48 protein-coding genes (2 of these 48 running past the window's edge) are annotated in these 57,671 nt (G+C 51.2%); 26 read left to right on the top strand and 22 right to left on the bottom strand.

Translation table 11 applies throughout. The features are described 5' to 3' along the window. Both DZK30_RS05605 and DZK30_RS05600 read right to left on the bottom strand, forming a co-directional pair. A protein-coding gene (locus tag DZK30_RS05605) for a dienelactone hydrolase family protein (protein ID WP_118973079.1) crosses the window boundary here: on the bottom strand, nt 1-742 show its 5' portion. It extends 23 nt beyond the left edge of the window; only the first 742 of its 765 coding nucleotides appear in the window; its start codon is at nt 740-742; its stop codon lies off the left edge, out of view. Between the two features lie 63 nt (nt 743-805). Then, complete coding sequence (locus tag DZK30_RS05600; RefSeq protein WP_118973078.1) at nt 806-1,078, bottom strand: hypothetical protein; 273 nt, start codon at nt 1,076-1,078, stop codon at nt 806-808. A gap of 168 nt (nt 1,079-1,246) precedes the next feature. On the opposite strand from DZK30_RS05600, the gene DZK30_RS05595 reads away from it, so the two are divergent. Together DZK30_RS05595 and DZK30_RS05590 are read left to right on the top strand one after the other, a co-directional pair. Next, on the top strand, nt 1,247-2,284 hold the full coding sequence (locus DZK30_RS05595; RefSeq protein WP_118973077.1) for an AraC family transcriptional regulator: 1,038 nt from the start codon (nt 1,247-1,249) through the stop codon (nt 2,282-2,284). 86 nt (nt 2,285-2,370) lie between these two features. Beyond that, nucleotides 2,371-3,132 (top strand): G protein-coupled receptor family protein, encoded by a 762-nt coding sequence (locus DZK30_RS05590; RefSeq protein ID WP_118973076.1) that lies wholly within the window; start codon nt 2,371-2,373, stop codon nt 3,130-3,132. Between the two features lie 74 nt (nt 3,133-3,206). Here the strand turns inward: DZK30_RS05590 and DZK30_RS05585 are convergent, their stop codons facing one another. Next, nucleotides 3,207-5,198 carry an SPFH domain-containing protein gene (locus DZK30_RS05585; protein WP_240432861.1) on the bottom strand — a complete coding sequence of 664 codons (1,992 nt, stop codon included), beginning with the start codon at nt 5,196-5,198 and terminating at the stop codon, nt 3,207-3,209. A 427-nt stretch (nt 5,199-5,625) separates the two neighbouring features. Here DZK30_RS05585 and DZK30_RS05580 point away from each other — a divergent pair, with 427 nt between their 5' ends. The 3 genes from DZK30_RS05580 (at nt 5,626) to DZK30_RS05560 (ending at nt 9,950) form a co-directional block, all read left to right on the top strand. Beyond that, nucleotides 5,626-7,389 carry a T9SS type A sorting domain-containing protein gene (locus DZK30_RS05580; protein WP_118973075.1) on the top strand — a complete coding sequence of 588 codons (1,764 nt, stop codon included), beginning with the start codon at nt 5,626-5,628 and terminating at the stop codon, nt 7,387-7,389. 749 nt (nt 7,390-8,138) lie between these two features. Then, nucleotides 8,139-8,498 (top strand): response regulator, encoded by a 360-nt coding sequence (locus DZK30_RS05565; protein ID WP_118973072.1) that lies wholly within the window; start codon nt 8,139-8,141, stop codon nt 8,496-8,498. A gap of 87 nt (nt 8,499-8,585) precedes the next feature. Beyond that, nucleotides 8,586-9,950, top strand: coding sequence for an APC family permease (locus DZK30_RS05560; protein ID WP_118973071.1), 1,365 nt, complete (start codon nt 8,586-8,588; stop codon nt 9,948-9,950). 5 nt (nt 9,951-9,955) lie between these two features. On the opposite strand, the gene DZK30_RS05555 is transcribed toward DZK30_RS05560, so the two are convergent. The 3 genes from DZK30_RS05555 to DZK30_RS25675 form a co-directional block, all read right to left on the bottom strand. Next, nucleotides 9,956-10,651, bottom strand: coding sequence for a LytR/AlgR family response regulator transcription factor (locus DZK30_RS05555; protein WP_118973070.1), 696 nt, complete (start codon nt 10,649-10,651; stop codon nt 9,956-9,958). After that, nucleotides 10,648-11,757, bottom strand: a complete 1,110-nt coding sequence (locus DZK30_RS05550) for a sensor histidine kinase (RefSeq protein WP_118973069.1) — start codon at nt 11,755-11,757, stop codon at nt 10,648-10,650. The genes DZK30_RS05555 and DZK30_RS05550 overlap by 4 nt, the downstream gene beginning before the upstream one ends. A 430-nt stretch (nt 11,758-12,187) precedes the next feature. Beyond that, the gene (locus tag DZK30_RS25675; protein WP_162902867.1) at nt 12,188-12,409 is read right to left on the bottom strand and encodes a class I lanthipeptide; all 222 of its coding nucleotides are present in this window, start codon (nt 12,407-12,409) and stop codon (nt 12,188-12,190) included. A gap of 613 nt (nt 12,410-13,022) precedes the next feature. Between DZK30_RS25675 and DZK30_RS05545 the strand changes: the two genes are divergently transcribed. Together DZK30_RS05545 and DZK30_RS05540 are read left to right on the top strand one after the other, a co-directional pair. After that, nucleotides 13,023-15,290, top strand: a complete 2,268-nt coding sequence (locus DZK30_RS05545; RefSeq protein WP_162902866.1) for a tetratricopeptide repeat-containing sensor histidine kinase — start codon at nt 13,023-13,025, stop codon at nt 15,288-15,290. After that, nucleotides 15,287-16,012, top strand: a complete 726-nt coding sequence (locus DZK30_RS05540; protein ID WP_118973067.1) for a LytR/AlgR family response regulator transcription factor — start codon at nt 15,287-15,289, stop codon at nt 16,010-16,012. The genes DZK30_RS05545 and DZK30_RS05540 overlap by 4 nt, the downstream gene beginning before the upstream one ends. A gap of 3 nt (nt 16,013-16,015) precedes the next feature. On the opposite strand, the gene DZK30_RS05535 is transcribed toward DZK30_RS05540, so the two are convergent. Then, nucleotides 16,016-16,591, bottom strand: a complete 576-nt coding sequence (locus DZK30_RS05535; RefSeq protein WP_118973066.1) for a hypothetical protein — start codon at nt 16,589-16,591, stop codon at nt 16,016-16,018. Nucleotide 16,592: 1 nt separating this feature from the next. Continuing rightward, nucleotides 16,593-17,315: an MBL fold metallo-hydrolase gene (locus DZK30_RS05530; protein ID WP_118973065.1), complete on the bottom strand. Its 723-nt coding sequence runs from the start codon at nt 17,313-17,315 to the stop codon at nt 16,593-16,595. Nucleotides 17,316-17,471: 156 nt separating this feature from the next. On the opposite strand from DZK30_RS05530, the gene DZK30_RS05525 reads away from it, so the two are divergent. The 7 genes from DZK30_RS05525 (at nt 17,472) to DZK30_RS05495 (ending at nt 30,118) form a co-directional block, all read left to right on the top strand. Further along, nucleotides 17,472-18,641 carry an AIR synthase-related protein gene (locus DZK30_RS05525; RefSeq protein ID WP_118973064.1) on the top strand — a complete coding sequence of 390 codons (1,170 nt, stop codon included), beginning with the start codon at nt 17,472-17,474 and terminating at the stop codon, nt 18,639-18,641. 102 nt (nt 18,642-18,743) lie between these two features. Continuing rightward, nucleotides 18,744-21,236: a bifunctional UDP-N-acetylmuramoyl-tripeptide:D-alanyl-D-alanine ligase/alanine racemase gene (locus DZK30_RS05520; RefSeq protein WP_118973406.1), complete on the top strand. Its 2,493-nt coding sequence runs from the start codon at nt 18,744-18,746 to the stop codon at nt 21,234-21,236. Between the two features lie 274 nt (nt 21,237-21,510). Then, the gene (locus DZK30_RS05515; RefSeq protein ID WP_118973063.1) at nt 21,511-24,027 is read left to right on the top strand and encodes a PKD domain-containing protein; all 2,517 of its coding nucleotides are present in this window, start codon (nt 21,511-21,513) and stop codon (nt 24,025-24,027) included. A 260-nt stretch (nt 24,028-24,287) separates the two neighbouring features. After that, nucleotides 24,288-26,384 carry a gliding motility-associated C-terminal domain-containing protein gene (locus tag DZK30_RS05510; protein ID WP_118973062.1) on the top strand — a complete coding sequence of 699 codons (2,097 nt, stop codon included), beginning with the start codon at nt 24,288-24,290 and terminating at the stop codon, nt 26,382-26,384. A 177-nt stretch (nt 26,385-26,561) separates the two neighbouring features. Further along, the gene (locus DZK30_RS05505; protein ID WP_118973061.1) at nt 26,562-28,115 is read left to right on the top strand and encodes a T9SS type A sorting domain-containing protein; all 1,554 of its coding nucleotides are present in this window, start codon (nt 26,562-26,564) and stop codon (nt 28,113-28,115) included. A 153-nt stretch (nt 28,116-28,268) separates the two neighbouring features. Next, nucleotides 28,269-29,426 carry an outer membrane protein assembly factor BamB family protein gene (locus tag DZK30_RS05500; RefSeq protein WP_118973060.1) on the top strand — a complete coding sequence of 386 codons (1,158 nt, stop codon included), beginning with the start codon at nt 28,269-28,271 and terminating at the stop codon, nt 29,424-29,426. Between the two features lie 281 nt (nt 29,427-29,707). Continuing rightward, on the top strand, nt 29,708-30,118 hold the full coding sequence (locus DZK30_RS05495; protein ID WP_118973059.1) for a MaoC family dehydratase: 411 nt from the start codon (nt 29,708-29,710) through the stop codon (nt 30,116-30,118). A 95-nt stretch (nt 30,119-30,213) separates the two neighbouring features. Here the strand turns inward: DZK30_RS05495 and DZK30_RS05490 are convergent, their stop codons facing one another. Beyond that, on the bottom strand, nt 30,214-30,687 hold the full coding sequence (locus DZK30_RS05490; protein WP_118973405.1) for a nucleoside deaminase: 474 nt from the start codon (nt 30,685-30,687) through the stop codon (nt 30,214-30,216). 113 nt (nt 30,688-30,800) lie between these two features. On the opposite strand from DZK30_RS05490, the gene DZK30_RS05485 reads away from it, so the two are divergent. Together DZK30_RS05485 and DZK30_RS05480 are read left to right on the top strand one after the other, a co-directional pair. Further along, nucleotides 30,801-31,805, top strand: coding sequence for a Gfo/Idh/MocA family protein (locus DZK30_RS05485; RefSeq protein WP_118973058.1), 1,005 nt, complete (start codon nt 30,801-30,803; stop codon nt 31,803-31,805). A 107-nt stretch (nt 31,806-31,912) separates the two neighbouring features. Further along, nucleotides 31,913-33,295: a sugar transferase gene (locus tag DZK30_RS05480; RefSeq protein WP_162902865.1), complete on the top strand. Its 1,383-nt coding sequence runs from the start codon at nt 31,913-31,915 to the stop codon at nt 33,293-33,295. Nucleotides 33,296-33,319: 24 nt separating this feature from the next. Here the strand turns inward: DZK30_RS05480 and DZK30_RS05475 are convergent, their stop codons facing one another. The 3 genes from DZK30_RS05475 to DZK30_RS05465 form a co-directional block, all read right to left on the bottom strand. Next, nucleotides 33,320-34,213, bottom strand: coding sequence for a hypothetical protein (locus tag DZK30_RS05475; RefSeq protein WP_118973056.1), 894 nt, complete (start codon nt 34,211-34,213; stop codon nt 33,320-33,322). 35 nt (nt 34,214-34,248) lie between these two features. Beyond that, on the bottom strand, nt 34,249-34,842 hold the full coding sequence (locus DZK30_RS05470; protein ID WP_118973055.1) for a hypothetical protein: 594 nt from the start codon (nt 34,840-34,842) through the stop codon (nt 34,249-34,251). Between the two features lie 325 nt (nt 34,843-35,167). Then, on the bottom strand, nt 35,168-36,346 hold the full coding sequence (locus DZK30_RS05465; protein WP_118973054.1) for an acyl-CoA dehydrogenase family protein: 1,179 nt from the start codon (nt 36,344-36,346) through the stop codon (nt 35,168-35,170). A 467-nt stretch (nt 36,347-36,813) separates the two neighbouring features. Between DZK30_RS05465 and DZK30_RS05460 the strand changes: the two genes are divergently transcribed. Continuing rightward, entirely contained in the window at nt 36,814-37,671 is an 858-nt protein-coding gene (locus DZK30_RS05460; RefSeq protein WP_106522960.1) for a sigma-70 family RNA polymerase sigma factor, read from the top strand. A gap of 106 nt (nt 37,672-37,777) precedes the next feature. On the opposite strand, the gene DZK30_RS05455 is transcribed toward DZK30_RS05460, so the two are convergent. Next, a complete protein-coding gene (locus tag DZK30_RS05455; RefSeq protein WP_118973053.1) occupies nt 37,778-39,466 on the bottom strand; it encodes a hypothetical protein in 1,689 nt (562 codons plus the stop codon). A gap of 243 nt (nt 39,467-39,709) precedes the next feature. Between DZK30_RS05455 and DZK30_RS05450 the strand changes: the two genes are divergently transcribed. Genes DZK30_RS05450 through DZK30_RS05440 form a run of 3 tightly spaced genes read left to right on the top strand, consistent with a single transcriptional unit; the run spans nt 39,710 to nt 42,036 of the window. Continuing rightward, nucleotides 39,710-40,282 (top strand): hypothetical protein, encoded by a 573-nt coding sequence (locus DZK30_RS05450; protein ID WP_162902864.1) that lies wholly within the window; start codon nt 39,710-39,712, stop codon nt 40,280-40,282. Nucleotides 40,283-40,291: 9 nt separating this feature from the next. Continuing rightward, nucleotides 40,292-41,554: a SecDF P1 head subdomain-containing protein gene (locus DZK30_RS05445; RefSeq protein ID WP_162902863.1), complete on the top strand. Its 1,263-nt coding sequence runs from the start codon at nt 40,292-40,294 to the stop codon at nt 41,552-41,554. Then, a complete protein-coding gene (locus tag DZK30_RS05440; RefSeq protein ID WP_118973050.1) occupies nt 41,551-42,036 on the top strand; it encodes a cysteine peptidase family C39 domain-containing protein in 486 nt (161 codons plus the stop codon). Before DZK30_RS05445 ends, DZK30_RS05440 begins: the two co-directional genes overlap by 4 nt. A gap of 1 nt (nt 42,037) precedes the next feature. Here DZK30_RS05440 and DZK30_RS05435 read toward each other — a convergent pair whose 3' ends face one another. Further along, nucleotides 42,038-42,577 (bottom strand): YfiT family bacillithiol transferase, encoded by a 540-nt coding sequence (locus DZK30_RS05435; protein WP_118973049.1) that lies wholly within the window; start codon nt 42,575-42,577, stop codon nt 42,038-42,040. 140 nt (nt 42,578-42,717) lie between these two features. Here DZK30_RS05435 and DZK30_RS05430 point away from each other — a divergent pair, with 140 nt between their 5' ends. Further along, nucleotides 42,718-44,463, top strand: coding sequence for a gliding motility-associated C-terminal domain-containing protein (locus DZK30_RS05430; protein WP_118973048.1), 1,746 nt, complete (start codon nt 42,718-42,720; stop codon nt 44,461-44,463). 149 nt (nt 44,464-44,612) lie between these two features. Here DZK30_RS05430 and DZK30_RS05425 read toward each other — a convergent pair whose 3' ends face one another. The 3 genes from DZK30_RS05425 to ahcY form a co-directional block, all read right to left on the bottom strand. Next, nucleotides 44,613-46,325, bottom strand: coding sequence for a T9SS type A sorting domain-containing protein (locus tag DZK30_RS05425; RefSeq protein ID WP_162902862.1), 1,713 nt, complete (start codon nt 46,323-46,325; stop codon nt 44,613-44,615). Between the two features lie 219 nt (nt 46,326-46,544). Beyond that, entirely contained in the window at nt 46,545-48,230 is a 1,686-nt protein-coding gene (locus DZK30_RS05420) for a T9SS type A sorting domain-containing protein (RefSeq protein ID WP_162902861.1), read from the bottom strand. Nucleotides 48,231-48,530: 300 nt separating this feature from the next. Next, entirely contained in the window at nt 48,531-49,856 is a 1,326-nt protein-coding gene (gene ahcY, locus DZK30_RS05415; protein WP_118973045.1) for an adenosylhomocysteinase, read from the bottom strand. Between the two features lie 124 nt (nt 49,857-49,980). Between ahcY and DZK30_RS05410 the strand changes: the two genes are divergently transcribed. Continuing rightward, the gene (locus tag DZK30_RS05410; RefSeq protein ID WP_118973044.1) at nt 49,981-50,475 is read left to right on the top strand and encodes an Lrp/AsnC family transcriptional regulator; all 495 of its coding nucleotides are present in this window, start codon (nt 49,981-49,983) and stop codon (nt 50,473-50,475) included. Nucleotides 50,476-50,490: 15 nt separating this feature from the next. Here the strand turns inward: DZK30_RS05410 and DZK30_RS05405 are convergent, their stop codons facing one another. Beyond that, on the bottom strand, nt 50,491-53,004 hold the full coding sequence (locus DZK30_RS05405; protein ID WP_118973043.1) for a T9SS type A sorting domain-containing protein: 2,514 nt from the start codon (nt 53,002-53,004) through the stop codon (nt 50,491-50,493). A gap of 161 nt (nt 53,005-53,165) precedes the next feature. On the opposite strand from DZK30_RS05405, the gene DZK30_RS05400 reads away from it, so the two are divergent. From DZK30_RS05400 to DZK30_RS05385, 4 genes are all read left to right on the top strand, one after another. Continuing rightward, on the top strand, nt 53,166-53,450 hold the full coding sequence (locus tag DZK30_RS05400) for an HAD family hydrolase (protein WP_162902860.1): 285 nt from the start codon (nt 53,166-53,168) through the stop codon (nt 53,448-53,450). Beyond that, entirely contained in the window at nt 53,390-53,839 is a 450-nt protein-coding gene (locus tag DZK30_RS05395; RefSeq protein ID WP_394342377.1) for an HAD family hydrolase, read from the top strand. Before DZK30_RS05400 ends, DZK30_RS05395 begins: the two co-directional genes overlap by 61 nt. Before the next feature lie 25 nt (nt 53,840-53,864). Then, a complete protein-coding gene (locus DZK30_RS05390) occupies nt 53,865-54,278 on the top strand; it encodes a hypothetical protein (protein WP_118973040.1) in 414 nt (137 codons plus the stop codon). A 136-nt stretch (nt 54,279-54,414) separates the two neighbouring features. Then, entirely contained in the window at nt 54,415-54,633 is a 219-nt protein-coding gene (locus tag DZK30_RS05385) for a class I lanthipeptide (protein ID WP_118973039.1), read from the top strand. Between the two features lie 208 nt (nt 54,634-54,841). Here DZK30_RS05385 and DZK30_RS05380 read toward each other — a convergent pair whose 3' ends face one another. The 4 genes from DZK30_RS05380 to DZK30_RS05360 all read right to left on the bottom strand — a co-directional run. Further along, a complete protein-coding gene (locus DZK30_RS05380) occupies nt 54,842-55,237 on the bottom strand; it encodes a nuclear transport factor 2 family protein (protein WP_118973038.1) in 396 nt (131 codons plus the stop codon). A gap of 194 nt (nt 55,238-55,431) precedes the next feature. Further along, the gene (locus DZK30_RS05375) at nt 55,432-56,001 is read right to left on the bottom strand and encodes a hypothetical protein (RefSeq protein WP_162902858.1); all 570 of its coding nucleotides are present in this window, start codon (nt 55,999-56,001) and stop codon (nt 55,432-55,434) included. A 169-nt stretch (nt 56,002-56,170) separates the two neighbouring features. Beyond that, a complete protein-coding gene (locus DZK30_RS05370) occupies nt 56,171-56,734 on the bottom strand; it encodes a DinB family protein (RefSeq protein WP_118973036.1) in 564 nt (187 codons plus the stop codon). Nucleotides 56,735-57,284: 550 nt separating this feature from the next. Next, a protein-coding gene (locus DZK30_RS05360; protein ID WP_118973034.1) for a DinB family protein crosses the window boundary here: on the bottom strand, nt 57,285-57,671 show its 3' portion. 120 nt of this gene lie beyond the right edge of the window; only the last 387 of its 507 coding nucleotides appear in the window; its start codon lies beyond the right edge, outside the window — the gene reads right to left on this strand; it ends in the stop codon at nt 57,285-57,287.

Raw genomic sequence — 57,671 nt, 5'->3', positions numbered from 1 at the left:
GCAGCATCGCCTGCCAGGACCGTTGGTCGGCTTGCTTATTGTATGCCGCGCCTTTGCTATTGTCGTTGCCGGCGCCGGGATCGGTAAAGGCATGTACAGCGCCGGAATAATAAACCATTTGCCAATCGGCTTTAGCCTTGCGCAACTCATCCTGTAAATTCCGGATATCCTCTGCCGAGCTGTAGGGATCATCGGCGCCATGTAAGATGAGCACCTTTGCCCGGATAGGTTCTATCTTACGTGCAGGATCCCTGCCGTAAGCACCGTGGAAAGAGACGATGCCTTTTACCGGGAGGTTGACCCTCGCAGCTTCCAGTGCGCCTGCGCCACCAAAGCAGTAGCCGATCACCACCACTTCTGCAGCACCCGCCTGCCGCAGCTGTTCCAGGGCCAACCGGATGCGTTGCTGGTATTCGGCCACATGCTGCTTGTAATAGGCCGATTGCGTCCCCGCCTCTTTGGGGGTCTGGGGGTAATGTCCTTCGCCATAGATGTCGGCTACGAAAGCATAATAGCCCATACCTGCCAGCTGCTCCGCTACTGCCTTACTGTGCTGGTCGATGCCCATCCAGGCCGGCAGGATCAGGATCCCTGCTTTGACGGCTTGCGGCTTACCGGGCCGGGCCAGGAACCCGTTCAGCTGTTGCGTGCCGTCGCGATAGGCGACCGGCTGCAATTGCGCTTGTCCGCATAGAGCCGAAGCCATTAATATTGCCGAGAGCAGTAGTGCTTTAATCTTCATTTTGGTTTGATTTAGATGAAATAACAACACGGCCTGATTTTTGTTTCGGCCATATAATAACGGTTACTTTAAATGCCTGAGGCGGTAGTAATCGATCACTTTATCTTCGAAGGCAAACAGCCGCTTCAGCAAGTCGCCCAGCCCGGCATCTTGTCGCGCCCGTTCCTGTATCATTGCCCGGGCCTTATCGATAGCTTCGTGCGGATCAAAGTACTGAACCTGCGTTTCGTCCACATCACCGGCCTCGCGGTACCGTTCATATTGCGCCTGTGTAAAGGTATAACCCTTATAGCGGACAAAATCGTCGGGTCCCGGTGCTCTTTTTTCCTCCTTCATGTCGCATTGGTTTAGACAACAAAGCTAGTGCAAGACGGCATTTCAAAAAACCCGTATTTATCTGCGATGGCGGTCAAAGCCTTGTCTTTTCGGCCATTTAGTTCCGTTTTAACGGCAAAATGATTGGCGGTTGCCGCTCCTGCGCTATCTTTATGCGACCAATAACCGATGGAAGATTTCCGCAAACAGTTCGCCTTATCGTTACTGGCTTATACAGCCCAACGCGGTTTGTCGCCGCAGGCACTCTGCCAGAGGGCCGGGATAGCCTATCACGTATTGCCATTGCCCGGCACCCCCGCCCCGGACGACCGGCAGATGGAAGCGCTATGGCAGCAGGCCACGCTGGAAACCCACGATCCTTTTTTCGGACTTCATTTCGGAGAATCGATGCAGCTGGCGGCGCTGGGTGTAATGGGACAGATACTGCAAAGCAGCAGTACTGCAGGCGAGGCGCTGGGCCATGCCGGCGCGCTGCTTCACCTTGTTACCGGTATGTTCCAGATGCAGATCAATCATGAGGAGCAACAACTGGACCTGCATTTGCTATACGATCCGGTACAGTCGGCAGCCTATCCCCATACCTTCCGGCAGCTATCGGACTACCTGCTGGCATTTACCCTGCATGAGCTGAACGGGTTGACACTTCATCGCATAACACCTCTGGAAGTAACGCTTCCCTGTGAGACGGCAAGCATGCCCGAATACGTCAGGGCATTCCGCTGCCCGGTCAGGCGCAAAGAGCATATATTCCGTATCAGCCTGCCCGGCAGCGTAGGAGACGAGCCTGTGCTCACTGCCAACCGGGGCTTACAAAGATATCTGCTGCAGCAGGTCCAGCAACTTGCCCGCAACGTTGACGAGCGACCGCTCCTGCATACCCGTATTTACAATTATCTTCTGACCAATTCCTATTGCTATGCCCTCTCGCAGGAAACCGTAGCTGCCAATTTCCATATCAGTCCCCGCAACCTGCAACGTAAGTTGAAGGAAGAGGGCATAACCTATCTGCAGATCGTGGAGTCGGTACGCAAGACGCTTGCCACGCATTACCTGCAGCAAGAAGATTACCAGGTGAAGGATATTGCCAGCATCCTGGGCTATAACGAGCAAAGTGCTTTTGTGAGGGCTTTCCGGCGCTGGACGGGCCATACGCCTACGTCGTACCGCCAACAACTGCCGGCGCCTGCCATTGTAGCCGCCGGCTGATCACCGGAACACCAGCAGCCCTTCAGGCCTTCAACAGATTTCCTGGTTTTTGCTACATTTGGACCGGGTAAATGCCACCATCCCTGATGCCCCCGATCAGTATGCTTTTCGATTTTAAGGAGACTTATAAAAATTACAACAACACCGAGTTGCTGAAGATCCTGCTTCAGCCTGACCGTTATCAACCCGATGCGTTGAACGCCGCACAGGCCATATTGGCGGAGCGTACGGTGACAGAAGAAGAACAGGTTGCGGCCGCTGCCGCGCTGGATGGAACTCCCACCGCGCCATCGCCTTCGTTACCAGACGAACAGGGAGCAGACCTGCTGACGGACATTCTTGCACCTGAAACGCCGGGGCTGCAATTGTCCCGCTGGCAATGGACCCTGCTGCTCTGCATCGCATTACAATATGCCTGGTATCTTTATAATGACTTCTATTCTATTTACAGGCATCTTACGCAGGGCATATGGGTATGGCCTTATTCTTTGTTCGTCTACCTCGATCTGGCCACCAATGTGCTGACCCTGGCGCTATTCTATAGAAGACGGAAATGGGGATGGATCCTGTTGTTTGCTACCAGCCTGTTTGTAGTCGTCTCCGAAGTATTCCGGATATCCGACTTCTTGTCGTCCCTGTCGGCAATAGCCGGCACGACCATACTGGGGTATTTCTGGCGGCTCGCGCTGCACAGCGTGCTTTGCCTTACACTGTGGCGCGATGATGTTGCGATCTTGTTCCGCGTAAGCGACGAGGTCAAAAAAAAGACTGCCCTGCTCATACTCATTGCTACGCTGCTGCTCCTTGTCGCATCGAGCCAGGCCATAAAGAATATTACACCCTGGTAACCGCAAGGGTATGCGCGAAGAGGCCACCGGTACCAAAGCCGGCGGCCTCTTGCTTTATGCTTGCATTAATCGTATTAATTGGCTGCGCCGTTTTCGTCGTTGCCCTTCTGCGCAGGATCGGCGCCCATCATTTTCATCAGCTGCAGACCCAGCAGACCGCTCAGGCTTCCTTCGCCGCCGCTGTTGCCCGTGATCAGCATATCGGGGATCACTTTGATACCGCTTTTACCTATTTCCTCGGTCACTTTATAGCGGGTAAAGTTATCACCGCCCATTGCTTTTACTTGCAGCTCATAAGCCTCTGCGGTGCTTTTACCGATAGCCATGATCTTTTCCGCTTCGGCCAGGCCGGTACGGGATATCCGTTCGGCATCGGAAACGGCATTCAGCTTGGTGGCTTCAGCCTGCGCCCCGGCACGGGCTTTCGTAGCTTCCGCTTCGGCGATAGCGCGCATTTTTGTTGCCTGGGCTTCCGCTTCTACCTGCAGCTTGAGGCTGGTGGCATCACCTTCCGCTTTTTTTACCGTAGCATCTGCTGTGCGCTGGGATATCTCAACGCTTTGCTGCGCTTTTACGATTTCCTTTTGCATATCGGCAATGGCCGTTTCTTTTTCCATACCCTGCCGTTGCTCCTGGGCCATGCGCTGTGTCTGGTAGGTCTTTTGCTCTTCTTCTGCTATCTTACGGTCGGTAAGGGTCTTCATCAGGGCTTCGGGAGGCGTAATATCGCCGATAAGCGTATCTACGGCATTCACATTATACTCTTCCAGCACGGTACGAATATGCTCCCTGGCGCTTTCCTGGCGTTCCTTACGGGTGCTGAGGAAGCTGATCACATCGCTGTCCTGGGCCGAGTTACGAAAGTAGTTGCCTATTGTGGGCTCCAGCACCTGGCTTACCAGGTTGGTCATGCTACCGAAGCGGCCGATCACTTTGGGTGCTTCGTTGGCCGGGATATGGATGATCTGGGATACGTCGAGGTTAAAGGGGAAGCCATCTTTGGAGCGCACGGTAATTGTAGAAAGGTTCTTGTCCAGGGCATGCGCCTCGCTGCGGGCGTTGGCCCAGTTGAGCACCAGATTGGTGGTGGGTACCAGCTCCAGCTTCATGGTATATTTATTGAGTGGGTATTTGCCGGGGCCAAGCGGTTCCAGCCATACACCCCTATAGCCTTTGGCCACGATATTGCCATGCTTGAACGATTCCCCGGTCACATCCTGTCCATCGTCCCCGATATAAGAGATCACGACGCCTACATAGCCAATGGGCACATCTGTCATCAGGCTTTCTTCAATCTGCACCGCCCAGGGATTGATGTTGTAAGACCCCGCCAGAATAATGTGCGGCTGCAAGCCACGGTTACCACCTTGTAGCAGGAAGGCGTCGAAGTCCTGGAAATTATTGTGCCCTTCGATCCGGACACCAGCGATCTGGTCTTTGCTGATGGGGAGCCCATCCAATGTGGTTACCACTCCCACCCTGTTCTCATGGATGATCACCATATCGGCTATGGTCACCGTAAAAGCCATAGTATTGATACGGTAGGTACCGGCGGTAATATAAGCCGTCTGCCGGCCCTTCTGACCGCCATTGTTGAGGAACTTCTCGGCATCCTGGAAGTTGTCGCTATCGACCTTACGGGCCAGTATCGATCCGGTAGGAATTTCCTGCCCGTCGTTAGCCAGCACCAAACCTATCTTTCCTTCAGGTATAATGGTAAAAGGATGCATGTCGATGTGGTATTGCCATATCCACATACCCCAGTAAAGTCCCGGGGCCAGGGTACGGGCCTGGAAGCCTGGTTCGCCGTAGGTGGCGATAATCTTGCCATCGGGTAGCGCACGATGCGCACCAAAGAGCACAAATTTCTTGGTAACAAGCCCCAGGCGGTCTTCCGGTACGATGACCATTCCCAGCAGTACGCGCAAAATGACTTTGTGGAGCAACAAACAGAAAATAAAAAGGACAACAAGGGTTACGAGCAAGCGATGCTCATTCATGAACTGTATCATGGCATTTAGATGATCAAATGGCATAGTCCTGCCGCCGCCAAAAACGGGCAGCATGGCTTCAGCCGGGTTAACAATAAAAAAAGAAAAAAGATGTTCTTCCGCTATTACATGCGGAACTTAGCTGATGCATCGCCCCAATAGGAGCGGTGTACTAAGGCTGAGGAGGGGAAGTATTGAAACGGGACAAAATAAAGGCAGTCAGAAACGAGGGTACCGGTGATGTTTTCACGGCTTGAATAAATTTGACCCAAAGGTAGCGTGGAACAGCGTTTGAATGTATCAAAACGAACCATATTATTTATTTATGGCTTTCGTTAGATAGATAAATTTTCTTTATTATCAGCCTTTTCTTTCAGAAACGCAGGCTTTTCCCTGCTTCCATTAAAATAATAATTACTTATTTCGCATAATAATACCGGAACCGGGCGTAATCCTAATTTGCCCGTCAGAACCACCTTGGTAACTTTTAAACCGTTTAGTGATGACCAACAAACACGTACTCTTCAGCAGCATTGTTTTGTCCTGCCTGATGACCGGCGCGGCCTATGGCCAGAGCCTGGGATTGGACAGGCAGATAAGCATAGCCAACACCCAGCAGACCTGCAGCGCGACCGACATGGCTATTGCCTTTAATGGCTGGATATATAGCGCCTGCCGCTCGGGCGAAGCCATTATTGTCAACGTTTCGAAGGATCGTGGTCTCAGCTGGCAACCCTTTACCAACCTTTCGACGGCAGGTTTGACCTTTGATGCCCCTTCTATAATCGTGAGCGGCAACAACGAGCAGTCGCTCGGTGTGTTTGTCGCCGGAATTATCCGTGATAAAAGAGACCTCACGCAAACGCTTTTCGTACGTCGCTACAACGCCCTCACGGGCTCTTTTTCCGGCGAACCGCTACGTCGTACGATTAATGGAACCTTTTATGCCTGCGACCTGGCGACCAGCCCGGTACCGGTGGGCGAAGCCGGCGGCGAACCAAGCCTTTCCTTACTGTATGCCCAATCTGCAAGCGATAGCCGCCAGCTGCTGCAGCAAACGTCGACCGATGGTGGTAAAAGCTTTACGACCCCGCATATGATAACCAGCAGCAACGGCTATTTCCGTAATGTATCCATTAGCTACGGTCGCAGCGACAGGGCATCGGCAGGGCGTTATTTTATGGCCTGGGACGAATACCTGCAGCCCAAAGCAGCCTGGGGTAAGGTATATACGGCGCGCAATACTTCGGGTGTGACTTCGGGCACTACCGCACCTGTACAAATGGGCGCCTCCGACCCGCAAATGGCCGGGAAGCTACGTAACCCCGTGCTGGCCGTATCCACGACAGGCGACAATGATTCGGCCTCCTGCACTGCTGTACTGCTGGCAGAGTACGATCGGGACGGAGCCGCTGCGATTGTAACGTTCACTAACGAGCGCTCCCATTTTACGCCCTATTGGAAAGGCTCCGTAATGGCTGCCGGAGCAAAGCCCGCTATTGCCTTTGATGCTATGCATCAGCAATTTGCCATGAGCTACTATCAAAAAGATAACCGGGAATTGCGCTTACTGAAAGCCGGCTACAGGAATGCAGATGCCTGGAAGGTGATCAGCAGCAATTATGCCGATGTGGCCGTAGACAATGATCCTGCACCCAGCATAGCTATCGACCCCCAATACGGGCAGGCTGCATTTACCTGGAATGGCGGTACCGGAAATAATATCAGCTTTGATGCGGAATATAACCTCGCTCCGGCTTTCACTAGTATGCTGGAAGCCGGCCGCGACGGCCAGGCAAACCTGATCTCCTGGAATGCAGGTGCTGCTGAGGACAACGGATGGATCGGCATGGAACGCAGCATAGACGGCCGCCGCTTTCAACCGCTGGCACAGGTGCAGCAGAAAGGGAGTCCCGCCCTCAATGAATACAGGGATCTCTCACCCGCACCCGGTATGAACTATTACCGGTTAAAGCTGGGACAGGAAAAATATTCGGCCATAGTATCGGTATATGCAGACCAACAGGCGCAGTCGCAGCTTAAGGTTTTCCCGAACCCGGCGACCAACCGGCTGACCGTATCAGCACCCCTGGCGGGCGGTACACTGACTATAATTGACATTAGTGGCAGAACCTGCCTGACGGCGGAAGCGGCCAATGCACAAACCACAATCGACCTGCAGCAGTTACCTGCCGGCAGCTATATTGTCAAATACCATGGCGAAGCCGGTGACCGGTTTGAGAAGATCAGCAAGATCGACCGTTAAGGAATATCACGATTGTGTAAAACGGAAGCTTCACTCCCTGTACAAGAAACAAAATTCCCCAGTCCCTGAGCATGTCAAAAAGGACCGGGGAATTTTGTTCCTAAAAAAACTGTAAGGGAATGTAAGCTGCATGTATATTGCATAGACGAGGAATTTGCCGGTCTTTTTCCACAACATTATTTTTTCACCAGATATCCACTTTGATTTCCATTTTTCGCCATTCCGGCCTTGACAAAAAAAGAAATGCCAGCCCAAGACTGGGCCGGCAAGAAATCCTATCACCATGAAAAAAGCAAAGCTAATAAACAATGTTTACATCTCCGCTTGATGGCTCCCAAATAAAGCAAAAAAAGTAATATTCCTACTACAACCAGCTGAGGATATAGCAGTTAGACAGTCTAAAAATAACGTTAAAAGAAGGAAAATCACCCGTAAAGGGGGAGGCTGGCCTATGTAAAAAAAGAAAGCCGACCCAAGAATGAGTCAGCCCCTATAAACCCTATCACCATGAAAACACAAATGTACGTACAATAATCTATTGATAACACTGGTGGGTCTATATTTTTGATTTTCTTTACAAAAATCAATGTTTTGCCACCCATTATGAGCCCACTTCTATTTTTACGGAACGTTTGCAGCTTTACCCGCGCCGGCGACATAAAGGGACGTCGCTTTTATGCCGGTAAATAACCGGGGTATTACCTTAAAAATGCCCAACAATCTCATCGCTTTTTTTGTATTTTACCATTATGAATTCTCCTAAGCAGATCATGGTAGCCGATGACGATTCCAGCATACTGGATATGGTCGGCAGCATGCTCGAATTTGCCGGCTATAGCGTGGTCCATAGCCCTACAGCCGCTATGGCGCTCACACCACAGCGACTCCCCGACCTGTTCCTTCTTGATGTATGGATTGCAGGCGCCGACGGCCGGGAGGTGTGCCGGCAGCTCAAGAAGCAGGAGCATACCCGCGACATACCGGTCATACTGTTTTCGGCCAGCCGTGGCATTGAAGATTCTGCCCGCAGGGCCGGCGCCGACGATTTCCTTTCCAAGCCTTTCCAGATGACCGATCTCCTTGAAAAAATAGGAGAGTTGATTGCCTGAGGTCAAAATGCCTGATAAGATTTTTCAATGAGATTTGTAAAAACTAAAGGCAATCTTTAGGCCCTGAACTGAACGCAACATACATACATGGCTGAACATGATCTGGAAAGGAGGCTGAGCCTTCGCCAGGCAACCGCGATCAATATGATCGATATGGTAGGCATAGGACCTTTTATCACCTTACCTATGGTGATCGGGATGATGAACGGCCCTTATTTTCTTTATGCATGGATCGCCGGAGCCATCTTGTCGTTCGTTGACGCTATGGTATGGAGTGAATTGGGCGCGGCTTTTCCAAAAGCCGGGGGCTCTTACAATTTCCTGAAAGAGGCCTACGGTCCTAAGGGCATGGGCCGCTTTATGAGCTTCCTGTTTGTATGGCAAACGATGATCCAGGCGCCATTGGTGATCGCCTCGGCGGCCATCGGATTTGCCACCTATCTTTCTTATCTGGTGCCTTTGCCCGGCTTGTGGTTTAAGGCTGCAAGCGGCGGTGTGGTCGTCCTTATCATCGTTTTGCTGTACCGCAGGATCGAGGCTATCGGCAAGATCAGTGTGCTGCTCTGGGGTGGCGTGCTGATCACTATGTTCTGGATTATCGGCGGCGGACTGGCGCACGGCCGTTTTCTGGAACCCATCAGGCACATCAACGATGGACTCAGCTTTAATTATGCTTTTATCGCCGCTATAGGCTATTCCAGCGTAAAGACCGTATACAGCTACCTGGGCTACTACAATGTATGCCACCTCGGCGGAGAGATCATCAACCCTTCCCGGAATATTCCCCGCAGTATGTTCCTGTCTATTGCCGGCATTGCCGTATTGTATCTGCTGATGAATATTAGTGTCACCAGTGTGATCCCCTGGCACCAGATCAGGGAGCATGACTTTGTGCTTAGCCTGTACATGCAGCAGTTGATGGGCAGCACTGCGGCAAAGGTGATCACCGTATTGATCCTATGGGTAGCCTTCGCGTCTGTATTTTCGGCCACACTCGGCTACAGCCGCATTCCTTACGCAGCCGCGGCCGACGGCGCCTTCTTCAAAGTATTTGCCCGGCTGCATCCCACACGTAAGTTTCCATATGTTTCTCTGCTGGTACTCGGGGGCGTAGCCTTTGTATTTAGCCTTCTGTTCAAACTGAAAGAGGTGATCAGTGCGATACTGGCCATGCGTATCCTCATCCAGTTTATCAGCCAGGCGATCGGTCTGCTGATATTGCGCCGGCGCCGCAAGGCTTCCGACTTTCCGTATAAGATGCCCCTCTTTCCGTTGCCTGTCGTGCTGGCCATTGTTATGTGGGGGGCGCTGTTCTTCGCTACAGGCGCCATGCTGATGCTGGCAGGCATAGGTGTTACCGCCTTAGGCGCTGCCGTATACCTCGTTCAGGCGCGCATGCGCAGGGAATGGCCCTTTCGCCGTGCCGGGGCGCGGCTACCGTCTGATCGATAAGCCGCTCAGATCACTTTGAGCAATTTTAGCAGCTCGGGCTTGTATACGCCGCCGATGGGCAGTTCTGCCTGCTCGATCCTGATCATGTTGCCGCTGATCTCGGTAATGTATTGCTTGTTGACCAGGTAAGATTTGTGTATCCTTACAAAGTGTCCGAAGACGCCCAGTTCCTCTTCCATATTGCTCATGGTGCCGTGCACAACCATTTTCCGGGCTGTGGTATGTAGGATAAGATAATTTTTAAGCCCTTCCACGTAGCGGATATCCTGTGCCCGTACACGTACCAGCTTCCCGTCGCATTTGACAAAAATATCCTGGGATGATGGGGCCGGGATTTTTTCAGCCGGCGCAGATCTTGTCATGCGCGCCTTATCTACGGCTTTCAGAAAGCGTTCGAAAGATACCGGTTTCAGCAAATAATCGACCACATTGAGCTCGTAGCCGTCCAGCGCATATTCCGTATAGGCTGTTGTGAGAATGATCTTGGGAGGATGTTTCAGTATTTTGACAAATTCGAGACCGTTGATCTCCGGCATTTGTATGTCCAGGAAAATGAGATCGATCTCTTCTTTGCTCAACAGGGCAAAGGCCTCCAGGGCATTGCTGCATTTGGCTACCAGCTGCAGGCCCTCGGTACGCGACAGGTAATGTTCGATCACATCCTGGGCCAGTATTTCGTCGTCGATGATAAGGCAGGTCATTCGGTACTTAGTTTTAAGGTGAGCTTCACTTGGAAGACGGTATTATCGTTGTCGATGGTAAGATGGTGTTTTCCCGGATACAGCAACTCCAGCCGTTTCTTCACATTTTCCAGCCCTATGCCGCCCGTCTTGTTGGTATGCATACCGGCGCTACGGGGCAGATAATTGTTGACGCATTGGAACTCCAGCAGCTGCCCCGGGGCTACCCTGATGCTGATACGGACAAAGGCATCGGCCATCCGGGAATCCAGACCATGCTTCACCGCGTTTTCCACAAACGCGATCAGTAGTGCCGGGGCTATCTTTCCGCTGCCCGTGTCGGCGCCGATATCCAGGCTAATGGCATCTTTACTGCTGATCCTTATTTGCTCGATCGCAATATAGTCGCGCAGCATCTGCAGCTCTTTGTCGAGCGGCACATAGTCCTGGCGCGATTCATAGAGCATATACCGCAGGATATCGGACAACTTCAGGATGACGCCCGGAGCCTCATCCGATTTTTTAAGCGAGAGCGAATAAATGCTGTTGAGCACATTGAACAGAAAGTGCGGATTGATCTGCGAGCGGAGCAGCATCAGCTCCGATTCAAGCTGCTTTTTTTCCAGCAGCTCATTGCGCCGGCGTTCTACGAAAAAGTATTGCATCAACCGCCCTATGGTGAACAGGATAAGGGTATCGCCCACCGCCCCCAGCAACACATTGACCAGGTACTGCCGGTAAGAGACCATATCGGAGCGCTGGGCAATATTGATCACGATATAGTCCAGCTTTCGGGTACCGGGGAAGGCAGCGATCAGCCATTCGCTGTACCAGCCAATGATGAGAGAAAACAATAAGGCATGTGCCAGTAAAACCAGGAGATACCAGCCGTATTTGCGCCGGATGAGCAGCCTGGGTATATAGATCATGGTATTGCCATAGATCATGGCCACCCATACCAGGTGCATCAGCACAATGTGCAGGACGTGGCCGTCGTGACGCGGCACCGAAGCGTTGCTATGATTATTATTCCAAACGGTATCGATAAAGAAGAACCACACATACAAGTTAAGCGCCAACCTATGCGTTAATAGTTTCAGTATGGTATTGCCGGTCTTTTTCAACATGGTATCGCCGGATTGGTCCGGCAGGCAAAAATGGTGATTCTGCCCGACATGCTTTTATCTTTTTAGACCAAGCACCTGTTTTTGCTGACCAAACCGGCAAGGCAGGCTATTAATCCTGGTGGCTGCAAGATGCTGCTACAAAAAAGGCGATGCCGTGTGACATCGCCCCCAATAAATGTGGTTCGTTGCGCCTAAGGCAGGTGTGGGCAAACGAAGGTACCTTGCCCGCCGCAACAGTAAACGGTCCAATAAGTGGGCCGTGGACAATTGCATTCCGACATACAGGAATACAGCGAGGGTTCCCGTGTAGGATAGCCCCCCGTCTTATGCAGATCTTTTAAAGGCGTTACGACAACCTTTTTCAGGCTAAGCCTTGTTCTTGGCGCATGCTTTTTCATACGGATGCTTATCTAAGTTAGAAAATCCCGGCTTAAGGCAGGGTGGGACAAGTCATTGTATTGATCGGACAGGGAGGACAACGCTGCTCAAAAGAGGGTCTGGGGCAGGTACCCGATACAGGGCACAGGCAACGGGAAATACAGGATACCCTTGTATCTAAATATTCACCACCGGCAACATGCTGTGGATGGGAGAGCTCCGTAATCCATTTCTTGTTCAGGGCAAGACGGCCATTGCTTTGTTTCTTTTTCATATTGGTTTTGTCTTTGGGTTGATTTGGTTAACGTAGCGTGGGGGCAAATAAAGGTGTTGTTGTGACCGGCTGTACAACGCAGGTCGATGCTATTTCTATTGATAACAACTGCCCTGAACAGACTTAAGGCGTCGTAAGGCTGCAATTGTCCAGAGAAAAAATATTGCAATTTGCCGGAATAAAGGAAGGCCGGGGAGGACAACTGTCGATACTATGTACCTGGCAACGATCTGTGGGGCAAATACAATCGGAAGCACAGGATCCTGCGCAGGATGCTATAAATGTAATTCCGCTCATTCCACCACCAAAAGTGCTTTGAGGATCAGAAAGCCCGGTGATTTTCTTTTTGTTTAGAAAGAGCTTGCCATTGTTTTGTTTCTTTTTCATAAAAAATGTTTTTGAGTTCTTGTTCTGATCTACGATACGGGATAAAGGGGCCACTGTTGCTATGGAGTATTGCATTGTAGCTTCGATCAAAAATAGGCCCGCCCCATCGCCTCCGGTAAGACCATGTGGCCGAAGGGTCATTTCGTGAGGATGAATGCTTGCACCGCGTGGACAAATGATCAATACCTTTATATTTGCAGCATTCTCTCTTTCCTATAACCGGTCTATGCGCGCTCGTTTTACCGTACTGCTTGCCCTGACGTGCCTTGCCGCCCTGGCGCAACAGCAGGACTATCCGGGGAAGCTGGACAAGGCTTTGGGGCCTACCGCCAAAATGGATGTTTACGTGGAATGGGCGCTCAGCCTGGAACCCGATTGGGATAGCGCTATTGTGATCGCCGGCGAGGCCCGGCAATATACACACCGGCAGAACGCAACCACCAGCGAGCTGGATGCTATGGCGCTTCTCTATGATTTCCATTACCGGAAAAATGATGCCGCGCAAGCAGACCGTATTTTCAACGAAGCGCTGCAGCTGGCCACAGACAAGCGATTGCCGGGATCGGTGCTCGACCTTTATTACTTTGCCGCCGGCGTGCATAGCCGTAAAAAGGATTTTGAAAAAGCCCGTGCCTGGTACAGGAAAGGCTATGCGCTGGCCCGGCAGCTGCAGCGAAAGGACTACCAGTTCCAGTATTTCAACGATATGGGATCGCTTTACAGTGAGGCGGGCGATCACCTTCAGGCAGAGCATTACTACAGCGACGCCGTCCATTATGCAAAAGGCCAGAAAGATACCTTCCGTACGCATGTGGGACTGAACAACCTGGCTATGGTCTACAAAGACAGGAATGACTATAAAAATGCGACAACCTATTACCTGGAGTCACTTCGCCTCAAAGAGTTGCAGCACGATGAGGCACACATGATCCCAACCCTTGGCAACCTGGTACACCTGTACCTCACCTGGAATAAGCCCGATCTGGCAGGTCGCTATGCCGGCAGGGCCATCGCGCTGGGCAGGAAGCTGAAGAGTAAGCCCGATCTGCTAATCGCGATCGCTGTCTATTGTGACTACCTGGAGGAGATCGGACATTACGGAGAGATCAAGCCCCTGGCGCTTGAAGGGATTGTGCTCAGCAAACAGATAAAGACGGTAGAAGGTACCACGATGTATACCGGAGCGCTGAGGAAGAGCCTGGGCGACGCCGCATTCTTTGGCGACAGAGATCACCTGACTGCCGGTAAATACTACGTGGCTGCGCTCAGTGACTGGGAAAAAGAAGGCTATACAAGGGGACAGGCCATTGCGTATAAAGCGCTAGCCCAGCTATCTCTGGCAGAAAAGCTACCGGAACCAGCCCTACGTTATCTTGATAGCAGCAAAGCGATCAATAACCGGCTGCAGGAGCTTGAGCTTGCCGGCTGGATCGAGAAGACCTATGTCGATGCTTACCGGCAAAAGGGTGATGCCGCCAGCGCACTGAAGCATTTCCGGCGTTATCATGCACTCAACGATTCCCTATACCGGCAGGAAATACACCGGCAGATCGCCGAGCTGGAGACCCGCTACGAGAGTAGCAGAAAGGAACAAACGATAGCGCGCATGACCCAGGAACGCCTGCTCGGGGCACAGGAGCTGAAACGCAGCCGGCAAAGGCAACTGCTGGCGCTTTCTGTTGCCGCCATCATCGCGCTGCTGCTCTTCATCAGCATCAGGGCCAACATCAGGGTTCGCCGGCAGCGGCAGTTGGTGGCCCTGCAAAATGCCGAGCTGCAGGAGCTGAACCAGGTCAAAACAAGGCTTTTTTCGATCATTTCGCACGACCTGCGTAGTCTCGTAGCACCTTTGCAGCAAGCCGGAAAGCTCATGCAATACCAAATGCAGAAAGAACGCTACGACAAGGTCACTGATACGGCTTTTGCACTCCAGGAAAACGCAACGCGCCTGTCCTACTTACTCGACAACCTGCTTTACTGGTCTACGACCCAGCTAAAGGGCTATACCTTGCAACCAGAACCTATAGATCCATCATTGGAGCTAAGGGAACTCCTTTCCGTATTTCAGGCCACAGCAGCCGTGAAGCAGATCCGGTTGATCGAAGCATTGCCGGCAGGCCTGACATTGGTAACCGACCGGGGCAGCTTTTTACTGATCTGCCGCAACCTTATCGCCAATGCGCTTAAGTTTACCCCAAAAGGTGGTGTAGTGACCATTTCGCTTCATGAGCAAGACCGGGAGCTGTTGTTTCGTGTCCGGGATACGGGCCCCGGCATGCCTGCCCGTATTGCCCCTGACCTGGATCTTATCGCTTCCGAAGAAAGCGCGGGGGAAAGCAGCCGTGAAAAGGGCATAGGCCTCGGCCTCGCGCTGGTGCGTCAATTCACAAAACTGAACCAGGGACGGATAATCATGACGAGCAGCCCGGAAAGCGGCACCACGGTCAACGTACACTTTCCGCTGCATCGGGCAACCATAACCCATAAGGAATGACAAATAAAGGGATTTATATCGTAGAAGATGAGCCGCTGCACCTGGATCACTTGCTGATGCTGCTGGAAGAGCTGGGTTACGGCATAGCGGGATCGCAACAAGAGCCATTCGCCGCTATGGCCGACATCGAGCGCCTGAAGCCTGGTGTAGTGCTGATGGATATTGACCTGCAGGGGCGCAACAATGGCATTATGCTGGCAAGTCAGCTACAACGCCTGCAGCCCGATACCCGGATCATTTTTACCACGGCACAGATCAACAACAAAGTGATCGAAGAAGCCCTCAGCGCCGTGGCGGCAAAATCGTACCTGGTCAAACCCATTGGTAAGGCCGCCCTGCAAGCCGCGTTGCTACTGGCGTTGACACCGGCGGCACCCGTAGCGGAGTTAAAAACGGAGCAGGATCATGTATTTGTGCGTACTGGTAGCAAACTCAGACGCATCGCGCTGGCCGATATTACTTACCTGGAAGCCGACGTCAAGAATTATGTCACGCTGCATACCATACAGCGGGAGAAAGCCTCGGTGCGGCTGTCGCTTACAGAGCTTATGACACGCATTCCCGCCGGTGGCGTATTGCAGATACACCGTACTTATGCCGTTAATTTCCGCTATGTGGAGACAATTAATGAAAAGGAGCAATGCCTTTTGGCCAATGGTGTGTGGCTACCTATAGGTAAAACGTTCAAAAAGCAGGTCTATGAGCGGCTCAATCTCCTGTAATCATTACAAATCCCTGAAGACAAGACTTTCCGTGTCACCGGTAAACGGTCCCAGGGCCCGGAGCTCCTTTTTATACTTATGGGTCCTTACCCAGTATGCGACCAGGCCAATGAGATAAGCCATATTGGCCAGATAGCTTATTATTGCAGCGCCGGGTATGATCCCGATAAGCGTCGCGGCCTTCGCAGCCGCCATAAACATTCCCGTCTGGAATGTGGGCCGGTGCTCAATGGGAATGGAACGGCTATCGTATTCTGCCTCGATAGAGTCGGCAATGCGGTAAACCATCCGGAACTGCCACAGGATCACAAAAGCCGCAATGCCATAGACGCAAAGCCAGTAAAGCCATTCCAGGGCGAATACCCCGTTGTACTGCAGCACGGGCAGTATCATGGTCAGCACCACATTTAGTAATCCCACCAGGAGCAGCCATACCTGCGCCGGTGGCATACGACGATTCGGCGCGCTTACCATTTTCAGCAGATCGCTGAGGTTTTTCAGGTAAAAGAAAAGCACAAGACTGCCTACAGCAGTAAAAAACAGGCTCGCTATAATGCGGCCCAGCAAATCGGCATCCATATTACAATCGGGCTACAGGTGTTGTTACATCGTGATAGAAAAGGAAGCGCCATCCTTCTGCAGCACCTTGTTCGGCCCATTGCTCGCGCAAATGCATGGCCTTTTTCCCATCATAATCGTATTTGGCCACATATTTCATTTTCATCTGCTTGTATTGCGGTGCTTCGTCGCCACCATAAAAAATGATCCCTTCTTCAGAAGGTATTTTGAATACAATATGCTGCGGACAATGTCCGTCGGTATGAATGTATTCGATATAGCCGTCGATGAGGCCGCTTTCGCCTTCAAGCCATTGTACGCGGTCGCTGTCGAGCAGTGGCAACAGGTCGTCGACATAATACGAAGGGAAACCCACCTGACGGGCATAAGCCATTTCTTCCCGGTACACATAAAAGGTAGCATTGGGAAAAAGGCCCAGGTCGAGCCCGCCTGCATGATCTTTATGCAGATGCGACAACAATACCTTAGTCACGTCATCGGGATGAATATGATGCTGCGCCAGGTTGCCGGGCAAATGCGCCTGTCCATCGGGATTGTTGAAGCCCAGCCCGGTATCGAGCAGGATCACGTCCCTGTCGTTAACAACGGCAAAAGGCTGCACTTCAACCAGCAACGACCCTACGGGCCGGTCGTTCAGCTCATCGCTATTTTCGTTGAATGGCTGGAATATCTTGTCATGTCCGATCGTGAACGTCCCTTCAGAAAGGGGAAAAATTTGTGTCATATATTAAACTTTAACCTGCAATATACCTTTGCTGCATTACCGGAACTGTTATGAAATGGGATCATCATTTTCTTCTATCGCATGGGCTGCGCACTACTGAAACGACCCCGATTTTCATAACTATATAGTACCTTTGCCCTCCAATATATTTTCTGCATGAATCCTCAAGACCGTTACGCCCTACGCGGGGTATCTGCCCAAAAAGAAGAAGTACATCAGGCGGTGGCAAAGTTAGACAAAGGACTGTTTCCAAAAGCCTTTTGCAAAATTTATCCTGACTATTGGGGCAATGACAATGACTATTGCAACATCATGCATGCCGATGGTGCAGGTACCAAGTCCATACTGGCGTATCTGTACTGGAAAGAAACAGGCGATATGAGCGTATGGAAGGGTATCGCGATCGATTCCATTGTGATGAATATTGACGATATGCTTTGCGTGGGCGCCACGGGCCCTTTCACCTACTCCTCAACGATAGGCCGCAACAAGCACCTGATCCCCGGAGAAGTGATCGGCGCCATCATTAACGGGTCTCAGGAATTTTTCGACACCTTGAAAACCTATGGCATCGAAGTAAACTTCATGGGCGGCGAAACAGCCGATGTAGGCGATGTGGTGCGTACCGTGATCGTGGACGGCACCATGGCCGCAAGGATGCCCCGGAAAAAGATCGTCACTACCGACAATATCCGTCCCGGCGATGTGATCGTTTCTTTTGCTTCGTACGGACAGGCGGTATACGAAACAGAATACAACAGTGGTATCGGCAGCAACGGGCTTACCAGCGCACGCCACGAGCTGCTACATCACGACTATGCAGCACGCTATCCCGAAAGCGTTGACCCTGCACTGCCCAAAGAAGTGGTGTACAACGGCAATTATAAAGTAACCGACACCACAGACACGCCCCTGGACGCAGGCAAGCTGATCCTGTCCCCTACCCGCACCTATGCCCCGCTGGTACTGAAGGTGCTGGAACATCATTTTGACCAGGTGCATGGTATTATCCATTGCAGCGGCGGCGGACAGACCAAGTGTCTGCACTATCTGCCACAGGGGCTGAAGGTGGTTAAGAACAACCTGCTACCCGCACCGCCCGTATTCCGGATGATACAGGAAGCCGCGGGCACCGACTGGAGAGAGATGTACCAGGTGTTCAATATGGGCCAACGGCTGGAGATATTCACCGATCCCGACACGGCAAAAGAGCTGGTAGCGCTGGCAGCCACGTTTGACATAGCAGCGCAGATCAGCGGCTATGTGGAAGCAGCAGAAAAGAACGGGTTGCTGATAGAAAGCGAATTTGGCACCTTTACTTATTGACCCCATAGACAATAGCTGCAGATCTACCCATCTTCAGCTATTGTTTTTATAAGCCATACCTGTTTGAATACCCCTATCACTATAAACCGAATCAATACAACAATGAACTTAGCAGAGATACAGAAGATCACCAAAGCAGAAGTCAAACCGGACATAGAAGACAGAACCATAAATGAGCTACTGATCGATAGCAGAAAGATCATTAACCCCACAAAGGCAATGTTCATTGCTATCAAAGGATCGCACCGCGACGGACATGGATTCATAGCCGATGCCTACAAAAAGGGCGTACGTACTTTCCTGGTAAGCCGCGACGCTGAAGACCTGTACCCCGATGCCGTTTTTCTTCAGGTGCAGGATACCCTTACTGCGCTCCATCAATTGGCTGCGGCACACCGCAACCAATTCCACTTCCCCGTTATCGGGATTACCGGCAGCAATGGCAAGACCATCGTCAAAGAATGGCTTTTCCAGTTATTGTCCGATAACTATAAGATCATTCGCAGCCCCAAGAGCTATAACTCGCAGATCGGTGTGCCCCTGTCGGTATGGCGTATGCAGGAACACCATACCCTGGGCATTTTCGAAGCGGGTATTTCGCAGCCCGGCGAAATGAGCCACTCTGAAAAAATATTGCATCCCGAGATCGGTATCTTTACCAATATCGGGGAGGCGCATAGCGAAGGCTTTCTCAACCTCAGGCAAAAGATCAACGAAAAGCTGGTCCTGTTCCGGCATTCAAAGGAGCTGATCTACTGCAAAGACCATCACGAGCTGAACGAATGTATTGTGCAATACTGTCACCAGGTGCGCAATTCGCCCGACGATCCCTTACAGCTGTTCACCTGGTCGCAAAAGTCGGAAGCAACCCTGCGGATCCTTCATATCGAAAAAGGAACCGGCAGCACCCAGATCACAGGCATATACAAGGAAAAGGAAATGTCGATCCGCATTCCGTTCATCGATGCGGCCTCCATCGAAAACGCCATCCACTGCTGGTGCACTTTGCTGCTGCTGGGCATCGGCGAAGACACAATCAGGGAAAGGATGGAAAAGCTGCATGCCGTGGCCATGCGCCTGGAATTGCTGCATGGTATGGACAACTGCACGATCATTAACGACACCTATAATTCGGATCTTACCTCGTTAAATATTGCTTTGGATTTCCTGGAACAGCAAAAGCAGCATCCCCGGCGCACAGTGATCTTGTCGGACATGCTCCAGATAGGCAAACCCGACGGCGACTTGTATACCGAAGTGGCCGAACTGGTAAGCCAACGGAATATCTACCGCATCATCTGCATCGGCCCGGCACTGACCAAGCATAAGGCCGTGTTCCGTAAGTATAAAAAACTGCGTAGTATTTTCTTCAAGTCAACCGAAGACCTGTTGAAGAAGCTGCATATGATCACGTTCGAGAATGAGGCTATCCTGCTGAAAGGCGCAAGGGCCTTCCGGTTTGAAAAAATAGAAAAGCTGCTCGAGCAAAAGATCCACAAAACGGTACTGGAGATCAATCTTTCGGCCATACAGCACAACCTGAATATCTATCGGAGCCTGCTGCCGCCCAATGTAAAAACAATGGCTATGGTGAAGGCCTATTCCTATGGCAGCGGCAGCTACGAGATCGCCAACCTGCTGCAGTTTGCGGGCGTAGACTATCTTACGGTAGCTTATGTGGACGAAGGCGTCGCTTTGCGGAAAGCGGGGATTACTGCCCCCATCATGGTGATGAGCCCGGAAGCCGGCGCCTTTGACCGGATGATCTCCTGGAAGCTGGAACCCGAGATATTCAGCATTGAGTCCCTGCATCAGTTTACCGGGATCGCCCATACACTCAATACACACCACTATCCGGTACACATCAAGCTCGACACAGGCATGCACCGGCTGGGATTCATGCCTCATGAGCTCGATGCCCTTATTGAGGAGCTGAAGGTAAACGACACCACCAAGGTGGTGAGCATCTTCAGCCATCTTGCCGGCAGCGACACGGCCGACTTCGATGGCTTCACCCAGGAACAGGCCACAGCCTTTACCCAAATGAGTAACCGGCTGATAGCCGCATTGCCCGGCAAGCCCTTGCTGCACCTCTGCAACTCCACCGGCATTACCAGGCATCCGGAGCTTTACTTCGACATGGTGCGCCTGGGCGTAGGCATGTACGGCTATGACGGCAGCGGCAAGATCCAGTCCCAGCTACGGCATATAGGTACCTTAAAAACAACCATCGCCCAGATCAAAGAACTGCCGGCCGGCGAAACGGTTGGCTACAGCCGCAAAGGACAGCTGACCAGGGACAGCAGGATCGCCACGGTGAGCATCGGCTATGCCGACGGCTACTTCCGCGACTTTGGCAACGGCCAGGCCTATATGCTGCTGCATGGCAAGCAGGCGCCGGTGTTGGGCGCTGTATGCATGGATATGTGTATGCTGGACATTACCGATATTGAGCAAGCCAAAGTAGGCGACGAGATCATCGTCTTCGGAGATGAGCTGCCGATAAGCCTCCTGGCCTCCTGGGCCAAAACTATTCCTTACGAGATCATGACCAGCATCTCGCAACGGGTAAATCGCATTTATGTGAACGAATAAAATGACCGGAACCTATATTTCCAGGCGGCTGTCCCAAACGGACAGCCGTTTTTCTATCGGTGATGATTCACCAACCTGAGCTGGTCTCAACGATATCTTTCCGCCCCCTGCCGGCTACCCACATATTAATGTTTTTTTTCTTCAAAACATTACAAACTTCTTGTTATATTTATCCTGTCTGCTAACGGGATGCCGGTTTTCCTACAGGACTCCGGTGCCCGTTCGGTAAGCATTCCATGCCCGGGCATTGTATATCCACCAAACATCTGAATTTATGATCTTACGTTTACGCGTCCTTATTCCATCTTTATTGACCCTGTGTTTTCTGTTGCTTATCCCGCAATTACTGCAGGCTCAGCTTCCGGATTGCTCACCCACAGGTCATACCGTTTATGTACATACCAATAATATCGAGAACTGGGATATTACGGCCCCGCTGGTAACCGGTACCAATCCATCAACCAATACCATCGCCATGCCGCCCGGCGCCGTTGGTTTGGCGGTGGCCAACAACCTGAATGACCCTACCGGCCCCTCTCCCACTTTTTATACTACCGCTGGTGGTAATTTTTACTACTATAATGGTACCGGTTGGATAAACACCGGCCATACAGCCAGCACAGTGAATATTGGCGGAGGCGGCAATTTCGTCTACGGCCTTGAAGGGGGCACCGGAACCGTATATAAATACGACGGTACCGGCAATGCTACCATGCTGCTGGTTGTTCCCGGCTTTGCCGCGGGCGGTGGCGGCGGACCCTTCGATATTGTTGCCGATTGTGCGGGTAATTTCTATGTGCTCCGTACCCTGGCGCCGGCCTGGTTGCGCAAGTACAGCCCTGCCGGCACCCTGTTGCAGGAATGGGAAGTTACCGGCGCCGTCAGCACCGGTTCCGGCGGTGGATTCGCTATTGTAGGCAATATGATGTATCACCACAATGCAGGTCTGCAGCAAGGCGTGATCGGCGCAACCACAGTCGTCTGCACACCGGTTACAGGACCATTTCCCAGTCCCGGCGATTTCGCCTCCTGCCCTGTAGGTGGCGCAGGCACAGCCTCGACCAACGATACAGTGTTCAATTGCATTCCCGGCACCGCAAAATCGATCACGGCTTCGGGCACTGCTCCCTTTACGCATACCATTATCAGCGGTACAGGTACTATTACCGGTACGGGACCCAGCTTTGGCGTGACCTGCGATCAGCCGGTTACCATAGCACTTACCTCGACCAGCAATTCGACCTGCTCGCCGATAGCTTACGATACCATCATGGTAGTGCCCGCACCATCAGTAAACGCAGGGCCTGATGATACTTTATACGGTTGCGCGCGCTATACCGGCACACTTCACGGTACGCTAAGCGGCAGTACTTCCTGGGTCAATTATACTTATGGCTGGACACCTTCGGGCCTCATCACCTCAGGCGCCAATACGCCCAACCCCGTAATTGCTCCGGTTGCCGATACGATCTACAAGCTTACGGTCACGACTGGCCCCGACCAGGGCGGATGCAGCATTTCCGATTCATTAAGAATAAAAGTGGTTGATGAATCTATATTGCCCGACTATCAGTTCAGCATTAATCTGGGCTGTACCGAGGATACCGTACATTTCACCAACCAATCGATAAGAGGTACCAAAAGCTTCTGGTACTTTGGCGACGGCAGCACCGATACCTTAACCCATCCGCAACATATCTATACCAGCCAAGACAACTATCAGGTAAAGCTGATATCGAGCAACTATCTCTGTAAGGACAGCGTGATCAAGATCGTCGATACCCGGCATCCGCTCGCAGCAGCCTTTACCACCGACAGGGATACCTTATGCCTGGGTACTTCGATCAACTACACCAACAATTCGACCGTAAGCCTGCAGCCCGCCAGCTATTTCTGGGATTTCGGCGATGGCACCAGCGAAACGTTCAGCAACCCTTCGCATGTCTATACCGTTCCCGGCACTTACAGGATCATGCTGGCCATACACGACAGACTGCCTTGCTACGATACCGCATATCATACCGTTGTGGTAGATAGCACGCCGCAAGTAAGCTTGCTGCTCGACAACCACGATATTTGTACCGGGCAGACTGCTACTATCACGGCCAGCTATACCCATTCGGGCAATATCGGCCTCGATTGGTCGTTCGGCGATGGTAACCTGGCCACGGATATCAACCCTGCCAGCCATGCTTACGAGCTGCCCGGCACTTACTTTATCCACCTGAAGGCGCGGTATCGTGTATGCGAAGAAAAGGATGCCCAGGATTCGGTAAATGTGCATGCCCTACCGCTCGTCAACCTCGGTCCCGACACAACCTTATGCCTGGATGCAGCGCCTTTCTTCCTGAGCAACCTGGCTACGGCAGGCACCGGCGACCGCTACCGCTGGAATACAGGCGACACCACGGGCGTGCTGCGCATTGCACACGATGGCACCTACAGCCTGACAGTGACCACCGTTTACGATTGTAATGCTACAGATGCTGTTGTGGTTAAAAAAGATTGCTATATCGACGTGCCCAACTCGTTCACGCCGAATGGGGATGGCGTCAACGACTACTTCTTCCCACGCCAGCTGCTGAGCAGGAGCGTAGGCGCCTTTACGATGAAAGTATTCAACCGCTGGGGACAGATCGTATATGAAACCAGCAACCGTAACGGAAGAGGCTGGGATGGCCGCTTCAACGATAAAGAGCAGCCGTCAGGCGTCTACCTTTACCAGATCAATGTGATACTGGAAAATGGCCGCACCGAACAATTTACCGGCAATGTGACCTTGTTGCGCTAGCACTAATAATTGCCGTTCAAAAACCTGTCCCGTTTCCGGGACAGGTTTTTTTATCTCCGGATTACTTAAAAAAAAGCGGACGCCGCATAAGGGTATTCCTCCCCGGACAGTATCTCATAGGCACACAATAATACCACCCTGAACCCAAGTTGACCGGTCTTCACCATCGCCGGAACATATATGATGCGCAAATAAACTGATTTGCTCAATAAGCACAGGCCCCGCAATGCGCCTGCTGCTAATAAATCATATATGCTTTTATGAACAAAAGAACCCTCGTATCCTATCTCCCCGCAATTTTTATTGCTGTTATTCTTTGCAATGCAAAAGCGGCTCACAGTCAGCAGATCACTTGCGACAGCCAGCTTCTTTATATCGCCACAATGCAGCCTTTCAGCGGCAACTCTCTTTTCGCCTTCAATCCTGCAGCGCCGCTATCGGCTGCAAATCCCTACCCCATCCATATCCCTGTACCGGGCTCTTTGGCGGTAAGTCCCAACCTCAATAATCCGTTGGCCCCTTCTCCCACTTTTTATACGGCATCGGGCGCAGGCTTGCTTTATGGAGAAATATCCTATTGGGATGGCAGCGCCTGGGTGGGTACGGGGCATACGGCCGGACCAGGTCCCGGTTTTGGCCTTGGGGCCGGTGGTGGCTTTATTTACAGCATCAGCAACGACGGCGATGTATACCGGTACAACGGTACCGGGAACGCGGTGTTTGTGGTATCGGTACTCAATTGGCTCGACGGAAGCGTTACCGGTACCCTAGATATCAGCGCAGATTGCGCCGGCAATTTTTATGTATTGAAGCCGTACCCGGCGCAGGATGCATGGCTACGTAAGTATAGCCCGGCCGGCACATTGCTGCAGCAGTGGGACATTACCGGCCTGCCCTTGCCTGCCGGCTTCGGTGGCAACAATTCATTTGCTATCGTAGGCGATAGCCTTTATTTTGATGTACCCGGACTATTGACCTATTCGGGATATATAGGCGCCGGCACCGTAGCCGTAACCCCCATCGTTTCCCCTCTGTTCCCCACCTGGACAGGCGATTTTGCCAGCTGCAGCGGGATCGGTGGTGTCGATGCCCACAAAAGTCACCTGCTGTTCCGTTGCGATCCGGCAGCTGGTATGCTACTTACCTCCAGCGGCAATGCTCCTTTTCAGCATACTGTGCTTAGCGGCAGTGTGACGATATCAGGTACCGGCCCTGCTTTTACGGCCAATGGCGGCGGGGATGCGGTAATCGTCATTACATCGGCAGGCGATCCGGCCTGTACACCCGTCATTACAGATACCTTCAGAATCGTAGCGCCACCGGCAGTCGATGCGGGTCCCGATCAAATGGTAACCGGATGTATCCCTTATCCGGGCAACCTTCAGGGCATCGTTAGCAATATGTCTTCAGCTGCAGCGCCCAACTATAGCTGGGCACCGGCAGGGCTCATTGTTTCAGGAGGCAATACGCTTTCGCCCACATTCAGCATACCAGGCGATACGACCTTCCGACTTACTGTTACCTTGCCTAATCCCGGACAAAACGATTGCGTGCTTACCGATTCTGTAAGGATCAGGACACAGCAAAAAACATTTGAGCTTGCATTGAACACTTCCGGCCTCGATCTTTGTCCCGGGCAATCCGGTGAGCTTCGCGTCGTTCCCGCGGTAGCTGGCACCGATTACCAATGGTACCGGAACGACGCTCCCATACCCGCCGCTACCGGCGCCGGGCTTATGGTGGATCTTCCGGGTGACTACTGGCTGTATGCCCGGAACAGCGAACAATGCATCGATTCGTCAGATGTGGTCACCGCCACCCTGCACAATAATCCCGAAGCAGCTATCAGCTGGCGGCGAGGCCCCATATGCACCGGCGATACTGTATCCCTGACCGCAACCGGCGGACAGGAATACACCTATCATTGGGAACCGGAACATGTCTTCGCCCTTTCCGGCGCCAACCAGTCCGGGGTCACAGGTCTTTTCGATCAAAAAACCACCCGGGTTGTGCTCACCACGCTGAATGCTTACGGCTGCATGGGAAAGGACAGCTTAATACTACTTACAGAACCCTGCTGTACTATCTTTATCCCTAACGCCTTTTCCCCTAACCATGACAGCCGTAATGATTACTTCAGGCCCGAGCTAAAGCCCGGCCAAACATTGACCCAATTCCGGATCTTTGACCGCTGGGGCAACCAGGTCTATAACAATACCAACTTACCCAAGGGATGGGATGGCAGCTATACAGACGGAGAGCCCGCAGCTACGGGTACCTACATGTACTATATTCAATACACTTGCAGCGACAACAAAATATATACGCAAAAGGAAGCGCTTTCATTGATCCGGTAATTCTTAATTGACGGCAACCTCACCTTAAGGCGGTATTGAGAGCCGGGATAAAAACATTGGGTAGCAAACGAAGGGAAGTATCTACCCCCCTTTTTGCTACTTTATTTTTGTTCTGAAAATATATTTTTTTTAAGAATTATTATTTAAATAAATTCGCTTTAAATAAAACCAATTATCATGCTGAATCAATACCAGAACTTTTTCCGGAAGCTGCTCTTGTGCAGCGCAACCATCCTTGCCCTAACGCCCCGACTGCTACAGGCACAGACCACGATCGTCACACCTTCCAATCCCGACCAGTTCCTGAGCGCTACGGCCAACATTAATCTGCCCAGCGTTAACTGCGACATGTTGTTCATCGATAAATTCCCGGCGCCATCAGGAAATATCAAAGCCTTTGCCTGGAACAGCCCTACGGGTGCGAGGATAAGCGCTATCGACTTTGCCGGCAATGCAATCAATATACCCGCGATCACCAATGCTTCATTTGCCGACATTGTTATTGCCGATGATATTACCCTGACGCACGATTGTATCATTGCTGTTGTTTTTTTGCGGAACACCAGTGTGTATCTCAACACTTATTATGTAGATGGTGTCGGTAGCGCCATGACCTATACACCTGCAGCTTCGGTGCAGCTATCCACCACGCCGACATTGGACCAGTCGCCGCACATAGATATGTTTGCCGATATCGCACAGGGTATTCCTATCATGCATCGCTGCGTTGTATCCTGGAGCCAGGCAGGAGGTTTAGGCAGTGTTGTTTATGCCGCCTATGGCGAAATCGCTAATCCGGCAGGCTTATCCGGCCCTTATCTGATAAGCTCGGGAACCAACAATACTTTATCCGACGTAGCTGCCTCCTACAGCATTGCTGCCGGTGTAGACATGGCCTATCTCGTTATCGGCAATCTCGGCAACAATACGCTTGACTTTGCCTCCCTGAATTGCGCTTCAGGAACAGTAAGCGGCTTTTCTTTAGCCACAGGCACGTTTCATTTCCCCCGCATTGAAGCCATGGCAGTAGATTACTCCCCTTTCAATCCCAATATTCCCTGGACTGTTGTCGCCGCAAAAATAAATGGTACGGTAAAACAAACCTGGATGTTCAACAATTCCGGCAGCTATAATTGCTCCGCTCCTTTCAGCTCATCGGAGAACTTTTTAACGGCGATCGCTGCGGGTGTAGGGAATATCGGCACAGGCTTCAACAATAAAAATTATTCCATTGGCTGGAATCTGGTTAACAACAATATATTTGTAACGCAGCCGGTCGATTTTGCCACCGGCGCCATTACCGTACCCTCGACCTTTTACCAGGTCAACAGCAACCCGATCACGCCCTTTCTTCCCGGGAAAGTACCTTTTGCTATGAGCAGCAGCAGTAATCGCGGCAATGCCCTCCTCACCGCATGGTTCGACAACGTAGGCAATCTCTGGTACAAAGAGACGCCCGACATTACCGGCTATAAGCCCACGGAAATTGAAGGAGCCCGGCGCTTAACGGGTTGCACGCTCTATCCTAATCCGGCGCACGACGTACTTCATGTAACGGGTATCGGTGATGGCGGGTATACCATTACCAATATCGCCGGGCAAATTTTAAGTTCCGGCCCTGTCAGCAGGTCATCGTCCCAGCTGAATATCGCCTTCTTGCCTGATGGCATTTATAACCTAACGCTTAAGGAGGGACAAAAAATGCAATGCTTGAAATTTGTAAAAAAATAATAATGATACAGCCGGCATCAGCCGGCTGTATCATTATTATTCAGGCTTCGGCCCAACACAAAAAATAATCCCGCCGTCTTTGCATAATAGGAATAGAATGCTTATTATTGTGACATTCTTTTGCCAAACTAATATATAATATAATACCACAGGATGAACCTACGTAGACGTTATTGGGCATTGGCCGCATCGGCAGTTTTTACGATAGCAGGCCTTAGCTCCTGCAAAGATTACAGCCCCGATGAACCATTCCCGGATGTTTATACCCAGACGCTGTTTGTTGCCAGCAACAACCAGATCGTTTACGCTATTGATCCCATTAGCCCGAATGACAAGTGGAAATGGAAATTCCCGGTTGAAGGTGAAGTGCAGGCTACCCCGCTTTTATACAATAAGAATGTCTATATCGCCACTTTATCGGGCAACCTGTACCGTGTTGATGCCCAGTATGGCAAGGTCCAGAGCAACCGCAATTTCGGCGAACCTATTGCCGGCACTCCCATCGTACGCGACGGCGTATTGTTTGTAGCGGCAGGCAGCAAGCTTTATGCGCTGGACCCCGGCTCTCTCGGCGATATTCCCACCATCACGCCTTATGATATCGGCGGCCAGATCATTGCTTCTCCCACCACGCACAATATTCCCGGCCAGGAGTCCAAGGCCATTTTTGTAGCCGGCATGAACAATAAGATCGCTGCGCTGAGGCCTAACCTATCCATGATATGGGAACGTACACCGGATGAGGCGGGCGCTTTCTATTCATCGCCTTGTGTAGTGAACGACAGCTTCCTCTATGTCGGTAACGACAATGGCAATGTTTATTCCTTCAAGATCCAGGATGGCAGCGACAAATGGAAATTCCCTACCGGCGGCCAGGTGCGCAGTTCCCCCATCCAGATTGGCGGTAATGTGCTGGTTGGCAGCAACGACCGCTACATGTATTCCGTCGATTCGGCTACCGGCCTGGTACGCTGGAAAGTGCTCACCGGCGACGGCGTACAATCTTCACCTTCCGTATTCAATCAATATGTATACTTCGGCAGCTTCGACGGCAATATGTATTGCGTCGACATTATTGACGGAAAGGTTAAATGGCAGATGAAGACTTTCGGACTGATCAAATCTTCACCCACCATTTATAGAGGCGATGTCTATTTCGGCAGCTTCGATAAGAATCTTTATCGTCTCGATGCCATGGACGGCTCTCAGAAATTTGTTTTCAACGTTAACGGCCAAATGGCTACCTCCCCCATTATCGACAGTTTGGGTGGAGCCGCCATCCCTTCTATCAGCGGCGACTATCGCTGGTAAGGTGACTATTCAAAGACAAACGCGACCGGAGGTATTCCGGTCGCGTTTGTCTTTATTAGAAGTTAGATTTTAGACGTTAGACATTAGAGGTTAGAGGTGAATACCCAATACCCAATACCCAATACCCAATACCCAATACCCAATACCCAATACCCAATACCCAATACCCAATACCTAATACCTAATACCTAATACCTAATACCCAAATTTTGGATTTTGAATTCTGGATCTGAATCTTGAACTTAGTGGGGTACTAAATCATTTACCTGTAAAATACGCCTATGTTAAACATCGGAGATGAATTCCGCCACAAGTTCAGCTATACACAGCAGGACGTAAACGACTATGCCCGCATCAGTGGCGACACCAATCCCCTGCACATTGACCCCCAGGCTGGTAAAGAAAGCATGTTTGGCCGCAATATTATTCACGGCTTCCTGGGCGCCAGCGTATTTACGAAAATATTCGGTTCCCTCTGGTACGCCGATGGGCATGTTTACCTGAGCCAAAGTATCAAATGGCTAAAGCCCATGTTCACCGACCAGGAATATGAAGCCGTAATACGGGTAAAGGAGATCTTTCCGGAGAAGAACCGGGTACTTTATGAGTGCGCCGTTTATGATGTTGCCAGCGGCGACCAGACCATAGCTGCCGAGGCCATGCTGATGAATAAAAAGCAATATGTGTGGTAAATTTCCAGGCCCTCAGCAGGATAAAAAGTATTCCTGCTGAGGGCTTCATTAATCTATCCTGGCATAGCCCGAACAATCTTAGCCGCTGCAGCGGTCTAATATTGTTCCCGGTTTTCTTTTTCCTGCCATAGCCGGAATACCTTCAGCGCCTCGGTCTTGTCCATAGCGATCATTGGGATCTTGCGCTGTTCCAGCGGCCGCACCAGCTCATCGTAGATAAAAGAATCGTCGAATCCCGTCTCTGCGGCATCTTCCCGGGTATTGGCATAAAACACTTTCTCGGGGCGGGACCAATAGATGGCGCCCATACACATCGGGCAGGGCTCACAGGAGGTATAGATCGCACATCCGTCGAGTTGATAAGTACCCAGATGACGACAGGCATCCCTGATGGCCATTACTTCTGCATGCGCCGTAGGATCATTGCCGGCCAGCACACTGTTCCAGCCGCGTCCCACAATCACCCCATCCTTTACAACAATACAACCAAAAGGACCGCCCTGCCCTTCTTCCATATGACGCTGGCTGAGCAGCACCGCCTGTTCCATGAAAAATGCATCCTGATTCATCTTGCTAAAATTGGCCTTTGTAGAAAATATAGGCATGCAAACTTAGCGAGCTTTGCGCTAATTATCTTATTTTGCAAGCCTAATATAAAAATAACATTCGGAGAATTAAACACATGCTTAAAGTCGGCGTTTTTGGTGCAGGGCATCTCGGAAAAATACACATACAGCAATGGCTGGAAATACCGGGAGTTACGCTGGTTGGTTTTTACGATCCCAATGATGACCACGCTGCGGGCGCCATTACACAGTACCAGGTAAAGCGCTATGCCGACCCCGAAGCCCTTATTGCTGCCGCCGATGCGCTTGACATTGTCACCAATACCACTTCTCATTTCGAAATAGCCAAAGCTTGCCTGCTGCAATCTCGTCATTTATTTATAGAGAAGCCGATGACGCATACCATGGCCGAAGCCAGGGAATTGGTCAAGCTGGTATCGGAAGCCAATGTAAAATGCCAGATCGGTCATGTGGAGCGGTACAACCCGGCTATGCTGGCCCTCAGGAACCGGAAGCTGGAGCCCATGTTCATCGAAACCCATCGCCTGGCCCAGTTTAATCCGCGGGGAACAGATGTAGCGGTCATCCTGGATCTGATGATCCACGATATAGACATTATTCTGCACCTGGTCAAATCTCCGGTAAGGCGCATATCGGCCAGCGGCGTAGCGGTGATCAGCGACACAGCTGATATCGCCAACGCCAGGATCGAATTTGACAATGGTTGTGTAGCCAACCTGACCGCCAGCAGGATCTCGTTGAAAAAAATGAGAAAAATGAGGCTTTTTCAGCGGGATGCCTATATCGGGATTGATTTCCTGGAGAAAAAAACCGAGATCATCCGAATGAAGGGAGAAGAGGAAGAGCGCGGCTTTTTCGATTTCCCGATCGAGTTGGGAGAAGGCAGGCAAAAGATCATTTCGATCGATACGCCCAATGTGAAGCCGGTTAATTCGATAAGGGAAGAGCTGGCCGATTTTGCTCTCTCGGTGCTGCAGGATAAGCCGGTAAACGTTTCGGTTTACGACGGGCTACATGCTATGGATGTCGCCCACCAGATCTTACAAAAAATGATCATACAAATGAACCCGGAGGCCAACGAAAAAACAATGCGTGAGTAAACCGGATATATGCAAATAGAATTGTCCATTAACGAATAGTAAACAGGAGTAGCACGGGAATGAATTTGTCTGCGGCCAAGAAAAGTGCGATTGTCATTCTGATAATTTTGGATTACCTCACAGCAATTGCTGCCTGGCTCGTCTTTTGGCTATACCGGCAGCATTTGCTGCACAATGCGTTTCCTTCCATTTATCCCTACGAGCGCAACTGGGGACCGAGAGATTATGTTATTTCCTTTCTCATTATCCCTTTATTCTGGACCATCCTGCATTTTCTTTCCGGCGCTTACTTTGACCTCTACCGCAAATCGCGTCTTGTCGAAATTTACCGCAGCCTCATCATCGCCATGATAGGCTCGCTCCTCGTGGGCATGGTCTCCTTTTCCAACGATACCGACAGCTTTAAGTATTTTTTTGAGATCACACTCTGGTATTTCCTCACCCATACTTTTTTCCTGCTCATCACACGCCTGCTATGGCTCTACAAGGTCAAAAGAGACCTGCTTAAGGGTAAAGTCAGCTATCACACACTTATCGTAGGCGGTAATGGCAAAGCGACCAAGGTATATAACGAGATTAAGAATAACCCCCATGTGCTGGGCAACGAAGTCATCGGTTTTGTAAGCGCCGACCACAACGTGGCGCCGCTCAATATCGGCAACGTACCCGAGCTGGGATCGATCGATCAGCTGGAGCAGATCATCGCCAGGCACCGGATCGAGGAAGTGGTGATTGCCGTGGAGTCGCACGAGCATAAGAAGCTGGAGCACATTCTCACCCAGCTTAGCTATACCCCCACCATTATCAAGGTGCTACCCGATCTCTACGACATTATTTCCGGCTCGGTAAGGATCGACAATGTATATGCCCCGGTGCTCATCAGCATCCACCCCGAGCTGCTTCCCGACTGGCAAAAGGTATGTAAACGTGTGTTCGACATCCTTTTCTCCCTTCTGGCGCTCACTATCCTTTCACCGCTATACCTGTTTACAGCAATCAGGGTACGGCTGTCGTCGCCGGGGGCCATTATCTACAAACAACAGCGCATCGGTTTGTTTGGAAGGCCATTCTACATTTATAAATTCCGGTCGATGTATACCAATGCAGAGGCGGAAGGCCCGGCGCTCAGCAGCGACGAGGACAGGCGCATTACCCCCTGGGGCAAGGTGATGCGTAAATGGCGTATCGACGAGTTGCCGCAATTTGTCAATATATTGCAGGGACATATGTCGCTGGTAGGCCCACGACCCGAACGTAAGTTCTTCATCGACAAAATTATAGCTACTCACCCCCATTACAAATATTTGCACCGGGTAAAGCCTGGCCTCACTTCCTGGGGTATGGTGCAATATGGCTATGCCGAAAATGTAGCCCAAATGGTCGAACGTATGAAATACGACCTGTTGTACATCGAAAATTGCTCGTTGGCTCTCGACGTCAAAATCATGCTGTATACCATTAAGGTATTGTTCCAGGGAAGGGGAAAATAATCGGGTTACGGGTTTATTTCAGGGCTACAAACCACCAGGCTCCGCAAAATCCCGGATCTGTCGCAACAGATCATCCATCGCCTGCACCTCGCGTTCTTTACGGGGCAGCAAGCGCTGGAAAAAGTAAGGTACCCTGCATCCGGCCACCACAAATGGCAAAAAGCATACCAGCAGCGAAAGCAGCAAAACCGGCAAGGGAAAGGCTGTTACTCCGGGCAATGAAAGCATAGCCAAATAACCATCAGCCGATCCTAAAACGATAGCCACCAAAATGATGCAGCCGATAAACAAACCGGGATAAGCCATTACCATCGTTGCCGGCGCATGACAGGCGAAAGTATACGCCACGGCTATTACGATGGCCAATACAATAACCAGTACACCTGTATACCACTCTGTTACCTTCCAGGGGCCTTGCCAGATGATAAGCCAACCCAGGTCCAGGACCAGGAAGGCAGCCGTCATATTACCAACCAAATCAAAGGGAATAAGCGGATGAGAAAAACATCCCGAGGCCTCCAGACCTGCAATGACCAGAATAGAAAAGCAATAGAAAAAATTGGCCCATAGCAAGGCCTCCATCTTGGTTACGATCACTTTGATCTCGTTCCTGACGGACATGTGCGTCCGATACAGCATAAGCGCCTTCTGGCAACGTTCTGTCTCTTTCAGCAAGGCTTCAAAAGCGGCTGCCCGGCCATCTCCGCTCGCCCGTAAGGTGGCGAGAGCCGGCCGTATGTAGTCCGACGTGTTTTTAGCACGCTCGATCAGCGCAATAATCTGCCGCGTTTTTTCCTTTAGTTTCGGCGTCAGGTACTTTATTATGTACCTGTTGGCAAAATTCAATATGATGAATGCAGAGGAAATGCCGGCCAGTATCTCGTATTCAGAAGTAAAATTGCATAGCTTTATATCCATAAAGAAAAGCTTATGGATATAAAGATAAGGAATATTTAATGCACAAAATATAAATTATGCGAAAAATGTGCATTAAAAATATTGCGCAACTCTTGGTTTTTGCCGGGGTGGTTAAAACTGCCCGACATGACGGACGCCCTGGGGCTGAGCTGTATCAGGTATTTGTCGTCGTCGAAGAGAAAGAAGCTGATAATTTCGCCATCTGCACACACTTTCCGTTCCCTGCGTAACGCTTCCAGGCCATCGGGCTCCAGTTCCCGGATGTCACAATTAGCAGCATGGTCGTGAAGACAAGCATGGCGGAACAAAGCATTTTCCTTTGCGCCATGGTCAGAATCGTAGGCACACAGTATCCTGAGGCGAATGCGGTGGTTGATACAATAATGCAATAAATTTTCTTCGTGAAATCGGGATAGTATATCCGGGGGATAAAAACCTACCAGGATATCGATTGTGCGACGCGTAAGACCAGCCATCCTGGCGACAAGCCAGTGCGACTCCTGATCATTCTTGCTGAAAACAGGAATATCTGTGGAAAGTGTATAAGCCAGCGTCTTATCCAGGTATCTCCTGTATTCTTTCCTTTCCGGGTCTTGTTCTCTTTTCCGCTTTTTAGCAATGTTGGACATGATGCCATTTTTTAAAGTCAATCATCACCCATTTAGACTCCCCCTTTACCAAATATAACACCCCCCAAGGCCAAAAAGATATATATGTGGAAAAGTTTTCACAACTATTATCTGAAAAGCGATGTCTATATTCATATTTTATATTGACAATCAATAAATAATGCTTCCATTGTCATGTTGTTAAAAAAAATACAAAAATACAACAATAAGCCGTGTCATTACCGCCCAGGCAGGATAAAGCCACTTTTACGATAACTGACCTAAAAACTAGAGGCCGTTCAATTTGATTTGAACGGCCTCTGGTTTACAGAAATATTTGAATGAACTATTTGAACGCATTGAACCCGGTCACATCCTGACCCGTAATGAGCAGGTGGATATCGTGGGTACCTTCGTAAGTGATCACCGATTCCAGGTTCATCATATGACGCATGATGCTGTACTCGCCGGTAATCCCCATACCGCCCAGTATCTGGCGGGCTTCGCGGGCTATAGTAATTGCCGTCTGGCAGCTGTTACGCTTGGCCATGGAGATCTGTTCGGGCGTTGCACGGCCTTCGCTGCGCAGTACACCCAGGCGCCATACCAGCAACTGGCCCTTGGTGATCTCGGTGATCATTTCGGCCAGCTTCTTTTGGGTAAGCTGGAAGCCGCCGATGGGCTTACCAAACTGTATACGTTGCTGTGAGTAACGCAATGCCGTATCGTAGCAATCCATAGCGCAGCCCAGGGCGCCCCAGGCAATACCAAAGCGGGCGCTACTGAGACAGCCCAGCGGTCCCTTGAGCCCTTCTACATTGGGCAGGATATTTTCTTTGGGAACTTTCACATTATCGAAGACCAGCTCGCCGGTAGCCGAAGCACGCAGGCTCCACTTGCCATGGGTTTCCGGAGTGGAAAAACCTTCCATACCGCGTTCTACGATCAGGCCTTTGATCTTACCTTCCGGGTTACGGGCCCATACCACTGCGATATCGGCAAAAGGTGCGTTGGATATCCACATTTTGGAACCGTTAAGGATCACGTGGTCGCCGGCGTCGGTATAATTGGACAGCATGCCCGCAGGGTTGGAACCATGATCGGGCTCGGTAAGGCCAAAACAGCCCATCAGCTCGCCGGTAGCCAGCTTGGGCAGGTATTTCATCTTTTGCTCTTCGCTACCATAGGTAAGGATCGGGTACATCACCAGCGAGCCCTGTACCGATGCTGTAGAACGGATACCGGAATCACCCCGTTCGAGCTCCTGCATCATGATACCGTAGGAAATATAATCGAGACCCGGACCACCATATTTATGCGGCACAAAGGGTCCGAAACAGCCCTGCTCACCCAGACCTTTAATGATCTGTTTGGGGAATTCGGCGCGTTGCGCATAATCCTCAATAATGGGAGATATCTCTTTCTTCACATATGCCCTTACGGAATCGCGGATCAGCTTATGTTCGTCTGTCAGCAGCTCATCCAGCAAGTAGTAGTCGGGATGTTGATATAGGTCTTGAGCCATAAAAAAAATGAAATGATAATTTAAATCCGGCGCAAAGGTAACAATTTGGCGTAAAGGATAGCTTGCTCCTCAAAAGAAAAGCCAAACGTCAGTGACAAGGCTTCAGCGATTTCATCAATAATAATTATATCTGTATAAAAATGTAAAATTCAAATCTTCGCAAACACGGTGCTGGCAACGCTTCCACTTTTTTCACCTGGTAAAAACCTTGTAGGAATAAGCCTTGTAGCTGCCTGACATATCAAAAGTGGAACGAATTTTGTGGCTTAAACAGGTGTGGAAAAGTCAGGCTATAGCGTAGAAACGGTTTCCCCGGAAAAGGTTTTTTTTAACATCGACCGTTAAACTAAACCCAACGAATATCCGTTTTTATTTAGTCTTTCCGAATACGAAATAGAATGATTACCTTGCGGGATTTTTCCATCAGAAAGGCGTAAAAGTTTACATCTAAATAAATACAATCAATTATGAGGCAGCTAAAAATTGCTACTCAGATTACGAATCGTGATTCGCAAGCTGTAGAAAAGTACCTTCAGGAAATCAGCCGTATTTCGATGATCACCCCCGAGGAGGAAACTACTTTGGCGCAAAAGATTCACGTAGGAGATCAGCGTGCATTGGAGAAACTGGTGAAAGCCAATCTCCGTTTCGTTGTTTCTGTAGCCAAGCAATATCAGCACCAAGGTTTGTCCCTCAGCGACCTTATTAATGAAGGCAATCTGGGTCTGATCAAAGCAGCACAACGTTTCGACGAAACGAAAGGCTTTAAGTTCATTTCCTATGCCGTGTGGTGGATCCGTCAATCCATCCTGCAGGCTTTGGCCGAGCAGGGCCGTTTGGTACGTTTGCCCCAAAATAAAATCGGCACTTACAATAAGGCCAATAAAGCTTACATCGCTTTTGAGCAGGAGCACGAGCGCGAGCCTTCGACCGAAGAGCTGGCCAGCATCCTGGAAATGAGCGAGACTGAGATCGCCAATATCTTCAGCAGCAATACCCGCCACACTTCCCTCGACGCTCCCGTACACGAAGCTGAGGATGTAGCGATGGGCGACCTGCTGGAAGGCAGCAACGATACCGACGATACGGTGATGAAGGATTCCCTGAAAGCCGAGATCCAGCGTATACTCAAATCCCTGAGCGTGCGCGAAGCGGAGATTATTTCCGCTTATTTCGGACTCGAAGGCGACAGCGGTCCCTCTGTAGAAGAGATCGGCCAGAAATATGACCTGACCAAAGAACGCATCCGCCAGATCAAGGAACGCGCCATCAAGCGCCTTCAGAAAGCACGCTATAGCGGCTCCCTGAAATCCTACCTGGGATAAAAGCCATATCTGAATAGCATATAAGAATGAAAGCGCCCGGCTGTTGCCGGGCGCTTTCATTTGTACCATGAAGAGAGGAAAAGCTCTCCTCCGGGAATGAATAACCTCATTCTTTTGCCAGCTTATAGCTGTAGTATATGCCCGGCCCGCTGAATATGAGATAGTAATCTCCGGCGGCAAGATGGTCCATGCGCAGCCATAATCCCGCTTTCAAGGCATTGGCCCCTATGGTCTGCCGGTGTATTAAGCACCCTTGTCCGTCTACAATGGCAAGCGATAGCCCGGGGTGTTCCTGCTCACTTTGGATATGCACTTTTTCCCTGACAGGATTGGGGTATAGCCGGAGCCCGGCAAGCGCACCGGGACTATTGATACCCAGGCCCTGGTTGCTGATCGTGATCAGCAGGGAATCCCTCATGGCGGGATTGATGAGCGAAACGGCCTTGGCCCACACCGTGCCATTGGTCGCCGCTGCGACCCTAGCCTGCGCACCTGCGGCTACGATGCTTGCGGTACCGGTAACCGGTACAATGCTCCAGGCTACGGTATCGTCGGTCGATTGCGGCCATACCATGCACACCAGGTCAAGCGTTCCGTCGTTGGCGGTAATCAGGGCCGGTCCGCCATCGGCCGTCCACACCTCGATGCTATCTACCGGCGGCGAGGTGACGCCATCGTAGACGGCAACGTATTTATTTTCGCTCAGGCCACCGATATCGGGATAGCTGAAGTCGCCGCCGGCATATATTTTCTTCCTGGCCGTATCTAAGTGGAGCGCAAATACCCCGCTATTGGCTCTCAGGGCGCCAAGGCCGGCGCCCAGTTCCGACCAGGTGCTGCCATTCCATCTGGCAACATACCGGTACCCGGCAGCATTGGTGAAAGCACCGGCGGCATACACGTTGCCGGCGGCATCGGTACGCACCGCGCTGATGGGCGCGTCTGCATTAAGGGCAGTTGCTCCTGTTCCCGGCTCCGACCAGATATTCCCATCCCAACGAGCAACATAGTACTTGCCGCTGCTATTGGTAAATTCACCGGCGGCATAAATATTCCCGAAAGCATCGCCCGTAACCGTATGAATGTTCCCGTTGGCGTTCAGACCGAAAACGCCGGGGCCTAGTTCGCGCCAGGTACTGCCATCCCATTTGGCTACATATTGCTTGCCCGAGCTATTGGTGAAAAGGCCGGCGGCATAAAGGTTGCCGGCGGCATCGCCCCACAAGGCCCTGATCCCGCCGTTGGCGTTGAGCGCATTGGCGCCGGTACCCAGCTCAGACCAGGAGGTACCGTTCCAGCGGGCTACGTGGTATTTCCCGGAGCTGTTTTCCAGGTTGCCGGCCACATAAAGCGTACCCGCCGCTGCCACATGCATGGCCCATATTGATTCGTTCAGTTGTGCATCCAATCCGGCGGGATCGAGGTCGGTCCAGGTGCTGCCGTTCCATTTGGCCACACGTTGTTTCATATCGCTGTTCATTAGCTCACCGGCGGCATAGACATTCCCCGCGGCATCGGCGCCCAGCGTGAGAATATAACCGCTGGCATTTAAAGCGCCGGCGCCCGTTCCCGCTTCTGTCCACTGGGCGCCATCCCAATGGGCAACATAAAATTGGCTGGTATAGCTGCTGGTGGCGTATACCTTACCCGAGGCATCGGTAACAATGCCCCGGATCTCATGGCGGGCATTGAGCGCGTGGAGCCCTGTACCCAATTCGTACCAGCCCGGCTGCGCCTGCGTAACGCTGCTGCAGAGTACCATCAATAGTCCGATCGTCAATATTCCTTTGTTCATGTTCCTGATTTATTGTTCTGTAAATGCGGATCGATTCAAGACCGTTTACAGAAACAGACGGCTCCGGTAATTGCGCTTCTTAGATGGGGAGCGCAATTACCGGTTTTCAGGTAGGGCCGCTGAAGGAATGATTGTTGTGACACGTCCACCCAATCCCCCCTTTTAAATTTCAGCAACTCTTGCTAATTTGCGGTATGCTTAATGGCCGGAGATTCTCTTCGGCTCATTAAGATCACCTATATCATGAGAAATTCAAAGCGTATCTGTGCCCTGCTGGCACTGGTCTTGTCTGCAACAATTGCCTTTGCCCAAACAGGCATGCAAGTCAAGCAGAACAATGCGGTAGCCGAGCAAGCCGCCATGGACAAGCTACAAGAAGCCTGGAGCAGCTTTGCCGACGCCCTGCTGCAACAGGATACTGCACGGCTGCGGTCCTTGTCGGCAACGACAGTGCGTTGCGACGTCTGCCCGATCGACACTATTCTGCCAGGCAATGCTTCCGCAGAAGAATATAACAAACGAAAGCTGATGCCTTTTCATGACTTCCTGAAAAAGGCGCCGCAGCTCTTCTACCCCGCTACCCTATCCCGCCTGAAGGACACAAGTAAACTGATGTTTACAGACAATGAGCATAATGCCGCCCTGTATCCATTGTCGGGCATTCCCAAGGCCATACGACTTAACCATCCGCGTTACAAAGAGGTACTGCTGACCGTTGTTGACCCATCTGCAGACTACGAAGGAGCGCAGCAGGCTTTTGCCTTCGTCGAGACAAAAGATGGCTTTAAATTCTGCGGCTATTCCACGATACCTTAATCCTCAACCATGAATAAAATTTCCGTTCGCCCGGGCCTGATGGCCTTAACAATACCAGTCTTGCTGCTCTCAGCTTCCTGCCACAATACTATGGCACCCAAGGGAGGGCTCAAAGTAAGTCTTGTTACCGACTACAGGGCGCTGATCCGCGACATGGCGGGCTATCCCGAAGACATGGCTTTTCAAACGGCCCTGGACAGCGCCTTCCACGATTCCGGTGTACCGCATAAGGTACAGATCAGCAACTTTATCCGGTACTACAATGCCCTGCAGCCCGGCAAGCAGGCCACAAGCCTCTTTTATTCCGGCGACAGCAAAGGCTTTACCGGTGACCAGGCGCTGGCAGACCACCTGGCAGCGGCATTGTCCAACGCCGACCGGCGCATGGACCAGGTGATCAAAGCCCGGGCAGAGGCCTTTTTCAACCCGGAGGCGATCAACATGCGTGTAGCGCATACTTCCCCTACGCAAACGGATGTGTATCTTCCGGGAGCAAAGGATGAGGAAACTGTAAGAGCGATGTTCCGTCATCAGACAGGCGTCCGTTTCTGGGCTACCGCCGATATCGAAACGCTAGGGCCTTCTCTCGTTCGCCTGAACGATAGCCTGCAGCATATACCAGTCATAACGACAACCGCAAAGAAAGAAGGCGAGCCTTCCTTGCAAGAGATGGTGGATCATGGTGCGAAGGTGCAGGCGGCATCTTTATTTGCGCTGCTGATGCCCGCTTTGGGCCAGGATGGCAAGCCTTATGGCGCCTCCTATATTGGTATAGCCAGCATAGAAGATACTGCAAAGTTGCACAATGTGCTCAATGGCCCAGTAAGTATAGCAATCCTGCCGAAAGGCCTTCGCTGGCTATGGGGCAATCTGCCCGGAACAAAGCAGGATCAAAAAGCCGTAGCCCTGTATGCGATCTATGTACCCCGGGATGAAAAAGCCCCGGTGGGCGGCACGGATATTAAAAGCGCCCGGGGCGATATGCAGGGACGGGGGCCGGAAATCTCACTGGAGATGACTGAGGCAGGTGGACGGAAATGGGCTACCATGACCCGTTCCCGCATAGGAAAGGCTATTGCCATCGAGCTCGACAATTTCATTTATTCGGCGCCGCTTGTGAATGAAGAGATCCGCGGCGGCAGGAGCGCCATTACCGGCGCCTTCTCTGAGGCAGAAATGGAAGACCTGGTCAAAGTGCTCAATGCGGGCACCTTTCCCCTGCCCTTTCGTATTGTATCGATCCAGCCTTACAGCGCTAACAGCAACCCATGAAATACCTGCTTCTCTTATTGCTGCCGGCTTACTTATTGATCGCCTGCTCTCCGCCTGCCCCACCCCGGCAGTTCCCGTACTTCAGACAAACGCTGAATTACGATTGTGCACCGTCCTGCCTTAAAATGATCTATGCCTATTACGGTGAGGAGTATCCGGAGACGGAGCTGATGCGGCGGCTGAAAACGGATTCCACGGGCACCACATTGCAGGCGATGTACGACCTGTCAAACCAGCTCGGCTTTACGACCATGCTGGTATCCGTCAATATGGATTTTCTCACCGAGAACATCAAGCTGCCCTGTATCGTAGACTGGAACGGCAATCATGTCGTGGTGGTGTACAAAGTCGATTCCACGCATATCTATGTAGCCGATCCCGCCGATACCTTTCATGTCTACGACAAGCAGGCCTTTATGACCAGCTGGTTGCATTCCAATAGTGAAAACAAGGGTATCGCGCTGGTGGTGTACAAGTTGTGAGCTACCAGCCCATCCTTTCCCTCAGCCGCATAATATGTTCAAAATGATGTTTGCAATGCCAGGCATAGGAAGCCAGTGATTCCCATAAAGGTATAGCACGGCCGGCTTCCGGATGAAAATAAGTCCTTTCCCAATCTTCCGGCTTAATGCCGCGTAGCAAGACTGCCCAGCGCCGGTGCAGGGCATGGACCAAGGTAATACTCACATTCAAAGGCACCGCCTGCACATCGGGCAATTCGGCCCACAAAGCCTCGTTATAAGGTTTGATCACCGGACTTTGTTCTGTAAGCGCCAGTTTGAAGCGGGTGTAGCCATTCATATGGCTATCGGCAAGGTGATGCACTACCTGGACAATTGTCCAGCCACCGGGCCGGTAAGGCGTTTGCAGCTGTGCCTCGTCCAGGTTCTCGATCGCATGATCGTACCATTCGGGTGCGGCCTCTATCTTGCTGATCCATTGCTGCAATAAGGCTTCATCATAGGTTGACGGCGTCTGAAAACGTCCGATCGGGTAAGCCAGCTGTTCTAAATGCTCTTCCATTATTGTGATCTTTTGCTTTTTATCTGTTCTTCAAAGGTAAAAGGAAGAAGAAAACGAAAAACACTTGTAAATAACCAGCATTTGTTCTGCCAGGACCGTCTATACAGATAAAATGAAGTGCATTCAAATCTCCGGATGTCATGAAAAGCTTTCTCAGAAAAATATTGCTGCAGCTATTGTTGTTGTTGTTGGGTAGCTATGGCTGCATGGCTCAGGGTGAAAACAATATCTGGATCAATAACTACGCCTTTGTTTCTATGGACTTCAATGGCGGCCCCGATCCGGCGTTTGGTACCGTTCCTTTATCTGCCGGATGGTCGGGTCCATTTGCCCGCACGGCATCGGTATGCGATGCTTCGGGCCGATTGCTGTTCTATACCAACGGCCGCGATGTCTTTACCGGCAGTGGCGCCACAATACAGCAAGATAGTACCAGCCCTGTAGTCCCCGATTATTATTTCCTTACACCAGTCCTTATTATGCAACAACCCGGAAATGCCGGCCGGTATTATATATTCACCCTGGCGTCGGATAGCGTGGACCATGCCACACTGTATTATTCTGTTGTAGACATGAGTATGGAAAGTGGCGAAGGTGCCATCGATCCTTCGGAACGTAACGTCAAAATAAAAGACGACCTGATGCAAAGCTTCCTCGTTGCGGCACACAATGAGGATTGCCATATGTGGGTATCGGTACGGGCCAAGGACACGAATACCTTTATGAGCTTCCCGGTTACGGCGGCAGGTATAGGGCAACCCGTATACTCCGTTGCCGGTCCCCTCATCGCTACACCACCTTCGCCTCATCTGTTCGGCCTTTCCAGCTTTATGATCGGGAAACGTTCCAAAGATGACCGTAAGGTATCGCTGGTTACGACAGAGCTCAATGCCGGGGGCGAATATGTTTCCCGCACCTTGCAGATCCTGAGTTTTGACCGGCACACCGGGCGGTTTTCAGATGACCTGACGCTCTTCCAGAATGTAACAGATGCGTACCGCCTCAACCTGTACCCATGCTGCTTTTCCCCCGATGGATCGAAGCTTTATACCACCGACCATTACAGCGGGAACAATCCCGGCAAGATCATTCAATACGATCTCAGCTTGGTTTCAGAAATTGCTGTCAGGCAATCCAAAACCGTGATCGATACCCTTCCACCTCCTACCTCCCTGCACGAGAGCTATATTACCGATATGCGTCTCGGGCCCGATGACCGTATTTATATCGCCTCCCTTACGCCTACCCCACCGGCGCGTATCAACCGGCCCAATCTCGCAGGCCCTGACTGCTCGGTACAACGCGGGCTGACCCCGCTGCTCAGCTCTTTTTCCGTTCCTGTACTTTTTGCAGAAGAAGCCATGATCCCACCTCAAACAGGCAAGAGGGACCTATTGGGAAACGACACCACGGTATGCAGGGGGCAGACATTGTTGCTGGAGCTGCCGGAGTTCGAAGGACACCTTTATACCTGGCAGGACGGCAGCACGGGTAGCTTCTATTCCGTGCAAAAGGAAGGCACTTATACTGTACAGCTCCAATCGCCCTGCGGCGCCTATACCGACTCGGTACATATAACCTATCAATCCTGTAACTGCAGTACAGTAAAGGCACCTACAGCTTTTTCACCCAACGGCGACGGCCTCAACGACGAATTCCTGCCCCTTAACGATTGTGGCACTGATATACGAAGCTACGACCTGAATATCTATAACCGCTGGGGACAACAGGTATTCGCATCCTCCGATGGACACAAAGGATGGGATGGCCGCTACAGCAATCAACCAGCTGATGTAGGGACCTACTTTTATGTAGTACGTATTGTACCACAACAAAACGACCGTACGCCGCTTTTCCAGAAAGGAGACTTCGTATTATTACGGTAGGCGAAAGCCATGCAATAATTGCTGTCCGTGGCTTTGCCGGCTTCTGCCTGTTGCTTTTCCGGCAGAGCACCTTAAACAATTTGCCACAAAAATAGCCCGGCGTTAACCGGGCTATTGTTTCATGATGAAAGGAAGGCTTGCTTAAGCCACTATTGTTTTACAACCATTTTCGTGTCGATCTTTTTGCCGTTCACAGTAGCAGTAAGCATATAAGAACCTGCGGTAAGCTTCTTCGCATTTTCTATGACTACATCGTGACCACCCTTGGCCAAAGGAGCCTTGTATTGTCCTACCAGGCGACCGGCCATATCGTGCAGCTCCAGGCTCAGGATGCCGTCCTGCTGAAGAGATACGAAAGTATGCAGCACATCGGAGAAAGGATTGGGATAGGTGCTGATCGTTGTCGCTGTTTTCACTATCTCCGCCGCTACGCCGGTTGGGGCGCCAGGCTTGAACTGCGGATCGCCCCATTTATGAAAAGCGTGGTGCAGCTGGTATTGACCGCTGGAAGGGTCAACATCATAATAAGTAGCATACAGGAACATGCCTACACCTTTAAGGCCGGTCTTGCTTAAAGCAATACCGCTGGTAAAACCTCCGGGCATCGACGGGGTTTGCGCATGGGGAAGCTGCAGATAATCATCCATGCTGGTTACAGCGGTACCGCTGGCATTCATTTGCACACCCATATATTCATTAACGCTTGCACCATCGGTAGCATACCAGGTAATCATGATCTGCTCAACATTAGTACTGGGGTAGTCATTGCCATAGCTTACGGCCGGGCTGAATACCTGAAAGCCTACTCCGAAAGGATCCAGAGCGCTGTTTCCCAGCTGAACACCGGAAGTAGCCACTACTTCATGAGAGGCGGTCATGCTGGCATTCTTATGCTGTACAATCACATTCATACCATCGCTATAAGTATAAGCCCAGGAGCTGCCCGCAGGACTAGCCGATACCGAAAAAGCAGGACAGTCAAGTACCAGCCTGGAATTTAAAGTAGCACCCACATATTTGTTATCGGGAGTAGCAGGCGTTACCGTACCAGGACTGGCAGCCAGTATGCTCATATCGACAGAAGTTTCTGTAATAAAGCCGCCGCCGGAATAAACAAAATGCAGGGGGTAGGCGATACCGCTGTTGTTGACCGGCTCAACAACCCGGGTAAGGGCGATGTCGACACCTGTTTTATTGGCAGTACCGGTCAGGGTGCTCACGCCACTCCAGCCAGGACTATTGTTCATATATACCATGGCTTGTATCCCTTTATTAACGCCGGGCTCTGTATTTACCCAGGCGATAGCGCCGTTATATACTTCCTGAAAGTCCATACGGATACGGCCATAGGTAGGCGAATGCGACAGCACCTTATGATCGATCAGGTTGTAACCGGGGGCGGAAGCAGTAAGCTCATACACATCCAGCATATGCCCGGCGGCGGGTTTGTAATAGGCTACCAGGATATCGGTATTGTGGGTAACGGCGTTCACGAGACTGCCCACCTGCAGGTCCTGCACCCCATTGTAGGGAATAGCAGTCTTCCACAGCAGATTGGCCGGATTGTTGTACTCGGTCAGCAATACGGTAACCTCGTGCTTTCCATTGACAATGTCCTTGCTGTTCCAGGCAGCAAGATAGAGATCTGTTGCCGTTCCGATAGAGGGTGCCAGGTTGTCGAAACGGACATAGCTGCCGCTAAGGGAATAATTGGAAGTAACCTCCGCTTTACCCATATGCGGGTCACCGAAGGTAAATTCATAGGCATTAGGCGGCGCAAAGAAGGGCTGCGCGTGCAGACCAGCCGCATTGACTGTGCATAAGGCCGTAGCCACGGCAAGGAACTTTAAAGTTTTTTGCATAGAAGGTATTTTGGTATGAGAAAAAAAATTTGCGATCATCATTTTAAGGAGGCTGTCTCCAATTGGTAGTTTTTGCCCTATTGAACGGTTCGAAATACGGCAAAAATTACGTCTCAAGTTTGTCTACATTTCGACTCGCTCAATGTGACTGACCGGATACCTTTCGAGACAGCCTCAATCATATTTAAACATGATCCGGGACCGTAAAGGCCAGCAGGATTATCGTTTTACGACCATTTTCGTGTCGATCTTTTTGCCATTCACAGTAGCGGTAAGCATATAAGAACCTGCAGTAAGCTTTTTCGCGTTTTCTATGGCCACATCGTGACCACCTTTGGTCAACGGAGCGTTGTATTGTCCCACCAGGCGACCGGCCATATCGTGCAGTTCCAGCTGCAGCACACCGTCTTCGGCAAGCGTAACAAAAGTGTTCAGTTTATCGCTGAAAGGATTGGGATAAGCACTAAACGTTGTCGCTTCCATGGCTGCGCTACCGGATGTACCTGTTGCGCCCTCTCCTTTGAATACGACATCGCTCCATTTGTGGAAAGCGTGATGCAGCTGATACAAGCCGGTAACCGGGTCGATATCATAATAAGTAGCATACAGGAAGTCACCCACCGATTTAGGGCCCGTTTTGCTCAGCGCGATACCGCTGCTGAAGTTGGAAGGTATGGAAGCGGTATTGGCGTTGGGCAGCTTCAGGTAATCGGGTGTGCTGGTAATGGCGGTACCGTTTGCATTCATCCTTAACGCCATATAACCATTATCACCGGCGCCATCGGTAGCATACCAGGTCACCATGATCTCTTCCGGCGAGCCGTTGGGATAACCCTGTCCGTAATTGATCGCCGGGCTGAACACCTGGTATACACCACCTACAGGGTCCAGGGCGCTGTTGCCCAGCATGCCGCTCGTAACGATCGACATATTGACGCCGCCCAGGGTTGCATTACGGTTACGGACGATTACATTGATACCATCGCTGTAGGTATAGGCCCAGGCACTGGGATTGGCAACAACAGTTGAGGTAGAAAAATCGGGGCAGTCGAGCACCAGCCGCGAGGCCAGGCCGGCGCCTGCATAATGGTTGTCATTCACCGTCGGCGCAATGGTTCCGGGTGCCAAAGCCAGTGTGCTCATATCAACAGACGACTCTGTTACAAAGCCGCCGCCGGAGTAAACAAAATGCAAGGGATAAGCGCTCACAGGTCCGTTAATCTGGGTGATTGCAATATCGACACCAGCTTTATTCGCCGTTCCACTCAGGGTGCTCACACCGCTCCAGGTATTGTTGATGTATACCTTGGCCTGAATGCCTTTGTTGGGTCCTGCTTCTGTGTTCACCCAGGCTATAGCGCAGTCGTAAGTCGCATGAAAATCCATGCTGATGCGGCCATAGGTGGGTGCGTGCGACAAGGTGGTATGACTAGCCAGCGAAGGTACGGAAGGGTTCAGCTTATAAACATCCAGCATATGGCCTACGCCCACCTGGTAATAAGCAACCAGGATCTCGGTATTGTTCGTAGTGGGATTCCTCAGACTGCCCACCTGCAGGTCCTGTATGCCGGTGTAGGGAATAGAGGCTTTCCACAGCACATTGGTCGGATTACTTGGCTCCGTCAGCAGCACGGTCACTTCATGTCTGCCACCGATGTCCTTGCTGTTCCAGCCGGCAACATATAAGTCGGCATAAGCCGATCCGAGCACCGGCGCCATATCGGGAAAGTAAGCGTAACCGGCCCTGAGCGAATAGCAGGAGGTATTCTGTGCCGGCGTTACATGAGGATCGCCAAAGACGTATTCGACGGCATTGGGAGCTACAAAAACTTGCGCGTTCAATTGGGTTGACGTTGCAGCCAGTAAGGCCGCGGCCGCCGTAATGTGTGTTAATGTTCGTAACATAAAAGGTATTTGGTTAATGAAAAATGTATACTCCAAACGAAGGTCAAGGCTGACACTTCGTTTTGGGGGTATAAAAATATCGTGCCGGAAGGCGCGCCACGACTGTCTTTTCACGAAGACCATCTTTTCCTTTACAAACCGGCAGGTATATTTTTTGCGCTCATATCACCATCATACCAAAAACCCGATTGTTCTTTGCCTGGTGCTTTAGAATTTCCCGGAACTGACTATCCCGGATTTGCCCATAAAAAAAGTGCCGGGCGTTTTGCAGCCCGGCACTTTCCTATAAAAAAGGGGTTATTAATAACGGTAATGCTCCGGCTTAAACGGACCTTCCTGGGGAATACCCAGATAAGTGGCCTGCGCATCGGTAAGCACATCCAGCTCTACACCGATCTTGGCCAGGTGCAGGCGGGCTACCTTTTCGTCAAGGTGCTTGGGCAATACATATACTTTGTTCTCGTACTTATCGCTATGCTGCCACAGTTCTAGCTGGGCCAGCACCTGGTTGGAAAAGGAATTGGACATAACGAAAGAAGGATGACCGGTAGCACAGCCCAGGTTCACCAGGCGGCCTTCTGCCAGCACAATCACGTCTTTTCCATCAATATTGTACAGGTCCACCTGTGGCTTGATGGTATCTTTGGTATGACCGTAGTTCTTGTTCAGCCAGTCCATATCGATCTCGATATCGAAGTGACCGATATTACACACGATCGCTTTATCCTTCATGGCTTTGAAATGCTCGCCGGCAATGATGTCGCGGCAACCGGTAGTGGTTACGATGATATCGGCCTCCTTAACGGCATCAACCATTTTCTTTACTTCAAAACCTTCCATAGCGGCCTGGAGTGCGCAGATGGGATCGATCTCTGTCACGATCACGCGGGCGCCGGCGCCACGGAGCGAATCGGCAGAGCCTTTACCCACATCGCCGAAGCCAGCTACTACAGCTACTTTACCGGCCATCATTACATCGGTAGCGCGACGGATCGCATCTACCAGCGACTCACGGCAGCCGTACTTGTTATCAAACTTGGACTTGGTAACGCTGTCGTTCACATTGATCGCAGGCATAGGCAACGTGCCTTTAGCCATACGCTCGTACAGGCGGTGAACGCCGGTAGTGGTTTCTTCAGACAGGCCTTTAATGCCCTGGATCAGCTCGGGATATTTATCGAAAACGATATTGGTCAGGTCGCCGCCATCGTCGAGGATCATATTCAGCGGACGGTCTTCGCCACCGAAGAATAAGGTTTGCTCGATGCACCAATCAGCCTCTTCCAGGGTTTCTCCTTTCCAGGCGAACACGGGAATACCGGCAGCAGCAATGGCAGCGGCAGCATGATCCTGAGTAGAGAAGATATTGCAGGAGCTCCAGCGTACTTCGGCGCCCAGTGCGATCAAGGTCTCGATCAGCACAGCAGTCTGGATGGTCATGTGCAGACAACCGGCAATACGGGCGCCCTTCAATGGCTGCTGGGCAGCATATTCGGCACGGATGCTCATCAGGCCGGGCATTTCGGCTTCCGCAAGGCGGATCTCTTTGCGGCCCCACTCGGCCAGGCTGATGTCTGCTACTTTATAAGGCAGGCTCAGATCGATATTTTGCAAGCTGGTTGACATAAATGATCTCAATTTAAATTTTGTCCCGCAAAGGTAGGGCATCAGAATAAAACACCAGCATACAGGCAAATATTCAGAACAAATGATCAAAAATCACTAATTTCATAGAACAAAAGGAAGAATTATGATCGAAAAGACGCCTCAAAAAGATCAGGTATCTACGCCCCTGGATGATAAGGATCTGGCGATCTTGCGCCTGCTCCAGCAAAACGCCCGAAGCACCGTACGGGAAATTGCCGCTGCCGTGCACCTCAGCCCCACCCCGGTGCACGAACGGATCAAAAGAATGGAAGAAGAAGGGGTTATTCGCCAGTATGCTGCGCTGGTGGACCATACCAAAGTGAGGAAGGGCCTGATGGTGATCTGCTACGTATCGCTAAAAGAGCACAACAAGCAGTCCGGCGCTAAATTTATCCGCACCATTCACAACCTGCACGAGGTGATCGAATGCTATAACATCAGCGGGGAGTACGATTTCATGCTAAAGGTCGTGGCCGAGAACATGGATGCCTATTACGACTTTCACGTCAATAAGCTGAGCCAGGTAGAGAATATGGGCCGGCTGCAGAGCATCTTCGTCATGGGCATCATCAAGCAGACCCACCAGCTGGTCAACTGATGAAACCTGTCCCGGCTACGGCCGGATCAATAAAGGAAAAGTCCTTGTTCCATGCTCTGTTTGCACCCTGACCCTGTAAATACCTTCCGTGGGACCGTCTAGCCTGATGAAGCTGGTACCGGCCATGCAGCTTTTCCGAAGGACGGCTTGTCCCAGGATATTATATACACTCACTGCTATGGAACCAGGTGTTTTAATGGTGAACCAACCCTTACTAGGATTGGGAAAGATGACAATATCCGGTACTTGTCTGCCTTCTGCTATGCCCGTAATCACGACCGGTATGCAGACCGAGGTGTCGGAACAAGCCCCGACAGTTACCACCACTGCATAGCTGCCGTCGGCCGTTGCCGCATATGCCTGGCCAGTGGCATTGTTGATTACAGTATTACCATTACAATCGATCCATTGATAGGCAGCGCCGGCCAGGGCCGCCGTAAGGGTATTCCCGCTAACCGATACGGCGACATTGACAGCAGGCGGTTCGGTAAGCTGAAGCGATGCTGTATCGACGCAGCCCGAAGCATCCGTAACGATATAGTGATGCAGACCCGCTCCTGCGGTAAAGGTATCCACGCCGGCATAGGCTCCCGTTCCGCCTGTAGCATCGACGACCACTATAGCTGTGCCACCGTTACATTCAATATCTGTAACTGTTATGGCATTAGCCATCACAGCTGATGGCTCTGTTATCGTAAGGGTATCGCTGCCGCTGCAGCCGGAAGCATCGGTAACTATAAAACTGTGCCAGCCCGCAGTGGCCGTAACCATACCCGTACCGGTATACGGCGGCGTTCCTCCCGTGACGGTAACCGTTAAAGCGGCCGCTCCTCCGTTACAGACTACGGGGGTATCCACAACCACACCGGCAACGATTGCAGCAGGCTCGTTAAGCATAAGGGATAGCGTATCGCGGCAACCGATAGCATCGGTAACCACAAAGCTATGGGCGCCTGCGGGCACAACAAAAGTCCCCGTACCGGTATAGGGTGCAATTCCTCCTGTGGCAGCAATGACAACCGTGGCGGAATCGCCATGGCAGGCGACAGGCGTGACCGTCGATGAAGCTACCATAGCACAGCCCAGATCAAACTTGACTACATACGCGTCATTGGGCCCCAAAGCAGTCATATTATAAGTGCCCGCACCCGGATCAAAATCCCCACTGCCTTCAAAAAAACCGGTGCCATACAGCTTCCCCCTGCTGTAAACCAAGCCACGGGAATAGCTTAGGCTGCCGGCTCCGATCAAGCCACCTCCCACGAACCCGCCTGCCGTGTCAAGCTTAACCAGGTATGTTGCGGCAGGCGTACCGTTGACATTGAAAGTACCGGGGCCTGGGTCCAGGTCCGATATGCCGTCAGCAACACCAGTGACATAAACATTGCCGGGAGCATCTACCACCATAGTTGTTAGCCAATCGAAATCCTGATAATTACCTATTCTCCGCGCCCAGTTAAAATTACCAGTGCTGTCGAGCTTCAATACAAAGGCATCGGTAAGTCCCTGCGTAGTCAGGTTATACACGCCGGGTCCGGGATCGAAATCGCTGGTACCGGAGTAAGTACCCGCAAGCAGGATATTACCGCTGCTATCGGAAGTAATCACGATTCCCTGGACATTGCCGGGATCTCCTACCTGCTTTGCCCATAAAAAATCACCTGTAGCATTTAATTTCAGGACAAAAGTATTCGGATACGCTGAAGCTGCAGACATGTTATATACACCCGGACCAGGGTCCAGGTCAGTAGTACCCGTAAACCAGCCGGTTGCTTCCAGGTTACCTTGCCTGTCCAGGTATAGCCCGGTACAATGGTTATATCCCGCACCCTCGAGTATTTTGGCCCAAACGAGGTCGCCGGCAGGGCTTACTTTCAAAATAAAGCCATCTTCCAGCCCGGTCGAAACCACGTTATGAACTCCGGGACCCGGGTCCAAATCGCAGCTACCGTTAAAACCACCCGACATAAAAAGATTGCCGGTATCATCTGCGATCAACGTAAACAAAGCCTGATAGTAGTTAAACGGAACAACTTCACCTATTTGTTTTGCCCATATAAAGTTACCGGCTGTATCCAGCTTCAGGATAAAAATATCATCTGAATTAGCATTAGAGGTCAGGTTGTATACACCCGGACCAGGATCAAAGTCGACCGTAAAAGTAAAACCTCCGGTAATAAAAAGTTCACCGGAAGCATTGACCGCTATTTTTCCGCCGGCGTCGGAACTATTGCCACCAAGGCGTTTGGCCCAAACGAAATTTCCATTCGCGTCTTGCTTGGTGATAAAAATATCATCGAGCCCCCCACCCGTTCCTGCCGAAGTCAGGTTAAACACACCCGGACCGGGATCGAAATCGACTGTCCCTCTCAGCGCACCTGTAGTGTAGACATTGCCCCATAGGTCGACAGCGACACTAAGGCTATTGGCATATCCCGTTCCGCCGGCATGTGTGGCCCATACCAGCTCCTGGGCCTTGAGCGAAAAGACGCTGGCCACAGCTGCCAGCGTAAGCAGAAATTTTATCATCACCTGTTTTGGGTTTTAGGTCAGCACAAAATAAGTAAAAACAAATTCTCATCATAACGAGCGTCTAAGCTATGTACGATACATAAAACAGCAGGCACAGCCTCTTTCCGCTATCTGTCGTTTTCATCCTGGAGCGCGTATCTTCGTACTTTCCGATGGCAATGAAGCAATACCTGATCGTATTCGATATTGACGGCACCTTGACCGATAGCGTAGCGCCGCACCAGACGGCATTCGTAACTGCCCTGCAACAAATGGGTATAACAGAGATCGATACTAATTTCAAAAACTACCGCCACCATACCGACAAGCACATCGCCCGGTCATTTATGAAAAGAACCAGGCAAAGGCCTTTGATACGGAACAACAGGAACGGTTTGAAACCCTGCTGTATCAGGCCTTATGTTCTGAGCCGCTCGCAGAGATCTCCGGCGCGCTGGCGATGATCCGTACACTGGAGGCACTTCCTCATGTTGGCCTTTGTTATGCCACGGGGTCTTTGCGTCAACCTGCCGTATATAAACTGGAACAGTCTGGTATCGGCTTTGATCCGCTGCAGTTGTCGGCATCCAATAACATCGAAGAGCGCGAGCAGATAGTGCTTCAGGCCATAGCACAGGCAAAGGTTTTCTTCCGACAAGATCACTTTGAACGTATCATTGCCGTAGGCGATGGCCTTTGGGACCTGGCTGCTGCACGCAACCTGGGCCTCGAATTTATTGGTGTGGGACGGCAACACCGGGAGCTGCTCCTTAGTCAGGGTGCAGGACTTCACCTGGACAGCTGGATGGAGTTTGACCCCGCATGCCTGGCACAACCCTTAATCCTTTCCTGATGCCATACGATCATTAAGCCCTTTATTGCTCCTCCTGCTTTGCTGTGGCTGCAGCATATGGCGTACGCATCCCGATAGATGTGCCGGCGCCACCGTACACGACATCGAGCAGGTTGACGATTGTCTTAAAGGCAAAACGGTGGCTGCGGCACTGCAGCTGCTACAGGTCGACCCGAATGCGATAAATCTGCTGGAAGAGCCATCGCCGGGACTCAGGGTTCTTAGTCTGCAACAGGGTGATTCGTGTCATATCCGTTTTTATATCCGTCCTATACCTGTTCCCGGCAAAGGCCTCTCTGAAGCGCCGTCCCGGCTCGGCCTCGTGCGCGCACAGAAGATCATCGGGCTGAGCTGGCAAAAACCGGGTACCGGCAAACGGTGCTATATCGGAAGGGTACCCGATCTTTATATCCGTAACGAACGCCCTCCCATTCGCTGAATTGACCGTTTGCCCATCCGGGACGGCAAGTGCTTCATATCCTTTCCAACGACACTTATACAATCATACCGTACATCAATACAATGCCGTTTGCTTTTGGAGTAGCGATTTCGTTGTTTAGCCACAAAACAGAACTATGAAAAAGAAAAATCTTAAGCTCAGGCGGCTGTCTTTCCGTAAGGAAGATATTTTACCCTTGCAACAACAGGAGAAGCTGCATGGTGGCTGCCCACCTACGAGCGCCGGTGGCTCCTGCATCACCAATAAGCCTACCTGCGACAATATGCGGTGTACCGTTACCTGCCCCAATACCTTTCCCCCGCAATGCTCGGTGGCCATCGTATGCATCGGCTAAAGGCGCCGGCTGATTTTGAGGTTTAACGTGTTGGCAACACCAGCTGAGCACAGTCTAAAGTCGCCCTTCGACTACGCTCAGGGTGACTTTAGACTGTGCTCAGGGTAACTTTGGGCTTCACTCAGGATGATCTTAGGCTATAGCTTAGGGGACTTTAGACTACACTCAGAGGGGTCTTCCGGTATACAACATTAGGTTTATTGCCGGACTAGCGCCAGAAGGCGTTTTCCTGGTCGATATCGGCTGTATACACGACGGCTTCGGTTATCTGCCCGTTGGCTACAGTATACACATCGATATTGTCTACATCCAGTGTTTCTCCAGAGGCCTTACTTGCCGTCCAGCGCAGATGACAGGCAGCCTGGTTACCATTAACGGCCAACACCTTTATTTCTGACAGCGCGAGGGTATTGCCCGATAGCGCAAACATTTTGCCTACCATCTGGAATACATCCCCGGCAGATTGCTTCCTTCCAGAAACAGCATTGTTTCCAGGCTGGGACCATTGCATATCGGGTAAAAGGAGGACAACCAACTGTTCCATGTTCATAGTCTTTACTGCATTCAAAAAGGCTTCGGCGACTTTCAGTGTTTCTTTTTCCATTGTCGTGTATTTTGTATTTAAAGGTTAAATTGATAAGGCAAAACTAGCGACAGGTAAGGAGGACGGCCTTACCACACGACGACAATAATTTACCTTTTTGCGACACGCCCATTGTCGCACAAAAAAACCGGTGGTCAAAAGACCACCGGCTACACACACCTGTTCTGCCATGAAAACATATATATAGAAACGGCCTATGCCGGAAAACGCAGGGGAGCCTGTATCTGGCGCAGCAACTCATCGATCGCCGTATTGCATACAGCCACCGTGCTGAACTCGGTCGCTGTAGCGAAAAGTTCGTGATAAATATGATGCCAGCCGGCATAGCAGGCTTTCAGAAAGCTGCGTATCGCATCATGACCACGGGCTATACTGCCAGATACTCCGATCCGTTCCTGCAACGGCAGCACCAGGCAATAGAACACAAGATCGCCATTGGCATGCTGTTTCACCACAATACCTTTCTCATTACCGAGACCCAGCATGGTACCCTGCTTCAGCAATTCACCTACGAGCAGACGCCTCCCTGTACCTTTTCGGATCACTGCCTGTATCATGGTGTAATCCGGTTGTCCAGGTGTACCAGGATGCAGCAGGGACTGGTATACCTGTACAGGTGTACTTGCCGATGCTTCGCCCATGGACCGGGCATTCTTGTCGAACAGCTTCAAACTGCCGGGAGCAGACGAGGTAACAGGGACCGGCAATCCGTGCAAAACGCTGGAAAGGCTTCCGGAAGCCGGTCGATTGTATATAGGAGACATTGTGGGGGACATTTTTGCGGGTTGATTGATTAACGATACAAAAGTACTGCTGCTATAGCCCCTGCAAAAGGCCCATTAGGCGGGTACCGTACCGGTAACGGTGAACGCTCTTTTTATAGCGGTGAATGATTGGCAAAATGCGCCGGGATCATACGCTCAACAATGCGGCTCAAAAGAGTACCGGCGGCTGAAAAAGGAAGGAAAGGAGCCTGTATTCCCTGTGCTCTGTAATGCTGTAGATACGCAGCAATTGCCGTAAGTGCCGGCGGCAATGGAAGTAAACGAAATGCAGCAACTCCAGCCTGGTTATGGATCCGAAAGCAGGGTGTTGCACGCAGCCGGCAAGTTCATATTGCGCCATCGTTTCCAGGATCGTTGCAAAAGACCGCTCCAATGAGTTGATCAGCGTACTTTGCTCATAATGCGACCTGCCCGGCCGGATCGTATCGGCTGCAACAAAGCGACTGGAGAAATCCAGGAAAATGCCTGCGAGCTCAGGCACCCTGGCCACAGGGTCGCGGTCCGGTAGTGTTCCCCGCAGGCCCAGCGCCTTCGTAACCGACTGGTTGGACAGCAAGATATGATCAGCGACCTGGGCCGCAGTCCAGCTTCCGCTAAAGGGCCTGGCATTAAAGCTTTTTTCACTGAAGCTCTGTAAGAGCCGCTGCCATTCAGCGGCCGTATCTTCAAGGACAGAACGAATCTGCACTTCATTATAGGAGTAGTTCTCCATAAAAGCAATCGGTTTATTGGTTCATTGTGCTTGGCGCAGGGTTATCTGCATCAGGTATTCTTATTGCCTCCTGGCAAGTTGCTTCCCTATGCCTGATAATATCGTCCCCACTTCGCTGAAGGCGCCGCTGGAACATAAGGCTGGCCCTGCATTTCATTAAGATTACCTCTTAAACCGTAAGCGTACGTGAAGTAGTCCTCCCCGGCAGCGTCAAGGCCAATGAGCTCAACTGACGGTAACGGGTCGCCGCCTATCATAACAGCTACGCGATGCAGCAGGTAATATTGCCCGGGTAACCATTCGTAAGCATGGGCACCCGGGATCATAATGTCTCCGACGCCGGCAATTAACCGTGAGTGTGTCAGCGGCGGGCAAAGGCCTTGCATAAGGCTTGAGACCAAGAAAGAAAATGTTACATGACCCGGACCACACCAGTGTACTTTGCGCCATTCCAGATTAGGGTTGCTACATGGCCGAAGCAAGCCTCTGGCGACATATACAATACATTCCAGCAACGAGGATCAATAAAGGAGGCACGCTATCTGCTGCATCAATCATATTTCATGGCCGGGTAGCGGAGCAGCCTGCGCCAAAGCCCCAGCTGACCTATACAATAAGATTCCCTGTCTGTACAGAAAGTTATCGTATCCCTAAGGGTATAAGGTCCTCCCGGCATCTCGAAAGGATCGGGGCCGTTCAACTGATCGTCGCTAAGACCGGCAAGGATATCCCGTAACACAGGAGATATCGTTTTCCAATCGTTACGGAACTCTTCGAGCAAAGGATAAGCTACCCCTTCTTTGATGCCCTGGTGTTCGCAGAACAAGGCATCCGAGGTTTGTACCAACGCACTGTTCCCGACGAGCTTCGCCATGAAATAGCGTTCTTGCACCAGGCTTCCGGCCAGCCAGGCCATGTGATTGGCCGGGGTATCGAG

The organism is Taibaiella koreensis (genome assembly GCF_003545715.1).
Taxonomy (GTDB): domain Bacteria; phylum Bacteroidota; class Bacteroidia; order Chitinophagales; family Chitinophagaceae; genus Taibaiella; species Taibaiella koreensis.
This window is presented reverse-complemented; position numbering and strand designations above follow the sequence as displayed.

What these genes read in the sequence shown, in the direction of transcription:
- DZK30_RS05400 (WP_162902860.1), top strand. Translation starts at nt 53,166, where the DNA reads ATGAAGCAATACCTGATCGTATTCGATATTGACGGCACCTTGACCGAT.
- DZK30_RS05490 (WP_118973405.1), bottom strand. Translation starts at nt 30,687, where the DNA reads ATGAATCAGGATGCATTTTTCATGGAACAGGCGGTGCTGCTCAGCCAG.
- DZK30_RS05470 (WP_118973055.1), bottom strand. Translation starts at nt 34,842, where the DNA reads ATGTCCAACATTGCTAAAAAGCGGAAAAGAGAACAAGACCCGGAAAGG.
- DZK30_RS05375 (WP_162902858.1), bottom strand. Translation starts at nt 56,001, where the DNA reads ATGTCTCCTATATACAATCGACCGGCTTCCGGAAGCCTTTCCAGCGTT.
- DZK30_RS05545 (WP_162902866.1), top strand. Translation starts at nt 13,023, where the DNA reads ATGCGCGCTCGTTTTACCGTACTGCTTGCCCTGACGTGCCTTGCCGCC.
- ahcY (WP_118973045.1), bottom strand. Translation starts at nt 49,856, where the DNA reads ATGTCAACCAGCTTGCAAAATATCGATCTGAGCCTGCCTTATAAAGTA.
- DZK30_RS05410 (WP_118973044.1), top strand. Translation starts at nt 49,981, where the DNA reads ATGATCGAAAAGACGCCTCAAAAAGATCAGGTATCTACGCCCCTGGAT.
- DZK30_RS05515 (WP_118973063.1), top strand. Translation starts at nt 21,511, where the DNA reads ATGATCTTACGTTTACGCGTCCTTATTCCATCTTTATTGACCCTGTGT.
- DZK30_RS05565 (WP_118973072.1), top strand. Translation starts at nt 8,139, where the DNA reads ATGAATTCTCCTAAGCAGATCATGGTAGCCGATGACGATTCCAGCATA.
- DZK30_RS05505 (WP_118973061.1), top strand. Translation starts at nt 26,562, where the DNA reads ATGCTGAATCAATACCAGAACTTTTTCCGGAAGCTGCTCTTGTGCAGC.
- DZK30_RS05525 (WP_118973064.1), top strand. Translation starts at nt 17,472, where the DNA reads ATGAATCCTCAAGACCGTTACGCCCTACGCGGGGTATCTGCCCAAAAA.
- DZK30_RS05430 (WP_118973048.1), top strand. Translation starts at nt 42,718, where the DNA reads ATGAAAAGCTTTCTCAGAAAAATATTGCTGCAGCTATTGTTGTTGTTG.
- DZK30_RS05550 (WP_118973069.1), bottom strand. Translation starts at nt 11,757, where the DNA reads ATGTTGAAAAAGACCGGCAATACCATACTGAAACTATTAACGCATAGG.
- DZK30_RS05585 (WP_240432861.1), bottom strand. Translation starts at nt 5,198, where the DNA reads ATGCTGCCCGTTTTTGGCGGCGGCAGGACTATGCCATTTGATCATCTA.
- DZK30_RS25675 (WP_162902867.1), bottom strand. Translation starts at nt 12,409, where the DNA reads ATGAAAAAGAAACAAAGCAATGGCCGTCTTGCCCTGAACAAGAAATGG.
- DZK30_RS05555 (WP_118973070.1), bottom strand. Translation starts at nt 10,651, where the DNA reads ATGACCTGCCTTATCATCGACGACGAAATACTGGCCCAGGATGTGATC.
- DZK30_RS05440 (WP_118973050.1), top strand. Translation starts at nt 41,551, where the DNA reads ATGAAATACCTGCTTCTCTTATTGCTGCCGGCTTACTTATTGATCGCC.
- DZK30_RS05425 (WP_162902862.1), bottom strand. Translation starts at nt 46,325, where the DNA reads ATGCAAAAAACTTTAAAGTTCCTTGCCGTGGCTACGGCCTTATGCACA.
- DZK30_RS05580 (WP_118973075.1), top strand. Translation starts at nt 5,626, where the DNA reads ATGACCAACAAACACGTACTCTTCAGCAGCATTGTTTTGTCCTGCCTG.
- DZK30_RS05590 (WP_118973076.1), top strand. Translation starts at nt 2,371, where the DNA reads ATGCCCCCGATCAGTATGCTTTTCGATTTTAAGGAGACTTATAAAAAT.
- DZK30_RS05445 (WP_162902863.1), top strand. Translation starts at nt 40,292, where the DNA reads ATGAATAAAATTTCCGTTCGCCCGGGCCTGATGGCCTTAACAATACCA.
- DZK30_RS05465 (WP_118973054.1), bottom strand. Translation starts at nt 36,346, where the DNA reads ATGGCTCAAGACCTATATCAACATCCCGACTACTACTTGCTGGATGAG.
- DZK30_RS05535 (WP_118973066.1), bottom strand. Translation starts at nt 16,591, where the DNA reads ATGGATGCCGATTTGCTGGGCCGCATTATAGCGAGCCTGTTTTTTACT.
- DZK30_RS05380 (WP_118973038.1), bottom strand. Translation starts at nt 55,237, where the DNA reads ATGGAAAAAGAAACACTGAAAGTCGCCGAAGCCTTTTTGAATGCAGTA.
- DZK30_RS05435 (WP_118973049.1), bottom strand. Translation starts at nt 42,577, where the DNA reads ATGGAAGAGCATTTAGAACAGCTGGCTTACCCGATCGGACGTTTTCAG.
- DZK30_RS05405 (WP_118973043.1), bottom strand. Translation starts at nt 53,004, where the DNA reads ATGATAAAATTTCTGCTTACGCTGGCAGCTGTGGCCAGCGTCTTTTCG.
- DZK30_RS05485 (WP_118973058.1), top strand. Translation starts at nt 30,801, where the DNA reads ATGCTTAAAGTCGGCGTTTTTGGTGCAGGGCATCTCGGAAAAATACAC.
- DZK30_RS05495 (WP_118973059.1), top strand. Translation starts at nt 29,708, where the DNA reads ATGTTAAACATCGGAGATGAATTCCGCCACAAGTTCAGCTATACACAG.
- DZK30_RS05455 (WP_118973053.1), bottom strand. Translation starts at nt 39,466, where the DNA reads ATGAACAAAGGAATATTGACGATCGGACTATTGATGGTACTCTGCAGC.
- DZK30_RS05450 (WP_162902864.1), top strand. Translation starts at nt 39,710, where the DNA reads ATGAGAAATTCAAAGCGTATCTGTGCCCTGCTGGCACTGGTCTTGTCT.
- DZK30_RS05540 (WP_118973067.1), top strand. Translation starts at nt 15,287, where the DNA reads ATGACAAATAAAGGGATTTATATCGTAGAAGATGAGCCGCTGCACCTG.
- DZK30_RS05475 (WP_118973056.1), bottom strand. Translation starts at nt 34,213, where the DNA reads ATGGATATAAAGCTATGCAATTTTACTTCTGAATACGAGATACTGGCC.
- DZK30_RS05520 (WP_118973406.1), top strand. Translation starts at nt 18,744, where the DNA reads ATGAACTTAGCAGAGATACAGAAGATCACCAAAGCAGAAGTCAAACCG.
- DZK30_RS05420 (WP_162902861.1), bottom strand. Translation starts at nt 48,230, where the DNA reads ATGTTACGAACATTAACACACATTACGGCGGCCGCGGCCTTACTGGCT.
- DZK30_RS05500 (WP_118973060.1), top strand. Translation starts at nt 28,269, where the DNA reads ATGAACCTACGTAGACGTTATTGGGCATTGGCCGCATCGGCAGTTTTT.
- DZK30_RS05510 (WP_118973062.1), top strand. Translation starts at nt 24,288, where the DNA reads ATGAACAAAAGAACCCTCGTATCCTATCTCCCCGCAATTTTTATTGCT.
- DZK30_RS05530 (WP_118973065.1), bottom strand. Translation starts at nt 17,315, where the DNA reads ATGACACAAATTTTTCCCCTTTCTGAAGGGACGTTCACGATCGGACAT.
- DZK30_RS05560 (WP_118973071.1), top strand. Translation starts at nt 8,586, where the DNA reads ATGGCTGAACATGATCTGGAAAGGAGGCTGAGCCTTCGCCAGGCAACC.
- DZK30_RS05595 (WP_118973077.1), top strand. Translation starts at nt 1,247, where the DNA reads ATGGAAGATTTCCGCAAACAGTTCGCCTTATCGTTACTGGCTTATACA.
- DZK30_RS05460 (WP_106522960.1), top strand. Translation starts at nt 36,814, where the DNA reads ATGAGGCAGCTAAAAATTGCTACTCAGATTACGAATCGTGATTCGCAA.
- DZK30_RS05370 (WP_118973036.1), bottom strand. Translation starts at nt 56,734, where the DNA reads ATGGAGAACTACTCCTATAATGAAGTGCAGATTCGTTCTGTCCTTGAA.
- DZK30_RS05600 (WP_118973078.1), bottom strand. Translation starts at nt 1,078, where the DNA reads ATGAAGGAGGAAAAAAGAGCACCGGGACCCGACGATTTTGTCCGCTAT.
- DZK30_RS05385 (WP_118973039.1), top strand. Translation starts at nt 54,415, where the DNA reads ATGAAAAAGAAAAATCTTAAGCTCAGGCGGCTGTCTTTCCGTAAGGAA.